The sequence below is a fragment of the Pseudescherichia sp. AS216 genome (assembly GCF_037152055.1).
Lineage (GTDB): Bacteria > Pseudomonadota > Gammaproteobacteria > Enterobacterales > Enterobacteriaceae > Pseudescherichia.
Genome location: NZ_JBBCMV010000001.1, coordinates 284192 through 341862, shown reverse-complemented (window position 1 = coordinate 341862; position 57671 = coordinate 284192). Strand labels below are relative to the sequence as shown.

Genomic DNA, 57671 nt, shown 5'->3' with positions numbered 1-57671 from the left:
GTTATCCTTCACGCGAAGATCCGCGCGAAACCAGACCAGATGGGTGGTCATACAGCTCCTGAATTAGTGTCCGTAACGAAGGCGCAGGGTCTCTGGCCACGGGTCAAAGTAGCGCTGCCCGGCAAGATATGCATCGGGGAATTCGGCCATGTAGTGCTTGAGCAACGTCACCGGGGCAAGCAGCGGCTGCGTACCCTGCCGATAACGCTCAATAAGCGACGACAGCTCCTCGCGCTGGCGAGCGTTAAGCTGCTTGCGGAAGTAGCCCTGAACATGCATCAGCACGTTGGTGTGGTTGCGTCGGGTGGCCTGGTGAGAGAGCAGATCCATCAGCCGCTGGCGGTACTCAACAAACCATTCGTCGAGCGATTCCCACTCGTGAATCGCTGCTACAAAACGCCCCAGTTCGCGATACTTTGGCTGGGAGTGAGCCAGCAGCAGTAGCTTGTAGCGGCTGTGGTAGGCGATCAGCTCCCCGCGCGTCAGCCCACGCTCGCGTACGCCGTTAAGTTCGTGCAGGGCGTAGATACGCTCGACAAAGTTTTCGCGGATCAGCGGATCGTGCAGGCGACCATCCTCTTCCACGGGCAGCCAGGGATAAGTTTGCATTAATATTTCGGTATAGATCCCGCGCCCGGCCTTGCGGTTGTTTTTGCCGTCGGCATCGTAGACGCGCACCCGCTCCATGCCGCAGCTGGGTGATTTAGCGCAGACGATATAGCCGCAGAGATTATCGAACTGGCTGATGCGCTTCTGCGCATAGCTCTGCATTGGCTCCGTCAGATCGCCCTCGCGCCCATCGCTAAAGCGCAGCGCGGAATCGCCTTCAGGCGTTTTAACCAGCCGCAGCGCCGGACGGGGAACCGGCAGGCCAATGGCCATTTCCGGGCAGACCGGTTCAAAACAGACCAACGGCGACAGCTCTTCAACGGCAAAGGCCAGTCGCTTGTGCCCGCCGTCAAAACGCACGGTTTCCCCTAACAGACAGGCACTGATGCCAACAGGGATTTTTTCACTCATAGCGGCTCCTTATAGACTCTCCGTAAGTGTAGCATCGTTGTCGTTTCTGGAAACGCGCGAAACGCCTGATAGCGCTACGCTTATCAGGCCTACAGCGTCTAAGGTTTTTCACATTCCACGCATAAAAAAACCGCCCCGAGAGGCGGTTGGCTTAGCTGCTGTGTGGGCTTCGCCCTTTTAGTAGAAATCGCAGGCCACTTTTTCGGCCTGATCCATCCATACCGGCTTATCGCTGGTTTTCGCCCAGACGCGGTGCAGATAGCTGTAGAAACGGGCGCGATCTTTCCAGAACAGCATAAACGGCAGCGCCGCTACACCTACCACCACGGCAAAAACGCGACGGGCAAGGATCACATGCACTGGATAATCTTGATATAGAGACATACGTTTTTCCCCCTTTTTACCCCGTCGTCCTTCACGAGGCTGGCGTGTCGGTAATGTTTACCGAAATAATCAATTTACTTCACTGGTTAAAATAGTACCGCTTTGTCTGTAATTTTACTACTCATCCGACCACTATTTTTTCACCGTTGCCGAAATATTTACCTTTGTCGCGTAGTAAAGTTACAAAATAGTTAAATTAATACTAAACATTAGTTAAATTGTGCCTTTGTGATTTTTATACTTTTTTTACACCCGCCTCGCCAATTTTTGCAAAATCTTTGCGCCGAAAATCCTACCTTCACTGCACATCCTAAGAACACCACGGAGGTGGAGTGTGAGTGCAGGCGTGATAACCGGTGTGGTACTGGTTTTCCTGTTATTGGGCTATCTGGTTTATGCCCTGATTAACGCGGAGGCCTTCTGATGGCGGCACAGGCGTTTTTACTGATAGCCAGCTTTTTACTGGTGCTGTTTCTGCTGGCGCGTCCGCTGGGGACGCTGCTGGCGAGGCTGATTGCTGACAGATCTCTGCCAGGCACCGCAGCGATTGAGCGTGGCATCTGGCGCATCACCGGCATCCAGCCGAAGGAGATGACGTGGCGTCACTATTTACTGGCGATCCTCGCCATCAACCTGCTCGGCGTGCTGGTTCTGTTTTTGATCCTGACCTTTCAGGCACAGCTGCCGTTTAACCCGCAGCAGTTGCCTGGACTGTCGTGGCACCTGGCACTGAATACCGCCGTGAGCTTTGTGGCGAACACTAACTGGCAATCCTACAGCGGCGAGAGCACCCTGAGCTACTTTAGCCAGATGGCCGGCCTGACGGTGCAGAACTTTCTCTCTGCTGCCAGCGGAATGGCGGTGATCTTCGCCCTGATCCGCGCCTTTTCCCGCAAAAGCGTTAATACATTGGGTAACGCCTGGGTAGATATCACCCGTATCACCCTGTGGGTACTGCTGCCCCTCGCCCTGCTGCTGGCGCTGATTTTTATTCAACAGGGGGCGCTGCAAAACCTCAACGCGTATCAGCCTTACACCTCGTTGGAGGGCATCAAGGGTCTGCTGCCGATGGGGCCGGTCGCCTCTCAGGAGGCGATCAAGATGCTGGGGACCAACGGCGGAGGCTTCTTTAACGCCAACTCCGCGCATCCGTTTGAGAACCCGACGGCGCTAACCAACTTCCTGCAGATGCTGGCCATATTCCTTATTCCTACGGCGCTCTGCTTCGCCTTCGGCGATGCGGTAGGCGATCGTCGCCAGGGCCACGCTATTCTCTGGGCGATGTCGATTATTTTTGTCATCTGTGCCGGGCTGGTGATGTGGGCCGAGCTAAACGGCAACCCGCATCTGCTGACGCTGGGGGCGGACGGCACCGCCAATATGGAGGGGAAAGAGAGCCGCTTTGGCATCCTCGCCAGCAGCCTCTTTGCGGTAGTGACCACCGCAGCCTCCTGTGGGGCGGTCAATGCGATGCATGACTCCTTTACCGCGCTGGGCGGTATGGTGCCGCTGTGGCTGATGCAGATTGGCGAAGTGGTCTTCGGCGGGGTCGGATCGGGCCTCTACGGCATGCTGCTCTTTGTGCTGCTGGCGGTGTTTATCGCCGGGCTGATGATCGGCCGCACGCCAGAGTATCTCGGGAAAAAGATCGACGTACGGGAGATGAAGATGACCGCGCTGGCGATCCTCGTTACCCCTGCGCTGGTGCTGCTCGGCACGGCGCTGGCAATGATGACCGACGCCGGACGCGCGGGCATGCTTAACCCTGGAGCCCATGGCTTTAGTGAGGTGCTGTACGCCGTTTCGTCCGCAGCCAACAACAACGGCAGCGCCTTTGCCGGCCTCAGCGCCAACACCCCGTTCTGGAACTGTCTGCTGGCGTTCTGCATGTTTGTCGGTCGCTTCGGCGTGATTGTCCCGGTCATGGCCATCGCCGGATCGCTGGTGATGAAAAAGAGCCAGCCCGTCAGCCCCGGTACGCTGCCCACCCACGGCGCGCTGTTTGTTGGTCTGCTGATCGGCACCGTGCTGCTCGTTGGCGCGCTGACCTTTATCCCCGCGCTGGCCTTAGGTCCAATCGCGGAACACCTTTCCTTACGCTAAGCCTGGCGGGAGCCTTTATGAGTCGTAAGCAACTTGCCCTGTTCGAACCCGCGCTGGTTCGCGAGGCACTATTAGCCTCTTTTGTAAAACTCAGCCCACGGGTGCAGTGGCGTAACCCGGTGATGTTTATCGTCTGGATCGGCAGCCTGCTCACTACCCTGCTGGCGATTGCCATGGCCGCAGGCTATCTCAGCGGTAGCGCGGCCTTTACCGGCGCGATTAGCCTCTGGCTGTGGTTTACCGTGCTGTTTGCCAACGTCGCCGAAGCGCTGGCCGAGGGGCGCAGCAAAGCCCAGGCCAGCAGCCTGAAAGGCGTCAACAAAACTGCTTTCGCCCGCAAACTGCGCGCACCGCAGTATGGTGCACCAACCGATCGTATCCCCGCCGCCGACCTGCGCCGGGGCGACGTGGTGCTGGTCGAAGCAGGCGATATCATCCCCTGCGACGGCGAGGCCATTGAGGGAGGCGCGTCGGTAGATGAGAGCGCCATTACCGGCGAATCCGCCCCGGTTATCCGTGAATCCGGGGGTGATTTTGCCTCGGTCACCGGCGGCACGCGCATCCTTTCTGACTGGCTGGTGATCCGCTGCAGCGTCAACCCCGGCGAGACTTTCCTCGACAGGATGATTGCCATGGTGGAAGGCGCGCAGCGACGGAAAACGCCGAACGAGATCGCGCTGACCATTCTGCTGGTGGCTCTGACGATTGTCTTCCTGCTGGCCACCGCGACCCTCTGGCCCTTCTCTGCCTGGGGTGGAACAGCGGTGAGCGTCACCGTGCTGGTAGCCCTGCTGGTGTGTCTGATCCCGACGACGATCGGGGGTCTGCTCTCTGCCATCGGCGTCGCCGGGATGAGCCGGATGCTCGGGGCGAACGTCATCGCCACCAGCGGCCGGGCGGTAGAGGCAGCGGGGGATATCGACGTACTGCTGCTGGATAAAACCGGCACCATCACTCTTGGCAACCGCCAGGCCGCTGAATTTTTACCGGCTAAGGGCGTGGACGAGCAAACCCTGGCCGATGCGGCACAGCTGGCGTCACTGGCGGATGAGACCCCAGAGGGGCGCAGCATCGTAGTGCTGGCGAAGCAGCGGTTTAATCTGCGCGAGCGCGACGTCCAGAGCCTGAACGCCACCTTTGTCCCCTTCACCGCCCAGACGCGGATGAGCGGCATCAACATTCAGGATCGGCAGATCCGCAAGGGCTCGGTCGATGCTCTGCGCCGTCACATTGCTGCCAACGGCGGCGAGTTTCCTGCCGAGGTTGACGCCCTGGTGGAACAGGTGGCGAGCCGGGGGGCGACGCCGCTGGTGGTCGCCGAGGGCAACCGGGTGCTGGGGGTGATCCCCCTGAAGGACGTGGTCAAAGGCGGGATCAAGGCGCGCTTTGCCCAGCTGCGCAAGATGGGCATCAAAACGGTGATGATCACCGGCGATAACCGCCTGACCGCCGCCGCCATTGCCGCCGAGGCGGGAGTAGATGACTTTCTGGCCGAGGCGACGCCAGAAGCCAAGCTGGCACTGATTCGCCAGTACCAGGCCGAGGGTCGGCTGGTGGCGATGACCGGGGACGGCACCAACGATGCTCCGGCGCTGGCCCAGGCCGACGTGGCGGTGGCGATGAACTCCGGTACCCAGGCAGCCAAGGAGGCGGGCAACATGGTGGATCTCGACTCCAACCCCACCAAGCTGATCGAGGTGGTCCATATTGGCAAACAGATGTTAATGACCCGTGGCTCGCTGACCACCTTTAGCATCGCCAACGACGTGGCGAAGTACTTTGCCATTATTCCTGCTGCGTTTGCGGTGACCTACCCGCCGCTTAACGCCCTGAATATTATGCATCTCCACTCTCCCAGCTCGGCGATCCTCAGCGCGGTGATTTTTAATGCGCTGATCATTATCGTCCTGATCCCGCTGGCCTTGAAAGGGGTGAGCTATACGCCGCTCTCGGCTCAGGCGATGCTGCGCCGTAATCTGTGGATCTACGGCCTGGGCGGGCTGATCGTGCCCTTTATCGGTATCAAAGCGATCGATCTGCTGTTAACGCTTTTCGGCCTGGTGTAAGAGGATCGTAACATGACTATATTTCGTCCAGCTCTTTTTCTGTTTTTGCTGTTAACGCTGATCACCGGCGGGCTCTATCCGCTGGTAACTACCCTGCTCGGCCAGGGTCTGTTTCCGGCGCAGGCCAACGGCTCGCTGATCCTGGAAGATAACCAGATCCGTGGGTCGCGCCTGATCGGCCAGGCGTTTAGCGCGCCGGGCTACTTCTACAGCCGCCCTTCCGCTACCGCCGACGCCCCCTACAATCCGCAGGCGTCGGGGGGCAGCAACCTGGCCGGCAGTAATCCGGCGCTTGATGAGGCGATCGCTGCCCGCATCGCGGCGTTACGCGCCGCCAACCCGCAGGCTAACCCGCGCGTGCCTGTGGAACTGGTCACCGCCTCTGCCAGCGGGCTGGATTACAGTCTGTCGCCAGCGGCGGTGGCCTGGCAGATCCCGCGTGTGGCGGCGGCGCGTAACCTGTCCGCTGCGCAGGTTGCTGAGTTGGTCGCCAAACACACCCACAAACCGCTGCTGAGCTTTACCGGCGAGCCGGGAGTGAATATTGTGGAGCTAAACCTCGCCCTTGATGCGTATAAGGACACACCTAAATGACAGACGAGCCGTTGCGTCCCGATCCCGATCGCCTGCTCGAGCAGGCCAGCAGCACGCATCGCGGCAGGCTGAAGATCTTTTTCGGGGCCTGCGCGGGGGTGGGCAAAACCTTCGCTATGCTCGCCGAAGCGCAACGGCTGCGGGCCCAGGGGCTGGATATCGTGGCGGGCGTGGTTGAGACCCACGGCCGTCAGGAGACAGCGGCGATGCTGGAAAACCTGGCGATCCTGCCGCTCAACGTCACTAACCATCGGGGGCGGCGTCTGGCAGAGTTCGACCTCGACGGGGCGCTGGCCCGGCGTCCGGCGCTGATCCTGATGGACGAGCTGGCCCACACCAACGCCCCCGGCTCCCGCCACCCGAAGCGCTGGCAGGATGTCGATGAGCTGCTTGAGGCGGGCATCGACGTCTTTACCACCCTCAACGTGCAGCATCTGGAGAGCCTGAACGATGTGGTGAGCGGCGTGACCGGGATCCAGGTGCGGGAGACCGTGCCGGATCCCTTTTTTGACGCCGCCGACGACGTGGTGCTGGTGGACCTGCCCCCGGACGATCTTCGTCAGCGCCTGCACGAGGGCAAGGTCTATATGGGCGGCCAGGCCGAGCGCGCTATCGAGCACTTTTTCCGCAAGGGCAACCTGATCGCCCTGCGCGAGCTGGCCCTCCGGCGCACCGCCGACCGCGTTGACTCCCAGATGCGCGCCTGGCGCGACAACGAGGGCCTGGAGAAGGTCTGGCATACCCGCGACGCCATTCTGCTCTGTATCGGTCACGGCCGGGGTAATGAGAAGCTGGTGCGTACCGCCGCGCGGCTGGCGGCGAAGCTGGGCAGCGTCTGGCATGCGGTCTACGTCGAGACGCCTACCCTGCACAAGCTGCCCGCCCAGCAGCGGCGAGCCATTTTAAGCGCCCTGCGGCTGGCGCAGTCGCTGGGGGCCGAGACTGCCACCCTTGCCGATCCGGCGGAGGAGCGGGCCGTGCTGCGCTACGCTCGGGAGCATAACCTGGGCAAAATCGTTATTGGCCGCCAGGGCCAGCGCCGCTGGTGGCACCCCCCCTCTTTCGCCGAGCGCCTTGCTCGCCACGCGCCCGACCTCGATCTGCTCGTCGTTGCCGTTGAAGAGAGCGCCTCTTCTTACTCTGCGCGCGCCGTCGATGCCCGTCCGCTGATGGAGAAGTGGCGGGTACAGATCACTGGTGGTCTGGTGGCGATTGCGCTCTGCGCCCTGATCACCTTCATTGCCAGTCAGTGGCTGATCGCTTTCGACGCCGCCAACCTGGTGATGCTCTACCTGCTCGGGGTCGTGATCGTGGCTCTGCTCTACGGTCGCTGGCCGTCGGTGCTGGCGACCGTCATTAATGTCATCAGCTTCGATCTCTTTTTTATCGCTCCGCGCGGCACGCTGGCGGTCTCCGACGTCCAGTATCTGCTGACCTTTGGCGTGATGCTGACGGTGGGGCTGGTGATCGGCAACCTGACCGCCGGGGTCCGCTATCAGGCCCGCATCGCCCGCTACCGCGAGCAGCGGACCCGTCACCTGTATGAGATGTCGAAAGCGCTGGCGGTGGGCCGTAGCGAGCAGGATATCGCCCTCACCGGCGAGAGATTTATCCAGTCGACCTTTCATGCCCGCAGTCAGATCCTGCTCCCGGACGAGAGCGGTAAGCTGCGGGCGGTAACGCCTGTGCAAAGCCTAACCCCGTGGGATGAGGCCATCGCCCAGTGGAGCCTGAGCAAAGGCCTGCCCGCCGGAGCCGGCACCGATACCCTGCCCGGCGTGCCCTATCTTATACTGCCCCTGAAAAATGGGGATAAAACCCGGGGAGTGGCCATCGTCGAGCCAGCCAGCCTGCGTCAGCTGATGATCCCCGAGCAGCAGCGGCTGCTGGAGACCTTCGCCCTGCTGGTGACCAGCGCGCTGGAGCGGCTGGCATTAACCACCAGCGAACAGCACGCCAGGCTCACCAGCGAGCGGGAGAGCATTCGCCACTCGCTGCTGGCGGCGCTCTCTCACGATCTGCGTACTCCGCTCACCGTGCTGTTTGGTCAGGCGGAGATTTTGACCCTCGATCTGGCCAGCGATGGCTCAAAACATGCTCCGCAGGCCAGCGAGATCCGTCAGCAGGTGCTGAGCATGACCCGGCTGGTGAATAACCTGCTTGATATGGCGCGCATCCAGTCCGGCGGTTTCAGCCTGAAGCTGGAGTGGCTAACGCTGGAGGAGATCGTCGGTAGCGCCCTGCAGGCGTTGGATACGATCAGCGGCGGGCGGCCGGTCCAGCTGGCCCTGCCCGACCCGCTGATGCTGGTGCGGGTCGACGGCCCGCTGTTTGAGCGCGTGCTGGTCAACCTGCTGGAGAATGCCATGAAGTACGCCGGGCCTGCGGCGACCATCGGCATTAACGCCTGGCGAGAGGAGACCCAGCTTCGGCTGGAGGTGTGGGACAGCGGGCCGGGGATCCCGGCGGGGCAAGAGCAGGCCATTTTTGCTAAATTTGCCCGGGGTAACAAAGAGTCGGCTATTCCAGGCGTGGGGCTGGGGCTGGCTATCTGCGAAGCGATTGTAGAGGTTCACGGCGGCACGATCGCCGTCGTCAACCGACCCGAGGGGGGAGCGTGCTTTCGTGTTACACTCCCGCAATCAGCGCCGCCAGGGCTTGACGAGTTAACCGGAGAAGCGTGATCAACATTTTAATCGTAGAGGATGAGCAGGCTATCGTTCGCTTTGTGCGCGCCGCGCTGGAGGCCGATGGCCTGCGGGTACACGAGGCGCAGACCCTACAGCGCGGCCTGCTGGAAGCGGCAACGCGTAAACCCGATGCGATTATCCTCGATCTTGGCCTGCCCGACGGCGACGGCCTCGATTTTATTCGCGATCTGCGCCAGTGGAGCCAGACGCCGATCATCGTGCTCTCGGCCCGCACCGAGGAGCAGGATAAAATCGCCGCCCTCGATGCGGGCGCGGATGACTATCTCAGCAAGCCGTTTGGCATTGGAGAGCTACAGGCGCGCCTGCGGGTCGCGCTTCGCCGCCACGGCAGCGCCAGCCAGAGCGATCCGTTGATAACCTTCTCTGATGTGCGCGTTGACCTGGCCGCCAGGCGCATTCAGCGCGGCGAGGAGGAGATCCACCTGACGCCAATCGAGTTCCGTCTGCTGGCGGTGCTGATAGGCCACCACGGTAAGGTGCTCACCCAGCGACAGCTGCTGCGCGAGGTGTGGGGCCCAAATGCGGTCGAACACAGCCACTATTTACGTATCTATATGGGCCACCTGCGGCAAAAGCTGGAAAACGATCCGGCCCGCCCGCGTCACTTTATTACCGAAACCGGAATTGGTTACCGCTTTATGCTGTAAATAGTTATTTTCTTTTTACGCTTATATTTAATTCCACAGGTTAATTCCAGCCTTTTAAATAACGGCATAATAACGCCAAATTAAATTAAAACATTCCCTGTCAGCGCTATTTTTATTGATCAATCTCACGGTGAAAATTAATTCCGCCGATAGAATGGCCCCCGACATCAGTTAGCTTCACGCTATATCCCACCCTGTAAAATCAACTCCTTATAAGAGTTGAGGGATGGCTTTTACCTAAAATAAGGACGTACTATGCAACGCTTGAAAATAGCGGCCAGCCGGGCCTGCCACGACTTTATTTCTACCCGCCGTGATATTATCGATCTGCACGACAGTAACTTTATTGATGTTGCCGCCGCCGTGCTCTCTATTAATGATATCCATAAAGGGATGGTGGAGAAAATCGAAGAGACCGGGTTTAACATTCCCATTTTCGTGATGACCCACGAGGCAGAATGTGTTCCCGCAACCTACCTGCCCGACATCTACGGTGTCTTTCAATACGGTAACGCCAACCGTGAATATTATAGCCGTCAGCTTGAAACCGCCGCGCTGAAATATGAGCGTGGGCTGCGTCCGCCCTTTTTCAGCGCCCTCATTGACTACGTCAAGCAGGGCAACAGCGCCTTTGACTGTCCGGGCCACCAGGGCGGACAATTTTTCCGCCGCCATCCTACCGGCAGCCAGTTTGTGGATTTCTTTGGCGAAGCGCTGTTCCGGGCCGATCTCTGCAATGCCGACGTGGCGATGGGCGATCTGCTGATCCACGAGGGAGCCCCCTGCCTGGCCCAGCAGCATGCGGCCAAAGTGTTCAACGCCGATAAGACCTACTTCGTTCTCAACGGCACCTCGTCAGCTAACAAGGTGGTGCTTAATGCCCTGCTGGCACCGGGCGATCTGGTGCTGTTCGATCGCAACAACCACAAGTCTAACCACCACGGTGCGCTGCTGCAGGCGGGAGCCACGCCGGTTTATCTGGAGACGGCGCGTAATCCCTACGGCTTTATCGGCGGCATCGACGCTCACTGCTTTGAAGAGCCCTATCTGCGCGAACTGGTGGCAGAGGTCTCCCCTGAACATAACCAGCGCCAGCGCCCGTTCCGTCTGGCGGTGATCCAGCTTGGCACCTACGACGGCACCATTTACAACGCCCGTCAGGTTGTGGACACCATTGGCCACCTCTGCGACTACATCCTGTTTGACTCGGCATGGGTGGGCTATGAGCAGTTTATCCCGATGATGGCCGACTGCTCACCGCTGCTGCTGGATCTCAATGAGAACGATCCCGGCATTCTGGTTACCCAGTCGGTGCACAAGCAGCAGGCGGGTTTCTCCCAGACTTCACAGATCCACAAAAAAGATAGCCACATCAAGGGGCAGCCGCGCTACGTTCCGCACAAGCGTTTGAACAACGCTTTTATGATGCACGCCTCCACCAGCCCCTTCTATCCACTCTTTGCCGCGCTGGATGTTAACGCCCGCATGCACGAGGGTGAGAGCGGGAAAAGGATGTGGATGCGCTGCGTTGAGCAAGGCATCGAGGCCCGTAAGATGATCCTCGATCAGTGCCGATTTATCCGTCCTTTCGTGCCAACGACCGTAGACAATCGTCCGTGGGACTCTTACAAAACCGCCGAGATCGCTCGCGATCTGCGCTTCTTCCACTTCGTACCCGGCGAGAACTGGCACGCCTTTGAGGGTTATGCCCCGCACCAGTACTTTATCGATCCCTGCAAGCTGCTGCTGACCACGCCGGGAATCGATGCGGCGACCGGCGAATATGAGGAGTTTGGCGTTCCGGCGACCATTCTCGCCAACTATCTGCGTGAAAATGGCGTGGTGCCGGAGAAGTGCGATCTTAACTCCATCCTCTTCCTGCTTACGCCTGCGGAAGATATGGGCAAGCTGCAGCAGCTGGTGGCCCGGCTGGCACAGTTTGAGACGCTGCTGGCCAGCGATGCGCCGCTGCAAGAGGTGCTGCCGTCGATCTATCATCAGCACCCGGAGCGCTACGCCGGTTATACCCTGCGTCAGCTCTGTCAGGAGATGCACGACCTCTATGCGCGCAACAACGTTAAGCAGCTGCAGAAAGAGATGTTCCGTAAAGCCTGCTTACCGTCGGTGCGCATGTCGCCTCAGGAGGCCAACTACGCCTTTATTCGCGGCGAGAGCGAGCTGGTGCTGCTGAGCGAGGCCGAAGGACGGATTGCCGCCGAGGGTGCGCTTCCCTACCCGCCGGGCGTACTGTGCGTCGTGCCGGGTGAGGTGTGGGGAGGTTCCGTCTTGCGCTACTTTACCGCGCTTGAGGAGGGGATCAATCTGCTGCCAGGCTTCGCGCCGGAGCTACAGGGGGTCTACATTCAGGAGCATGAGGGGCGTAAGGCGGTGTGGTGTAACGTGATCAAGCAGTAAACATTATCCGCAAAGAGTAACGCCCGGCAGCGCGATGCCGCCGGGCGCTTAACAGCATCAGGCGTTTTTCAGCACTTCGCTAACAATCTCTACCGCTTCTTTCTCGATCAGCTTCCGGTGCTCTTCACCGAGGAAGCTTTCGCAGTAAATCTTGTAGGCATCTTCCGTACCGGACGGACGTGCGGCAAACCAGCCGTTGTCGGTCATCACCTTCAGCCCGCCGATAGAGGCGCCGTTACCCGGTGCCGCCGTCAGACGTGCCGTAATCGGATCCCCTGCCAGCTGGCTGGCGCTGACCATCTCTGGCGACAGCTTCGACAGCGCCGCTTTCTGGGCAGAGGTCGCCCCAGCCTGCAGACGATTATAGCTTGGCGCGCCAAAGCGCTCGGCCAGCTCATCGTAGTGCTGCTGCGGATTTTTACCGGTGACGGCGGTGATTTCCGCAGCCAGCAGGCACATGATGATACCGTCTTTATCGGTGGACCACGGCGTGCCGTCAAAGCGCAGGAAGGAGGCCCCGGCGCTCTCTTCGCCGCCGAAACCAAAGCTGCCGTCGTGCAGCCCGTCAACAAACCACTTGAAGCCAACCGGCACTTCTACCAGCTTGCGGCCCAAATCGTTCACCACGCGGTCAATCATCGCGGAGGAGACCAGCGTTTTACCTACCGCTACCTCTTTGCCCCACTGCGGACGATGCTGGAACAGGTAGTTGATCGCCACTGCCAGGTAGTGGTTCGGGTTCATCAGCCCTGCCGGGGTAACGATGCCGTGACGGTCATAGTCTGGATCGTTAGCAAAGGCCAGATCGAACTTGTCGCGCAGCGCCAGCAGGCCAGCCATCGCACACTCGGAGGAGCAGTCCATACGGATCGCGCCATCTTTGTCGAGGTGCATAAAGCGGAAGGTCTGATCGACCTGATCGTTAACGATGGTCAGATCCAGCTTGTAGAATTCGGCAATGCGTTTCCAGTACTCGATACCGGAGCCGCCCAGCGGATCGACGCCCAGCTTCAGCCCGGCTTTCTGGATCGCGGCCATGTCGACGATCTCGGCCAACCCTTCGATAAACGGCTGAACCAGATCTTTCTCGGTCACGCGGCCAGAGGCCATGGCTTCGTCAAGCGTCATGCGCTTAACCCCTTCCAGGCCCGCTGCCAGCAGAGCGTTGGCACGATCTTCGACGACCCTGGTCACATTGGTGTCGGCTGGCCCCCCGTTAGGCGGGTTATATTTGATGCCGCCATCTTCCGGCGGGTTGTGCGAAGGGGTAATGACGATGCCGTCAGCCTGCGCGCCACCCTGCTTGTTGTGCTCGAGGATAGCATTCGATACCGCAGGCGTTGGCGTATAGCCGTTGTTCTCCTGCACGATGATATCGACGCCGTTGGCAGCCAGCACTTCCAGCACGGAGATAAACGCCGGCTCGGAGAGCGCGTGAGTATCCTTACCGACATAGCACGGCCCGGTGATGCCGTTTTTAGCGCGCTCTTCAGCAATCGCCTGCGCAATAGCCAAAATGTGCGGTTCGTTGAAGCTATGGCGTACCGAACTGCCGCGGTGGCCGGAGGTGCCAAATTTTACCGCATGTTCGCTATTGCCCACTTCCGGCTTCAGCACGTAGTACTGCGCGGTAAGCTGAGCGACGTTAATCAGATCGCCCTGTTGTGCAGGCTGTCCTGCGCGTTCATGATTTGCCATTGCCTGATCCTTCTTATGCAAGGGTTAGATTGTGCCGCAAACCTTATCAATCAGCTCCACCGGGAACTGCATCGACTGCATGATATGCTCCACCATGCTGCGTTTGCGGTCCGTATTCGTATTCGTGATCACCCAGTATGGCGTATTTGCCAGGTGCTTAGGTTTGGTCTGCGCCCCGTTTTGCAGCAGCGTCTGCTGATCGCCGGCAAAGTAAACACGGGTACGGCCATGCAGGGACTCCGTCGCCTCGGCAAACGCTTTCTCATCCAATGAATAGAGTGTAGACAGCACCAGCATGAAGCGGTTAACCGCTTTTCTCTGTTCTGCATATTCATCAGACAGCAGCAGCTCGCGCATGGCACGGACTTTGTCTTTCACAGGATTAGCCGGCTTCACCTCGGCTGGGGCGTTGACAATGACGGCCTCTTTCGGGGCGGTGGCCGCTGGCCTGCTGCCGTTGGCGGTAAACTTCAGCATCCGGCGTAAAATCTCGGATGCGCTCTCGCCGATGTGTTTGGTGTGGCTAGCAATATAGCTGTAAAGCTCATCATCAACTTCGATCGTTTTCATTTTAATCCAGTGGAGTATCTTATCTGAATACAAGCTGTTGGGATTATAGGCGAAATCTCAACAACGGTTAACGTCAGGCAAAAGTCGGTTCGCGTCGACCCCTTGCAGCCAGGCGGTAGAATGGTCAACATAATACCCTAACCCGACAGAGCGAAAAAAAGAACTTTGCCATGAAATTGAATACCCGAGCGCAATCTGCACAACATCCGCACAACAATTCTCCCATTGTCCTGGTCCACGGTCTGTTTGGCAGCCTGGACAACCTCGGCGTGCTGGCGCGCGATCTGGTAAACGATCACGATATCATTCAGGTTGATATGCGCAACCATGGTCTCTCTCCCCGCTCGCCGGAGATGAACTACCCGGCCATGGCGCAGGATCTGCTGGATACGCTCGACGCACAGGGCCTGGAGAAGGCGACGTTTATCGGCCACTCCATGGGCGGCAAGGCGGTCATGGCGCTTACCGCGCTCGCCCCTGAACGCATTGACCAGCTGGTCGCCATTGATATTGCTCCCGTTGCCTATCAGGTACGCCGCCACGACGACATTTTTGCCGCTATCAACGCGGTGACGGCTGCCGGGGCCACTAGCCGCCAGCAGGCCGCCGCCCTGATGCGCCAGACGCTGCACGAAGAGGGCGTTATTCAGTTTCTTCTGAAATCGTTTATCGACGGCGAATGGCGCTTCAACGTGCCGGCGCTGTGGGATCGCTACGAAGAGATTATTGGCTGGCAGACCGTGCCCGCCTGGGATCGCCCGGCGCTGTTTGTGCGCGGCGGCCAGTCGCCCTACGTCACCGAGGCCCATCGCGATGCGCTGCTTGCTCAGTTCCCGCAGGCACGGGCGCACGTGATTGCCGGCGCTGGCCACTGGGTACACGCTGAAAAGCCCGAGGCAGTGCTGCGGGCGATCCGCCGCTATCTGGCGCACGATGCAGGCTGATTAAAAACCCGGCGACCGGACGCAGCAAGGCTTACGGTCGTTGGCGTCCCTGCTCTGCTGATGTATGATGGCGCGCTAATCGCGCAGGGATACCCTGGCAGCCTGTTTTCCCTCGACGTCACCCTAAATCATGGCAAAAGAACAAACGGACCGTACGACACTAGATCTGTTCGCGAACGAGCGTCGCCCGGGACGACCGAAAACGAATCCGCTTTCGCGTGACGAACAGCTACGCATCAATAAGCGCAACCAGCTTAAACGCGATAAAGTTCGTGGGCTTAAGCGCGTCGAGCTGAAGATGAACGCCGACGCCGTTGAGGCGCTCAACGCGCTGGCCGATGCCCGGCAGATGAGCCGTAGCGAACTGATCGAAGAGCTGCTGCTTACCCAGCTCAAGGCCCTGCACTGCCAGGGCGACGTCTGAAAAACACATCAAATCACACTTTCATGTAGCACAGAGTGCAGTCTGGGCGATTACGAATTTCGCGTACGCCGCTGTTCTGCTATTATTGCCCTTATCCGTGGGCCGTGCTCCACCACCATATCATTAAGTTTCAAGAGGTTATTTTACTCATGGCAATTACAGGTATTTTTTTCGGTAGCGACACCGGTAACACCGAAAATATCGCAAAGATGATCCAAAAGCAGCTTGGTCCAGACGTTGCTGACGTGCATGACATTGCCAAGAGCAGCAAAGAAGATCTGGAAGGCTATGATATCCTGCTGCTGGGCATCCCAACCTGGTACTATGGTGAAGCGCAGTGCGACTGGGATGACTTCTTCCCAACGCTGGAAGAGGTAGACTTCAACGGTAAGCTGGTGGCGCTGTTCGGCTGTGGCGACCAGGAAGATTACGCAGAGTACTTCTGTGATGCCCTCGGCACCATTCGTGATATCATTGAACCCAACGGGGCGACTATCGTCGGCCACTGGCCAACCGCCGGTTACCACTTCGAAGCGTCTAAAGGCCTGGCCGATGACGATCACTTCGTGGGTCTCGCCATTGATGAAGACCGCCAGCCGGAACTGACCGCCGAGCGCGTTGAGAAGTGGGTGAAGCAGATCTCTGAAGAGCTGCACCTGGACGAGATCGTTAACGCCTGATGATAGACGGCGCAGCCTATGTGCTGCGCTGCTATTAATAGATAAAAGCAATAGAAATAATTGCTACAAATTTTTAACTTTCGCGTACATACCTGTACAATATCCCCTGGTCAAACGGGTTGCACAACGATAGTTTGTTGGCGAGGCCACGTTTTTATACGCATACTTTACTTGAGGACTTGTAGTTTTCATTAAGAAGTGGCAATTCTATAATGAGACGCATTTACTCAAGGTCATTCTCATTAACTTCCGTCTCGGAAGTGAATCGATTAGCAACAGGACAGACTCCGCATGACTGACAATAACACCGCATTAAAGAAGGCCGGCTTGAAAGTCACGCTTCCTCGTTTAAAAATTCTGGAAGTGCTTCAGGGACCGGATAACCATCATGTCAGTGCGGAAGACTTATACAAGCGACTGATCGACATGGGCGAGGAAATTGGTCTGGCTACCGTGTATCGTGTGCTTAACCAGTTTGATGATGCCGGGATTGTCACCCGTCATAACTTTGAAGGCGGCAAGTCCGTTTTCGAACTGACCCAGCAGCATCACCACGATCATCTGATCTGCCTCGACTGCGGCAAGGTGATCGAGTTTAGCGATGATTCTATCGAAGCTCGCCAGCGTGAAATCGCTACGAAGCACGGCATCCGCCTGACGAACCACAGCCTCTATCTTTACGGTCACTGCGCCGAAGGCGACTGCCGTGAAAATGAACACGCGCATGAGACCACGCCGCGTAAGCTGTAATTGATACGGTAACGAAAAAGGGTCACCTCAGGGTGACCCTTTTTTTATCTATGGCCTGCCTGTTACCAGCAAACAAACCCGCCATCGACCAGCAGATCCACACCGGTGCAGAACGACGAGGCATCCGCAGCAAGGAAAATCGCCGGGCCAGCCATCTCCTCAACCTTTGCCATACGCTGCATAGGCGTCTGGCTCTCAAACGATTTTGTCTGGTGCACCATCTCTGGACGGGTGTTCATCGGGGTCGCGGTGTAGCCTGGGCTAATTGTGTTAACGCGGATATTTTTCTCTGCCCACTCCATCGCCAGGCTTTTGCTTAAGTGGATCACCCCTGCCTTCGAGCAGTTATAATGGGCCTGCTCCAGCCCCCGGTTAACAATCACCCCGGACATAGAGGCGATATTGATGATCGAGCCGCCGCCGCTCTCCAGCATCAGCTCGGCCTCGGCTTTACAGCTGTTCCAGACGCCGGTCAGGTTGATATCGATAACCCGCTGCCACTGGTCTGGCTCCATCTCCAGCGCCGGATTAGCGTTGGCAATCCCGGCGGCGTTGAGCGCCACATCAAGACGACCAAACCGCGTCTTCACCTCCGCGATAGCAGCGCGCAGGTGCGCAATGTCGCGTACGTCGCCGGTATAGGCAAAGGCGCTGCCGCCCATCTCCTGAATCGTGTTTACGGTTTCCAGCAGGCCGCCATCCTCACGCAGATCGAAGCAGGCCACCTTCGCCCCCGCGCTGGCAAAGCCGTAAGCAATCATTTGACCAATACCGCTGCCTGCCCCGGTGACAAACGCGACGCGATCGCTTAAATCAAACAGTCTTTGGGAAAAGTGTTTATCCATGGTTTCACTCCAAAATGTGTTACGACATGATCAAGCCGCCATCAACGTTGATGGTTTGCCCCGTAATGTAGGCCGCATCCTCGGACGCTAGAAATGCCACCAGCCCGGCAACGTCGGCAGGTTTGCCCGCCCGCTTGAGGGGGATCCCCTGCACCCATTCCTCCATAAGCTCGCCTTTTTTATACTGCTTCTCTGGCGTGCTCAGGATCTCGCCCCACACGCGGTCGTTGTAGTCCCACATGTTGGTCTCGATGATCCCAGGGCAGAACGCGTTCACCGTAATGTTGTGCTGGGCAAGCTCTAGCGCGAGGCTTTGGGTAATGCCAATTACGCCCATTTTGCTGGCCGCGTAGTGCGGGGTGTAGATAAAGCCAACCCGGCCCTGGCCGGAAGAGGTGTTGATCAGACGCCCACTCTGCTGCTTGACCATATACTTTGCCGCCTCGCGGCAGCATAGCCATACGCCTGTGGTGTTCACGCTGAGTACGTTATCGAACTCCTGACGCGTCATTTTATCGAAGCGGTCAATGGTGATAATGCCGGCGTTTTGGATAGAGACATCAATGCTGCCAAAGGTACGATGCGCGAGGCGGTAGAGCTCGGTGACCTGCTCTTCATTGGTGACGTCGGCGACGAAGGAGATAATATTTTCATGGTACTCCTCTCTCAATCGCTCGGCGGTCTCTGTCACCTCAGCCGAGTAGTCCGACAGCACCAGATTTGCGCCCGCATCGGCAAATTTTCTGGCAATGCCCTCGCCGATGCCTTTGGCAGCCCCGGTAATGACAACCGTTTTATTTTCGAATACATAGCCCATACTTCTCTCCTCACCCGCTATTCAAAATTTGTGTAGGGTTCTTTCGACGGCCTGTTGCCACTCCCGCCAGCGTTTTTGTAAACGGCCATGACGCTCCATGTTGGGGCGAAATTCACTGTGCGGGTAAAGGTACTGTTTGAGCTCATCGAGTGAGAGTTGCCCCACGGCTTTGCGCGCTAAGAGTGCCGCACCGATTGCAGAGAGTTCAGGCACGTCGCTGCGCATAACCGGGCAACCCAGCAGGTCTGACTGATACTGCATCAGCCAGTCATTTTTGGTTGGCCCACCATCGACCATCAACGCGGTCAGCGTAAAGTCGTTGTGCTGCCGCATCGCCGTGACCACGTCGGCGATCTGGTAGGTAATGGCCTCCAGCGCAGCCCGGATCAGGTGCGCGCGTTTTACGCCCCGGCTCAGGCCACAGATCACCCCGCGGGCATTTTCATCCCACCAGGGCGCACCTAATCCCGTTAGCGCCGGAACAAAATAGACGCCCAGCGTTGACTCCACCGAGGCCGGCAGTGAATTCAGCTCTGCTGCCAGCTCGGCCTCGGGGAGTTCGCTCAGGCCCGTGCTGTCAGCCATCCACGCGACGCCGTCTCCGGTATGGGGGATGTTGCCCTCCAGGCCGTAGATCAGCTGTTCGCCATCGTGCCAGGCAAGGGTGGTTGCCAGAGAGTGGATGTTGCACTGGGCCGAGGTCACCGGCGCCATAACCGATGAGCCCGTACCGTAGGTGGCCTTGACGCAGCCCGCCTCCCCCAGCGCATGGCCGAATAGCGCGGCGTGCGAGTCTCCCACCATCGACATGATCGGAATGCCGTCTGGAATACCCACCACGTTTTTGGTGTAGCCGAAAAGGCCGCTGGAGGGTTTGATCGTCGGCAGCGCGGCGGCCGGGATCTGGAAGATATCCAGCATCTCTGGACTCCAGCGTCCGCTTTGCAGATCAAGGAGCTGAGTACGGGCGGCGTTTGAGTAGTCGCAATAGAAGCTTTCACCCGCGGTCAGATTCCAGAGCAGCCAGCTGTCGATAGTACCCAGACAAATGTCACCGTTAGCCGCCAGCACCTGGACGTTTGGCGTCGACTCAATGAGCCAGCGCATCTTGGAGGCGGAGAAAAGCGGCGCGACCGGCAGACCGGTGACGGCTTTAATCGTCTGCTCTTTATTATCGCGCCGCAGCGCTTCGCAAAAATCCGCCGTGCGCGAGCATTGCCAGCTGATGGCCGCATGCAGCGGCGTGCCGTTGCTGCGGTACCAGCCTATCGTCGTCTCACGCTGGTTGCTGATGGCCAGCGCCACCACGTTTTCAGCGCCGACCGCCTCAATCGCTTGCGCGAGCACCTTCACCGAGGCCTCCACCAGCGCCGAGCCTGACTGTTCCACCCACCCCTCGCGAGGCGTCTGGATAGAGAGCGGCTGGTTGAATTTAACGATCGCTTTGCCTGCTGCGTCCAGGGCTACGGCCTTGGCGTTGGTCGTGCCCTCGTCGAGAGCAATAATAATATTTTTGTGCGAAGACATAGGGTTCTCCGGAAGTGAGACCTTCCATGAATATATATTCAACACTGATTATTTATTTTGTAAACGATAGCGAGGATTGCTTTCCGCATCTACAGGCAAACGCAGCAAATGTGTAGGTCATCACAAATCACTCATTCACTCTGGACAACTCAACAACAGAGGCGCTAGTATTAGTGAATATAAAGTCATGCGTGAATATATATTCTGAACACTCAGAGAGCCTATTCACTCACGGTCAGGGAAACCTGGAGCAACAGCCAGGATTCCATTTTTTTGAACCAACCTGAATATATATTCAGTGTCGCATATTAATTCGGAGGAGCTCGATGAATCCGTTCTTACTTTCTGTACCCGAACTTGAAAACAAAGCCCGTGCGGTGCGCCGTCACATCATCTCCCTGAATGCCAACAGCCCCGCTGGCGGCCATACCGGGGCCGATCTCTCGCAGGTAGAGCTGTTAACGGCGCTCTATTTTCGCGTACTGGACTGCGCTGCTAACCGCCAGGATGATGAGGAGCGTGATATCTACATCCAGTCCAAAGGCCACGCCGTAGGTTGCTACTACTGCGTTCTCGCCGAGGCGGGCTATTTTCCGGTGGAGTGGCTTGCCACCTACCAGCACGCCAACTCTCATCTGCCAGGACATCCGGTTAAGCAGAAGACCCCAGGGATTGAACTTAATACCGGTGCGCTGGGGCATGGTTTCCCGGTGGCCGTTGGTCTGGCACTCGCGGCCAAGCGCAGCAATAGCAAACGCCGTATTTTCCTGATCACCGGCGACGGTGAACTGGCAGAAGGCAGCAACTGGGAAGCCGCCATGGTAGCCGCCCATTACAAGTTGGATAACCTGGTCATTATCAATGACAAAAATGGCCTGCAGCTGGCGGGGGCCACCAAAGACATTATGTGTACCGATCCGCTGGACGAAAAATGGCGCGCCTTTGGTATGGAAGTGACCGAATGCGAGGGCAACGATATGGCTTCCGTGGTCAATGCGCTGGAGAACCTTCCCCAGACTGGCAAACCGAACGTCATTATCGCCCATACCACCAAGGGTGCAGGCGTCTCCTTTATCGCTGGCAAGCCAGAGTGGCACCACCGCGTTCCGAAGGGTGACGAAATCGGGCTGGCAATGAGCGAGCTGAACGATCTGATCGAAGAGGGCATGAAAAGTGAGTAATTCAGAACATCTTGCAAACGTGATGGTTGAAGCTTTCATTGATGCGGTTGAAAGAGGCGTCGATCTGGTTCCGGTCGTAGCCGACTCGACCTCGACCGCCAAGATCTCCCCCTTCATAAAACAGTACCCGGATCGGATCGTCAACGTCGGGATCGCCGAGCAGACCCTGGTGGGCGCAGCCGCCGGGCTGGCGCTGGGCGGAAAAATCGCCGTAACCTGTAACGCCGCGCCGTTTCTGGTTTCGCGTGCCAACGAGCAGGTTAAAGTTGATATCTGTTACAACAACACTAACGTGAAGCTGTTTGGCCTCAACGCCGGAGCCAGCTATGGGCCGCTGGCCAGTACCCACCACGCCATTGATGATATCTCCGTGATGCGCGGCTTCGGTAATATCCAGATCTTTGCCCCCTCCTCCCCGCTGGAGTGCCGCCAGATCATTGAGTACGCGCTTGAGCATGTCGGCCCGGTCTACATCCGTATGGACGGTAAAGCGCTACCCGAGTTGCACGATGAAAGTTACACCTTCGTACCCGGTGCGATAGATGTGCTGCGCGAAGGCAATGACATCGCGCTGGTTGCCATGGGCTCGACCGTTCACGAAGCCGTTGATGCCGCCGAACAGCTGGCGAAACAGGGCATTTCTGCAAGGGTCATCAACGTCCCTTCAATTCGCCCCTTAGATCGCGACGCGCTGTTCGCCGCGTTACAAAGCGTCAAACATATTATCAGCGTTGAAGAGCACAACGTGAATGGCGGCGTGGGTAGCCTTGTCGCGGAGGTTCTGGCAGAGAACGGCCATGGTGCGGTGCTTAAACGTTTGGGCATTCCTGACGGTGACTATGCCATCGCCGCCGATCGCAAAGATATGCGGGCATATCATGGCCTTGATGTAGCCGGGATCGTCAATCAGACCCTGGCCCTGATTAATAAATAAATAGTTAATAAATAGCGTTACCCCTACACCTGTTGAACCACTACATAACATTTAGAGAGAACATCTTATGAAAGCGAAATTACTGTTTTTAGGTGTGGCAGCAGCCTGTGCATTTTCGGTGAATGCGTTTGCCGCTGAAAAAGGCACCATCATGATTATGGTCAACTCGCTGGATAACCCCTACTACGCCGCAGAGGCAAAAGGGGCCGATCAGAAAGCGAAAGAGCTCGGCTACACCACCAGCGTGCTGTCGCACGGCGAAGATGTTAAAAAACAGAGCGAGCTTATCGACGCCGCGATCGGTAAAAAAGTTCAGGGCATTATTCTGGATAACGCCGACTCAACCGCCAGCGTGGCGGCCATTCAAAAAGCCAAAGACGCCGGTATTCCCGTGGTGTTAATCAACCGTGAAATCCCGGTCGATAACATTGCCCTCGAACAGATCACCCATAACAACTTCCAGGCAGGCTCTGACGTGGCTAACGTCTTCGTCGAAAAAATGGAAGAGGCAGGCAAATACGCCGAGCTGACCTGTAACCTGGCCGACAACAACTGCGTGACGCGCTCGAAATCTTTCCATCAGGTGCTGGATCAGTATCCGGATATGCAGAGCGTCGCGAGACAGGATGCGAAAGGCACGCTGATTGACGGTAAGCGTATTATGGACAGCATCCTGCAGGCGCACCCGGACGTGAAAGGCGTTATCTGCGGCAACGGCCCTGTCGCGCTGGGCGCAATTGCCGCGCTGAAATCCGCTGGCCGCGATGATGTGATTGTCGTCGGCATCGACGGCAGCAACGACGAGCGCGAAGCCGTTAAAGCGGGCACCCTGAAAGCCACGGTGATGCTGCAGGCCCAGGCCATTGCCGCCCAGGGCGTTACCGATCTGGATAATTTCATCCAAAAAGGCACCAAGCCTGAGAAACAGCGCGTGATGTTCCGCGGCATTCTGATTACCCCCGACAACGCCTCCGGAGTGCAAGACTTCAATTTCAAATCCTGATGACACGTTGCAGCGCCCGCTTCGGCGGGTGCAAAGGAGGACATAATGCACAGAAAACTTGCGCTGTTAGCGATCGTTTTAGCGCTTGGCGGCTGCCGCATCGTATCGCAGAAAGAGTTGGCCGATCTTAAACATCCCCCCAATCCTCAAATGGCCAATATTCAGCAAACCTGGCAGCAAAAGATTGTGCCGCAGTATGTGCGTGAGGCGAAACCTGTCGCGGAATTACTGAAAACCTTGCAGAGCGAAAAGAGCTTTGATGAGGCCTGTAGCAAAGACGGCTACCGCAGCCAGAGCGAAAACCCCTGCGTCTTTAGCGTGCGTATCAGCGGGGAAGTGATCAAGGTGAATACAAAATCCCGCAGCGGGAAGATGACGGTACGCGATGAGCAAGGCGGCGACATCGTGGTGCAGATGGGCCCTATTATTCGCGGCACCAGCCTACGGGACGGGTATAAAGGCGCGAGCTACCAGGACTTTAACGATCAGGTGCTGTACGGCGACTATGGCAAAGCGATTAATCAGCAAGCGTCGACGATGATCATCAACTTTAAGCCCGTCGTCGGAGATAAGGTCACTGTTTCCGGGGTATTTGCCGCCTGGGATATTCCACAAACCATCCCGGATGTTACCGCGGCACATATCGTACGGCAGTGAGGAGAGGGCTATGAATGAGCAACAGACCCAGCCGGATGAGGTCATTATTGAAACGCGCGATCTCTCCCGTATTTACCCTGGGGTAGTCGCGCTCGATAGCGTTAACTACCGTGTATACCGTAATCAGGTCAACGTGCTGATTGGCGAGAACGGCGCGGGCAAATCGACGATGATGAAAATGCTGGCCGGCGTTGAGACGCCCTCCTCTGGCGAGATCCTGCTGGACGGGGAGCGGGTCACCCTCGGCTCCACTCACCAGGCGGAAAAGCACGGCATCAGCATTATTTTCCAGGAGCTGAACCTCTTCCCCAATATGAACGTGATGGACAACATTTTCATTGGCAATGAGTTCTTCCAGCGCGGCGTGATTAACGAAAAATACCAGTACGAGCTGGCTAAATCCCTGCTTGAACGGCTGGAGCTGAACGTTGATCCCTACTCCCCGTTAGGCGAATTGGGCATTGGGCATCAGCAGCTGGTGGAGATCGCCCGCGCACTCTCTAAAGATACCCGGGTGCTGATCATGGACGAGCCCACCAGCGCGCTGAGCCAGTCGGAAGTACGGGTACTGTTTAACGTTATCGCCCAGCTTAAGCGCCGTGGCGTGACCATTATCTACATCTCTCACCGGCTGGAAGAGCTGATGGAGATTGGCGATCACATCACCATCTTCCGCGATGGCCGCTTTATCAGCGAGCGTCCCGTTCAGCAGGCCAGCGTGCCCTGGATCATCGAGCAGATGGTGGGTGACAAGAAAAAGCACTTTGACTACAGCCCTGCCGCACACGGGGAGACCATCCTGAAGGTGAACGGCCTGACCGCCCTGCACCAGAACGGGGGGTATAAATTAAACGATGTCACTTTTGATCTGCGTAAAGGGGAAGTTATTGGCATCTATGGCCTGCTCGGCGCGGGACGTACCGAGCTGTTTAAAGGCCTGGTGGGGATGATGGGCTGCCAGTCGGGCACCATCAGTCTGGATGGTGAAAGCCTGGACAAGCGCTCGTTCCAGCAGCGGCTTAAGCGTGGCATTACTCTTGTGCCGGAGGATCGTCAGGGTGAAGGCGTGGTGCAGCTTATGTCGATCAAAAGCAATATGACGCTGACCGACCTGAGCCTGCTGGGCTTTCGCCGCGCCTTGCGCCTGCTCAGCCCGGTGAAAGAGGAGCAGCAGGTCAACCACATGGTGGAACAGCTCGCGATTAAAGCAGGTGATACGGAGCTGCCCATTACCTCGCTAAGCGGCGGCAACCAGCAAAAGGTGGTGCTGGGTAAGGCGTTGATGACCGGACCCAAAGTGGTTCTGCTGGATGAGCCAACGCGTGGCATCGACGTGGGTGCAAAAACCGATGTTTATCATCTGATTGGCAAAATGGCGCATCAGGGGCTGGCGGTTATGTTCTCCTCCTCCGAGCTGGATGAGGTCATGGCGCTGGCCGACCGGGTTCTGGTTATGGCCGATGGCCGTATCACCGCAGATTTGCCGCGTGCTTCCGTGACGCGGGAAAAATTAATCAGCGCTTCTACACCGCAGGAGTGATCTCTGCTGGAGAGAGAAATGAACAAAAAGTATATGATCTACATGTATTTGCTCAAAGCGCGCACCTTCATCGCCCTGCTGATCGTCATAGGCTTCTTCAGCGTGATGGTGCCTAACTTTTTGACCATGTCGAACCTGCTGATCATGACCCAGCACGTGGCGATTACCGGCCTGCTGGCGATTGGCATGACCCTTGTCATTCTCACCGGCGGGATCGACCTCTCGGTTGGTGCGGTGGCGGGCATGTGCGGCATGGTTGCCGGGGCGCTGTTAACCAACGGCCTGCCGATCTGGGGCTCGCAGATTATCTTCTTTAACGTGCCGGAAGTGATCTTACTGGTGGCGGGATTCGGCATTCTGTTGGGTCTGATCAACGGGGCGGTGATCACGCGCCTGGGCGTTGCGCCCTTTATCTGTACCCTCGGCATGATGTACGTTGCCCGCGGCACGGCGCTGCTGTTTAACGATGGCAGCACCTATGCCAACCTGGTAGGCATGCCTGAGTTAGGCAATACCGGCTTCGCGATTTTAGGTTCCGGCACGATCCTCGGCATCTATATTCCGATCTGGCTGATGGTGAGCTTCCTGCTGCTGGGCCTCTACATGACCCGTAAAACCCCGCTGGGCCGCTACATTTACGCCATCGGCGGAAATGAATCTGCCGCGCGGCTGGCGGGCGTGCCTATCATCAAGGTTAAAGTGTTTGTCTACGCCTTCTCAGGCCTGTGCGCGGCGCTGGTGGGGCTGATTGTGGCATCTCAGCTGCAAACTGCCCACCCAATGACCGGGAATATGTTTGAGATGGACGCTATCGGCGCAACCGTGCTGGGCGGAACCGCGCTGGCAGGCGGACGAGGCAGGGTCTCCGGCTCTATCATCGGTGCCTTCGTCATCGTCTTCCTTGCAGACGGGATGGTGATGATGGGAGTCAGCGACTTCTGGCAGATGGTGATTAAGGGCCTGGTGATTGTCACTGCGGTGGTGATCGATCAGTTCCAGCAGCGTCTGCAAAGCAAGGTCGTGCTGCTGCGCCGTCACGATAAAAAATTGCAGGCTGAAGCAACGTAATACGCTGACGTCACCAATAAAAAACGCCGCATGCGCGGCGTTTTTCTTTTCAGAGCGGGAGCAAATTACTCGCCGATCTTAGTCCAGGTATCGCGCAGGCCGACGGTGCGGTTAAACACCAGCTTCTCCGCCGTGGAGTAGCGGCTGTCGAGGCAGAAGTAGCCTTCACGCTCAAACTGGTAGGCCTTACCGGCTTCGGCGGCGTTCAGAGACGACTCGGCGTAGCCCTGCTTGATCACCAGCGACTCCGGGTTGATGGTGGAGAGGAAATCTTCCGCCGCACCCGGATTTGCCACGCTGAACAGCCGATCGTAGAGACGGATCTCAACCGGCAGCGCATGAGCGGCGCTTACCCAGTGGATCACCCCTTTCACCTTGCGACCGTCGGCCGGATCCTTGCTCAGGGTCTCGGCATCGTAGGAGCAGAAGATGGTGGTGATGTTGCCTTCCGCATCTTTCTCTACGCGCTCGGCTTTGATCACGTAGGCGTTACGCAGACGCACCTCTTTACCCAGCACCAGACGCTTATACTGCTTGTTCGCTTCTTCACGGAAGTCAGCGCGATCGATCCAGATTTCGGCGCTAAACGGCACCTCGCGGCTGCCCATCTCCGGTTTGTTCGGATGATTCGGCATGGTTACCACTTCGCTCTCACCCTGCGGGTAGTTCTCGATCACCAGTTTCACCGGATCGATAACCGCCATCGCACGCGGGGCGTTCTCGTTGAGATCCTCACGAATGCAGGACTCCAGCGATGCCATCTCGATGGTGTTGTCCTGCTTGGTCACGCCGATGCGTTTGCAGAACTCGCGGATAGAGGCGGCGGTGTAGCCGCGACGGCGCAGACCAGAGATGGTCGGCATACGCGGATCGTCCCAGCCTTCGACGATTTTATCCGTCACCAGCAGGTTCAGCTTACGCTTGGACATCACGGCATATTCCAGGTTCAGGCGCGAGAATTCGTACTGGCGCGGATGAACCGGAATAGTGATGTTATCCAGCACCCAGTCGTAGAGACGGCGGTTATCCTGGAACTCCAGCGTACAGAGTGAATGGGTAATGCCTTCCAGCGCATCGCTGATGCAGTGGGTGAAATCGTACATCGGGTAGATGCACCACTTGTTGCCGGTCTGGTGGTGCTCGGCAAACTTAATGCGGTACAGAACCGGATCGCGCATCACGATAAACGGCGACGCCATGTCGATTTTAGCACGCAGGCAGGCGGTGCCCTCTTCGAAGCCACCGGCACGCATCTTCTCAAACAGCGCCAGGTTCTCTTCCACGCTACGATCGCGGAACGGGCTGTTTTTACCCGGTGCGGTCAGGGTGCCACGGTATTCGCGGATCTGTTCCGGCGACAGCTCGTCAACGTAGGCCAGGCCTTTGTTGATCAGCTCAATGGCGTAGCTATGCAGCTGGTCGAAATAGTTAGAGGAGTAGCGCACGTCACCCGACCAGTGGAAGCCCAGCCACTGGACGTCTTTTTTGATCGAATCAACGTATTCGATATCTTCTTTAACCGGGTTGGTGTCATCAAAGCGCAGGTTGCACTGCCCCTGATAGTCCTGGGCGATACCGAAGTTCAGGCAGATAGATTTTGCATGGCCGATATGCAGGTAGCCGTTCGGCTCCGGCGGAAAACGGGTGCAAACCGTGCTGTGCTTACCACTGGCCAGATCCTCATCAATAATCTGGCGAATAAAGTTAGTCGGGCGGGCTTCTGCCTCACTCATCGCGGGTTCCTCAAAGCGTAAACAACGTATAACGGAGTATGATCTTATAAGCGGGACGCGGAGACAACCCTTAGATCAACAAAAAGCGTGAATGGCGAGGGGATTAGCGTACGAAGGGCAAAAAAAAGGGCGGAGACAGGCTCCGCCGCGTATTAACCGCAGTTTACGGCTACTTACTCTTCACTTCAAACAGCGGGGTTTGGCCAGCAACGACCTGCCCCTGCGCCTGGAAGACCAGACCGCTGAAATCGTCGATGTTGCTGCACACTACCGGGCTAATCATCGAGCGCGCGTTGGCGTTGAGATAGTCGAGATCCATCTCCAGCACCGGCTGGCCCGCGACCACTTCCGCGCCCTCTTCTACCAGGCGGGTAAAGCCCTGGCCGTTCAGCGCAACGGTGTCGATGCCCATGTGGACCACGATCTCCGCGCCTTTTTCGGTTTCCAGACAGAAGGCGTGGTTAGTGTTGAAGATTTTCACGATGGTACCGGCAGCCGGGGAGACCACGGTTTTACCCGTTGGTTTTACCGCCACGCCGTCGCCAACCGCTTTGCTGGCAAAGGCTTCGTCAGGCACCTGCTCCAGCGGAACAACCTCACCGGTTACCGGCGACACCAGCGCAGCAATGGTGACGGCGTTCGGGACGGCCTGCGGTTTAACCGCAGCGGCCGGGGCGTTCGCAGCAGGCTGGACGCTGGCAGCTGCGGCCACCGGGCCACGGGCGACCACGCGTTTCATGGCATCGCCTACGGATTCCGCTTTTGCCCCCACAATCACCTGAATGCTCTGCTTGTTCAGCTTCACCACGCCAGATGCGCCCAGACGCTTACACTGCACGTCGTTAACGCGCGCGGAGTCGACTACCGTCAGACGCAGACGGGTGATACAGGCGTCGATCGCTTTCAGGTTGTCACTACCACCGATGGCGGCAATGTAGTTGGTTGCCAGCTGATCGAGACCCTCATCGGTATTGCTGTTGGCTTCAGAGGTGACCACGGCATCATCACTCTCTTCACGACCCGGCGTTTTCAGGTTGAACGCGCGGATGACGAAGGTAAAGACCACGAAGTAGATGGCGAAGAAGATCAGGCCCATCACCACCAGCATCCAGACGTTACGGCTGGCGGCAGGCAGGTTGTACATCAGCGCATAGTCGATGGCGCCCGCAGAGAAGGAGAAGCCGGCATGGATCCCCAGCGCGGTCGCAACAAACAGGCTGATACCCGTCAGCACGGCGTGCAGGAGATACAGCAGCGGTGCCAGGAACATGAACAGGAATTCCAGCGGCTCGGTGACCCCGGTCAGGAACGCGGTGATGGCCACGGAGAGCAGCATGCCGCCAATCATCGGACGACGCGCTTTCGGCGCAGCAAGGTACATCGCCAGCGCCGCGCCAGGCAGACCAAACATCATGATCGGGAAGAAGCCGGACATGAACATGCCTGCGGTGCCGTCACCCGCGTAGAAGCGGTTGATATCACCATGGAAGACGGTGCCTGCGGCATTGGTAAATTCGCCGATCTGGAACCAGGCGATGGTGTTCAGCACCTGATGCAGGCCGGTCGGGATCAGCAGACGGTTAACGAAGCCGAAGATGCCGGAGCCAACCGCGCCCATAGAGACGATCCACTCCCCGCCCGCGTGAATAGCGTTCTGTACCGGCGGCCAGACATAGCCAAAAATCGCCGCCAGGATCAGGCAGAAGAAGCCGGTGGCAATCGGCACAAAGCGTTTGCCGCCGAAGAAGCTCAGGAACTCAGGCAGCTTGATGTTGGACCAGCGGTTGTAGACCGCGCCGCCCACCAGACCGGTGATGATACCAGAGAGCACGCCCATGTTGATGGCCGGGTTGATGGTGACCATCGCTTTGGTCATCACAAAGTAGCCTACCGCACCCGCCAGCGCCGCCGCGCCCGCGCTGTCTTTCGACCACGACGAGGCCACACCGATAGCGAAGATCAGGGCGAGGTTGTCAAAGATTGCCCCGCCCGCCTGGGCGATAAACGGGACGTTAAGCAGATCGGGCTGGCCGAATCGCAGCAGCAGCGCCGCGACGGGCAGTACAGCGATAGGAAGCTGTAATGCTCGCCCCAGTCGCTGGAAGAAACCAAGAATATTCATTTTATACCCCCCTGTGAAACTCCGCTGAGCCTCATCACTAACCATTTTTATAGTTAAACCAACCCCTGTAACGCGGTCGTTTTACGCAGACTTTTCAAGTGTGTGGAAATTTAATTCGCCTCGCAAATTAAACGCGCATTTTTTGTGATTACAATCACCAAATATCGTTATTTGCACTCCTTGTTACTGGCTAAGAACGAAAACTTATTTTATGATTCAAAAAATCAGAGCGAACTGCCGCCGCTTATGGCGCAATCTGAGTTACGCTTAACAGCGTACAGGCTGCAGTTCGCCAATGTTAATTTCACCCTTTGTAGAGGTAAACAATGAGACTGATCCCCCTGACGAGTGCCGAACAGGTCGGTAAATGGGCAGCCCGCCATATCGTTAACCGCATCAACGCATTTAAACCTACGGCGGATCGTCCGTTTGTTCTGGGCCTGCCTACCGGCGGCACCCCGCTTACCGCTTATAAAGCGCTGGTTGAAATGCACAAAGCGGGCCAGGTTAGCTTTCAGAACGTCGTAACCTTTAACATGGACGAATATGTCGGCCTGGCAAAAGAGCATCCAGAGAGCTATTACAGCTTTATGCACCGCAACTTTTTCGATCACGTTGATATTCCCGCAGAAAACATCAACCTGCTCAATGGTAATGCGCCGGATATTGACGCAGAATGCCGCCGTTATGAAGAAAAAATTCGCGCCTACGGCAAAATTCACCTGTTCATGGGTGGCGTAGGCAACGACGGGCATATTGCGTTTAACGAACCGGCCTCCTCGCTGGCCTCCCGCACCCGCATTAAAACCTTGACCCATGACACCCGCGTGGCAAACTCCCGCTTTTTTGACGGCGACGTTGATCAGGTCCCGAAATATGCGCTGACCGTGGGCGTGGGTACCCTGCTGGATGCTGAAGAGGTGATGATCCTCGTGCTGGGCAACGTCAAGGCACTGGCCCTGCAGGCGGCGGTGGAAGGCAACGTTAACCACATGTGGACGATTAGCTGCCTGCAGCTGCATCCGAAAGCGGTGGTGGTGTGCGACGAACCGTCAACCATGGAGCTAAAGGTGAAGACGCTCAAATACTTCACTGAGCTAGAAGCGGAAAATATCAAAGGTCTGTAACATTTTTACCCGGGGGTTGTTATGTATGCTTTAACCCAGTGCCGTATTTTTACCGGCCATGACGTTCTGGACGATCACGCGCTGATTGTCGTTGATGGTCTTATCGACCGCCTCTGCCCGCAGGCAGACCTGCCGCCAACGATTGAGCAGTGCTCGCTCAACGGCGCTTATCTGGCCCCCGGTTTTATCGACCTGCAGCTGAACGGCTGCGGTGGCGTACAGTTTAACGACACTGCCGAAGCCGTCAGCGTAGAGACGCTGGAGATCATGCAGCGCGCCAACGAGCGATCGGGCTGCACCAGCTTTTTACCGACGCTGATCACCACCAGCGATGACCTGATGAAACAGGGCGTGCAGGTAATGCGCGACTATTTAGCGAAATATCCGCACCAGGCGCTGGGCCTGCATCTTGAAGGGCCGTGGCTCAACGTGGTGAAAAAAGGCACCCACGATCCTGACTTTGTGCGCCGCCCGGACAGCGATCTGGTAGATTTCCTCTGCGCGAATGCCGATGTGATTACCAAGCTGACCCTGGCGCCGGAGATGGTCGATCCTGCCGTGATCCGCAAACTGGCGGCGGCCGGGATTGTGGTCTCGGCTGGCCACTCTAATTCGACTCTTGTCGAGGCGAAGGCCGGTTTCCGCGCAGGTATCACTTTTGCCACCCACCTTTTCAACGCCATGCCCTATATCACCGGACGCGAACCGGGTCTTACCGGCGCGGTTCTCGACGATGCTGACGTCTACTGCGGCATTATCGTTGATGGCTTACACGTTGATTTCACTAACGTTCGGATGGCAAAACGCCTGAAGGGCGATAAGCTCTGCCTGGTCACCGACGCTACCGCGGCAGCAGGTGCGGTCATTGACGAATTCATTTTTGCTGGTAAAACAATATACTACCGTAATGGACTCTGTGTAGACGAGAACGGTACCCTTAGCGGTTCGGCATTAACCATGATCGAAGGGGTGGCGAATCTTGTCGAGCATGTCGGCGTTGCGCTGGATGAAGCGCTGCGTATGGCCACGCTCTACCCGGCCCGCGCCATCGGCGTTGATAAACAGTTAGGCAGTATCGCCCCCGGCATGGTGGCGAACCTGACCGCGTTTACCCACGACTTTAAAGTAATTAAGACCATCGTTAATGGTAACGAGGTCATGACTGAGTAAGTAAAAGTATGACATCAGGCGGACAAGCTCAAATTGGTAACGTTGACCTCGTAAAACAACTTAATAGCGCGGCTGTTTACCGCCTGATCGACCAGCTTGGGCCTATCTCGCGGATCCAGATTGCCGAGCAGAGCCAGCTTGCCCCCGCCAGCGTGACGAAAATCACGCGACAGCTTATTGAGCGCGGTTTAATTAAAGAGGTCGATCAGCAGGCCTCGACCGGTGGTCGCCGCGCCATCTCTATTATTACCGAGACGCGTAATTTCAATGCCATTGGCGTGCGCCTGGGTCGTCACGATACGACCCTGACGCTCTACGATCTGAGCAGCAAGGTGCTGGCGGAAGAGCACTATCCCCTGCCGGAGCGCACCCAGGAGACGTTAGAGCACGCCCTGCTGAACACCATCGCCACCTTTATTGATACCTGCCAGCGTAAAACCCGCGAGCTGATTGCAATCTCGGTGATCCTGCCGGGGCTGGTGGATCCCGAAAGCGGCGTGATCCGCTATATGCCGCATATTCAGGTCGAGAACTGGGGCCTGGTGAGCGCGCTGGAAAAACGCTTTAAGGTGACCTGTTTTGTCGGGCACGATATCCGCAGCCTGGCGCTGGCCGAGCACTACTTTGGTGCAAGTCAGGACTGCGAGGACTCTATTCTGGTGCGCGTCCATCGCGGCACCGGTGCGGGCATTATCTCTAACGGACGCATTTTTATTGGCCGCAACGGCAACGTCGGCGAGATTGGCCATATTCAGGTCGAGCCGCTGGGAGAGCGCTGCCACTGCGGTAACTTTGGCTGTCTGGAAACCGTGGCGGCAAATGCCGCGATTGAGCAGCGGGTGCGCCACCTGCTGGAGCAGGGTTACCAGAGCCGCATCACGCTGGACGACTGCTCGATTAAAGCCATCTGCAAAGCGGCCAACAAAGGCGACGCGCTGGCCTGCGAGGTCATTGAGCACGTAGGCCGCCACCTTGGCAAAACCATTGCCATCGCTATTAACCTGTTTAATCCGCAGAAGATTGTGATTGCCGGTGAGATTGTCGAGGCGGAGAAGGTGCTGCTGCCCGCCATCGAAGGCTGCATCAATACCCAGGCGCTGAAGGCATTTCGCAAAAACCTACCGGTGGTGCGCTCTACGCTGGATCACCGCTCGGCCATCGGTGCCTTTGCGCTGGTGAAGCGCGCCATGCTCAACGGCTCGCTGCTGCAGCATCTGCTGGAGGAGTAACTCTGCGTATCGCCCGGCAGCGCTCCGCTTGCACGGGCCTACCAGAGCAAACCACGTCTCCTGGCGTGGTTTTTTCATTTTTATCTATCCATAAGATAACCAACATCAAAAAAAGCAGCTTAAAAATGCATAATCATCAATAACCGACGCCTAACTCTGTGCTTTTTTCACTATTCGGCAATCGCGATTGCACTTTTTAATTTCACCTCGCTAAAACCCTTGCGCCTGCCCCTGCTTTACGGCATTTTCTTAATCAAGCAATAAGACAACGCGATGACGCAACGTCGGCAAACTAACAGGGTTAACGGAGAAGGTTATGTGTTCAATTTTTGGCGTACTGGATATTAAAACGGATGCAGGTGAACTGCGTAAGAAAGCGCTGGAGCTCTCCCGCCTGATGCGCCACCGCGGTCCTGACTGGTCCGGTGTATACGCAAGCGATAAAGCGATTCTGTCCCACGAACGTCTCTCTATTGTTGACGTCAACGCTGGCGCACAGCCACTCTACAACGCCCAAAAAACCCATGCCCTGGCCGTTAACGGTGAAATCTATAACCACCAGGCCCTGCGCGCCGAGTACGGCGATCGCTACGATTTCCAGACCGGCTCCGACTGCGAAGTGATCCTGGCGCTGTATCAGGAGAAAGGACCGGAGTTCCTCGACGAGCTGCAGGGCATGTTTGCCTTCGTGCTCTACGATAGCGAAAAAGATGCCTATCTGATTGGCCGCGACCATATCGGTATCATCCCGCTGTACATGGGCTACGACGAGCACGGCAACATGTACGTGGCGTCTGAAATGAAAGCCCTGGTACCGGTCTGCCGTACCATTAAAGAGTTCCCGGCGGGCAGCTATCTGTGGAGCCAGGACGGCGAGATCCGCAGCTACTACCAGCGCGACTGGTTTGAGTACGACGCGGTAAAAGACAACGTGACTGACAAAGCCAAGCTGCGTCAGGCGCTGGAAGATGCGGTGAAGAGCCACCTGATGTCAGACGTGCCGTACGGCGTGCTGCTCTCCGGCGGTCTGGACTCCTCTATCATCTCGGCTATCACTAAAAAGTTTGCCGCACGCCGCGTGGAAGATCAGGAGCAGTCAGAAGCCTGGTGGCCGCAGCTGCACTCTTTTGCCGTTGGCCTGGAAGGCGCGCCGGATCTGAAAGCGGCCCAGGCGGTTGCTGAGCATCTGGGTACCGTGCACCATGAGATCCACTTCACCGTGCAGGAAGGTCTGGATGCCATCCGCGACGTGATTTACCACATTGAGACCTATGACGTGACCACCATCCGCGCCTCAACGCCGATGTACCTGATGTCACGTAAGATCAAAGCGATGGGCATCAAGATGGTACTGTCGGGCGAAGGCTCTGACGAAGTGTTTGGCGGTTACCTCTACTTCCATAAAGCGCCGGATGCCAAAGAGCTGCATGAAGAGACCGTGCGTAAGCTGCAGGCGCTGCATATGTTTGACTGCGCCCGCGCTAACAAAGCGATGTCGGCCTGGGGCGTGGAGGCTCGCGTGCCCTTCCTGGATAAAAACTTCCTCGACGTGGCGATGCGAATCAACCCGCAGGACAAGATGTGCGGCAACGGCAAAATGGAAAAACATGTGCTGCGTGAGTGCTTCGAGTCCTATCTCCCGGCAAGCGTGGCGTGGCGTCAGAAAGAGCAGTTCTCTGATGGCGTAGGCTACAGCTGGATCGACACCCTGAAAGAGGTGGCGGCGCAGCAGGTTAGCGACCAGCAGCTGGAAACCGCCAGCTACCGCTTCCCGTACAACACGCCAACCTCTAAAGAGGCGTATCTGTACCGTGAAGTCTTTGAAGAGCTGTTCCCGGTTGCCAGCGCAGCCGAGTGCGTGCCGGGCGGTCCGTCCGTCGCCTGCTCCTCCGCAAAAGCCATTGAGTGGGATGAAGCGTTCAAAACCATGAACGATCCATCAGGCCGTGCGGTAGGCGTTCACCAGTCCGCTTATTAACGGATAAACTGGTATGATGACAACGGGTCCTGCGGGGCCCGTTTCTGTTGGTTTTACTCCTGTTATCTCTCAATTAAAATCAAGATATAACCAATAATTGCCGAATAATACGTCAGGCTGTTCGCAACCTAACCAAACAGTCACATTCCGGCAATTTTCGTTGAAAAAGGTGTTGACGCTGAAAGGCCCAATACGCATAATGCGCCCCGCAACGCCGATAAGGTAACGCGAAAAAAAGAGGGCTACGTAGCTCAGCTGGTTAGAGCACATCACTCATAATGATGGGGTCACAGGTTCAAATCCCGTCGTAGCCACCATCTTTTTTTGCGGGAGTGGCGAAATTGGTAGACGCACCAGATTTAGGTTCTGGCGCCGCAAGGTGTGCGAGTTCAAGTCTCGCCTCCCGCACCATTCCCAGTAAGCGTTGCACGGATGGGGTATCGCCAAGCGGTAAGGCACCGGTTTTTGATACCGGCATTCCCTGGTTCGAATCCAGGTACCCCAGCCATTTTTTTCGACTCTCGTGTTATCACGGTTGTCTTGAGTAATTAGCAGTACAATTTGGCTACTTAGCTCAGCTGGTTAGAGCACATCACTCATAATGATGGGGTCACAGGTTCGATTCCCGTAGTAGCCACTCTATTCTGATGAGTATCTTTAAGATGCTTATGACGTAAAAAATTGTTGGGGTATCGCCAAGCGGTAAGGCACTGGATTCTGATTCCAGCATTCCGAGGTTCGAATCCTCGTACCCCAGCCAATTTAAAAAGACGTTTGCTCACGCGAACGCACCCTGTTGGGGTATCGCCAAGCGGTAAGGCACTGGATTCTGATTCCAGCATTCCGAGGTTCGAATCCTCGTACCCCAGCCACATAAAACAAAAAAGCTCGCTTCGGCGGGCTTTTTTGTTTTTGTTGACCCGTCCTGCGCACGAATAGTCACTTTTTTGTATGACAAATAACCCTATTATTCACTGGGTTATTTTTTAATACTGAAAGGAAACTGTATGGCTATACGCGTGTATTTATGGCTTAAAGACGATGGCGGCAACAACATCAAAGGCTCGGTGGATGTCCGGGACCGTGAGGGCAGCATTGAGCTAATCACCCAGAATCATTATGTCCGCGTACCGGTGGATACACTCACCGGCAAGCAGACAGGTACGCGCGAACATGGCGCATACGGATTCACCAAAGAGGTGGATTCGTCCAGTACCTATCTTTATAAGGCCGCGTCTATCGGCCAGACGCTAAAATCCGCTGAGTTCCGGTTTTACCGCATTAATTATGCAGGCCAGGAGGAAAACTATTTTACTACTCTGCTGGAGAATGTCCGGGTCACCAGTGTTTCTCCGTTCATGTTTGATATCAAATCCGACACCATCCACAACCATCTGGAATACGTCACCCTGAGTTACGAACGCATCACCTGGACGTATCTGGACGGTAATGTTATTTACTCTGACAGCTGGAATGAGCGTCGCACGGCGTGAGGGGGATTTATGGTCTGGACTTACAAGCAAAGCACCGGCGAGTTGTTCCATAACGGTAAACATATTGAGACTGGCTATTCCGGCCGGATGACTAACAAAAATAAACCTGACCGCGAACAGGTCAAAGGGTTAGGGCCTATTCCACGTGGCCGCTGGCATATTGGGACAATAACGACTCATAAAGGACCGCTGACCATTGAACTGGAGCAGCAGTCTGGGAATACCTACGGGCGCAGTCTGTTTCGTATGCATGGCGAGAGAACACATGGTGTTCCCGGCTGGGCCTCAGAAGGTTGCATCATCATGAGCCATCATACCCGTTGGCTGGTAGCAAACTCTTCAGACGACGTGCTGGAGGTTATCCGGTGAGGCGATTATTGGCCATTATACTGTTAGCCTGTCCATTGTCTGTGCTGGCAGCCGTCACCCCATCCTCGGTACGACAGTCAGTTGAGCTATCCGGTGCTCCGGCCACTCTACAAAGCATGGAGCTGAACGGGGGGCTGGATACCGTCCTTGAGGGGATCGCCGAAGGAGACAATGCCTGGATCAGTCTGTACCCCTCACTGGTTCCAGGAACAAACAGTGACCTCGGGGAGGAGTTTATCGACGCGATGGGATTTGCACTGGTGACCGCCCCGGCGAAAGCACTCAGCATACTGGATGTGGTGGATAAACGTATCACGAAGAAAGACGAGGCGATGTACCGTTTTGGCACACCAACGGTCTGCACAATGGGAATGGTATACAGTTATGATAAACCTTCATCACTGCGATATTACAAAGCAGTGACCGCCTCACTTGCGGCGCAGGGCAAGCATGGTGCAGAGTGTCTGAAGATAATCAATGAGTCCATGCATGAGATAGAAGCAGACGATCAACAGGGGAAAATGACTTGGGGAACCCGCCACGGGTAGCAAAACGCCCGCGAGATTGCGGGCGTTACAGGGCTGAAAAGTGTCAATCTACTCCAGGACTAGTCATGTCCATCCATAAAATTAGCGTGCCGGGCTGCCCCGGCACCGGCGTTACAGCCCTAGCGCATACTTCAGCGCCTGGGTTTTTAGCACCCCTGCACGCTGGGCGGCCATCAGCCCCATGTTGCGCAGCACGCGCAGCGGACCAAGATTGTTGCTGAATCCCGCGTAGAAGAGATCCATACCGCTCTGCATAATGTAGTTATCCATCATCCGTCGCGTCTGGTAGCGCTTAAGCACGCGCTGGCTGGCCCACTCCTCGCCCTGGCTACGGGCATTAATCAACACCTCCAGCAGTGCGTCTACGTCACGATAGCCAAGGTTTACCCCCTGCCCCGCCAGCGGATGGATCGTGTGGGCGGCATCGCCCACCAGCGCTAGCCCCGGCTTCACATACTGTAGGGCATGGCGGCGAGTCAGCGGGAAGGCACCCGCCGCGACCGGCGTCACCTTGCCCAGCCGGGCCGGGAAGAAGGTCTCAATTTCCCGTTGCAGCTGCGGCATGGTCAGGGTGCGAAGCTGGCGAATGCGCGCTGGCGTGTCGTACCACACCAGCGATGCCCAGCGGTCGAACAGCGGCAGGAAGGCATGCGGCCCGTGCGGGGTAAACTGCTGCCAGGTATTGTCGCCGGGGGCGTTTTCACACTCAACGGTGATCAGCATACAGGACTGCTGATACTGCCAGGCGTGGACGCCAATCCCCGCCCACTGCCGCACCTGCGAGTTTGCACCGTCTGCGCCAATCACCAGCCTTGCCAGCAGCGTCTCGTCATTGTTAAACACCAGCTCATGCTGATGACCATGAGTGTGCATCGCCTTGAGCATTGCCGGCGCCCGCAACGTTACCTGCGGATGGGCCTCCAGCGCATCCCACAGCGCGCGCTGTAACACAGTGTTCTCAACCATATAACCGAGGTGCGGCAGCTTAAGATCGCTGGCGTCAAAGACCACGTGGGCGTTCTCCCACTCCCAGGTCTCCAGCCGACGCCACGGATGGCAGCGCATCGCCAGCACGCTGTCCCAGACGCCCAGCCCGCGCAGCAGTGCCACAGATGCGGTGCTTATCGCAGAAATGCGCACGTCCGGCGCTATACTGGCGTCAAACGCGGGCGGTGCGGCCTGCTCGATCACCGTGACCGCAAAACCCTGCTGCGCCAGGCCAAGGGCCAGAGCGCCGCCGACCATCCCGCCGCCAACGACGGCTACTTCAGTGGGTTGATTTACCATGGTCAATTGTCCTTATTTATAATTCCCTTAAGTTTACAGGATTTTCGATTTTATGGGGTCGGGAGATGAACTATGGTCAGCGCCCGACCAAAGCATTACAATACGCGGCCTGAAATCCTCGCGTTTAATAGAGCAAGTCGATGACCAAAAAACTCCATATTAAAACCTGGGGCTGTCAGATGAACGAGTACGATTCATCGAAGATGGCCGATCTGCTGGATGCTACTCACGGCTATCAGTTGACGGAGGTGGCGGAAGAGGCGGATTTACTGCTGCTTAACACCTGCTCTATCCGCGAGAAGGCTCAGGAGAAAGTGTTCCATCTGCTCGGGCGCTGGAAGCTCCTGAAAGAGAAGAACCCGGATCTGATTATTGGCGTCGGCGGCTGCGTGGCCTCCCAGGAGGGCGATCTTATTCGCCAGCGCGCCCGCTGCGTCGATATCGTGTTTGGGCCGCAGACCCTGCACCGTCTGCCGGAGATGATCAACTCCGTGCGCGGCAACCGCAGCCCGATCGTCGATATCAGCTTCCCGGAAATCGAAAAGTTTGACCGCCTGCCGGAGCCGCGTGCCGATGGCCCGACCGCCTTCGTCTCCATCATGGAAGGCTGCAATAAATACTGTACCTACTGCGTGGTGCCCTACACCCGTGGTGAAGAGGTCAGCCGTCCCTGCGACGACATCCTGTTTGAGATCGCCCAGCTGGCGGCGCAGGGCGTGCGTGAAGTTAACCTGCTGGGCCAGAACGTGAACGCCTGGCGCGGAGAGAACTACGACGGCACCACCGGCTCCTTCGCCGAGCTGCTGCGCCTGGTGGCCGCCATCGACGGTATCGACCGTATCCGCTTTACCACCAGCCACCCGATTGAGTTTACCGACGATATCATTGAGGTCTACCGCGATACGCCGGAGCTGGTGAGCTTCCTGCACCTGCCGGTACAGAGCGGTGCGGATCGCGTCCTGAACCTGATGGGCCGGACCCATACCGCGCTGGAGTATAAGGCGATTATCCGTAAGCTGCGCGCGGCGCGTCCGGATATCCAGATCAGCTCCGACTTTATCGTCGGCTTCCCAGGGGAGACCACCCAGGACTTCGAGCAGACCATGAAGCTGATTGCCGAGGTGAATTTTGACGTGAGCTACAGCTTTATCTTCTCTGCCCGTCCGGGTACGCCCGCCGCCGATATGGTCGATGACGTGCCGGAAGCGGATAAGAAGCAGCGTCTCTACATTCTGCAAGAGCGTATCAACCAGCAGGCGATGGCCTGGAGCCGCAAAATGATCGGCACCACCCAGCGTATCCTGGTGGAAGGCACCTCCCGCAAGAGCATTATGGAGCTGTCGGGCCGTACCGAAAACAACCGCGTGGTCAACTTTGAGGGTACGCCGGAGATGATCGGCAAGTTCGTGGACGTTGAGATCACCGATGTCTATACTAATTCATTGCGCGGTAACGTTGTGCGCACCGAAGCGGAGATGGGCCTGCGCGTAACCGAAACGCCGGAATCGGTCATTGCCCGCACCCGTAAAGAGAACGAACTGGGCGTCGGTCTCTACCAGCCCTAATCCCCTCGGCCTGCCCCTCCGGCGGGCCTTGTTTTTTCCGCCCGTTGCCCCCATATCACTACTCCATCCGGCCCGTCAGGTAAAAGAGGAATCGATTGAATACTGAAACCCGTGAAATCAATCTCGAACCAGCTGACAATGCCCGTCTGCTGAGTTTATGCGGCCCGTTTGACGACAACATCAAACAGCTTGAACGTCGACTGGGCATCGAAATTAACCGCCGCGATAACCACTTTAAACTCACCGGACGCACCCTTAGCGTGAATGCCGCCGCAGATATCCTGCGCAGCCTCTACGTTGATACCGCCCCGATGCGCGGCCAAACGCAGGATATTGAACCCGAGCAGATCCATCTCGCCATCAAAGAGGCCCGCGTGCTTGAGCAGAGCGCCGAGAGCGTGCCGGAGTATGGTAAAGCGGTCAATATCAAAACCAAGCGCGGCGTGATCAAACCGCGTACGCCAAACCAGGCGCAGTACATTGCCAATATTCTCGACCATGACATCACCTTCGGCATTGGGCCAGCAGGGACAGGGAAAACCTACCTTGCCGTCGCCGCCGCGGTGGATGCGCTGGAGCGTCAGGACGTTCGCCGTATTCTGCTGACCCGTCCGGCGGTAGAAGCTGGTGAGAAGCTTGGCTTCCTCCCGGGGGATCTCAGCCAGAAGGTTGACCCGTATCTGCGTCCGCTGTACGACGCGCTGTTTGAGATGCTGGGCTTTGAGAAAGTCGAGAAGCTGATGGAGCGTAACGTGATTGAAGTTGCGCCGCTGGCCTACATGCGCGGCCGCACGCTGAACGATGCGTTTATCATCCTTGATGAGAGCCAGAACACCACCATCGAACAGATGAAGATGTTCCTGACGCGTATTGGCTTTAACTCGAAAGCGGTGATCACCGGGGATATTACCCAGGTCGACCTGCCGCGCAGCACCAAATCCGGCCTGCGCCACGCTATTGAAGTGCTGGCAGAGGTCGATGAGATTAGCTTTAACTTCTTCCACAGCGAAGACGTGGTACGCCACCCGGTGGTTGCCCGCATCGTGACCGCCTATGAGGCGTGGGAAGAGACAGAGCAGAAACGTAAAGCCGAGCTGGCCGCCGAGCGTAAGCGCGAAGCCCAGCATCAGGAGCATGAGCAAAAATGAGTTCGGTGATCCTCGATTTACAGCTGGCGTGTGAAGACGCGAGCGGCCTGCCAGACGAAGCACAGTTTCAGGGCTGGCTGAACGCGGTGATCCCGCAGTTTCAGGAGGAGTCCGAAGTGACGATCCGCCTCGTGGATGAGGCGGAGAGCCACGATCTTAACCTGACCTATCGCGGCAAGGACAAGCCCACCAACGTGCTCTCGTTCCCGTTTGAGGCACCGCCGGGCATCGAGCTGCCGCTGCTCGGCGACCTGATCATCTGCCGCCAGGTGGTTGAGCAGGAGGCCCGCGAGCAGGAAAAGCCGCTGGAGGCGCACTGGGCGCACATGGTGGTGCATGGCAGTCTGCACCTGCTGGGCTACGATCATATTGAAGATGACGAAGCCGAAGAGATGGAGAGCCTGGAAACAGAGATAATGCTTGCTCTGGGCTATGAGGATCCGTACATTGCCGAGAAGGAGTAGCCTGGCTACGCCTGAGCCGTCTGGCGCTGAGTTTGCGCGCCGGACAACACACTTATTAACATGAGAACCCATACGACGCCATGAGCGACGACAATTCACACAGTAGCGACCCACTTAACAGCAGCAAAAAGGGATTCTTCTCCCTCTTACTGAGCCAGCTCTTTCACGGCGAACCTAAAAACCGTGACGAACTTCTGGCGCTGATCCGTGACTCCGGGCAGAACGAGCTTATCGACGAAGATACGCGCGACATGCTTGAAGGGGTGATGGATATTGCCGACCAGCGCGTTCGCGACATCATGATCCCCCGCTCGCAAATGATCACCCTGAAACGTAACCAGACGCTGGATGAGTGTCTCGATGTGATTATCGAGTCTGCCCACTCCCGCTTCCCGGTGATCAGCGAAGATAAGGATCACATCGAAGGGATTTTGATGGCCAAGGATCTGCTGCCCTTTATGCGCAGCGATGCCGAAGCCTTCAGCATGGAGAAAGTGCTACGTCCGGCGGTTGTCGTCCCGGAGAGCAAACGGGTTGACCGGATGCTGAAAGAGTTCCGCTCACAGCGCTACCATATGGCTATCGTTATTGATGAGTTCGGCGGCGTCTCGGGCCTCGTGACCATCGAAGATATACTTGAGCTGATCGTCGGCGAAATTGAAGATGAGTACGACGAAGAGGAAGATATCGATTTCCGTCAGCTGAGCCGTCACACCTGGACGGTGCGCGCCCTCGCCTCTATTGAAGATTTCAATGAGTCCTTTGGTACCCACTTCAGCGATGAAGAGGTAGACACCATCGGCGGGCTGGTGATGCAGGCCTTTGGCCATCTGCCAGCGCGGGGCGAATCCATCGACATCGATGGTTACCAGTTTAAGGTCGCCATGGCCGACAGCCGTCGTATTATTCAGGTTCACGTAAAAATGCCAGAAGACGCAGCGCAGCCTAAACTGGACGAGTAATCCACCTGGACGAGTAATGTAAATGGTATTTGCCTCACTGTTTGAGCGTCAGCGCATGCGTTTGCTGCTGGCGCTAATATCAGGAGCCAGCGGAACGCTGGCTTTTTCTCCTTATGACTTCTGGCCTGCCGCGCTTATCTCCCTTATCGGCCTGCAAGGGCTGACGCTTAACCGTCGCCCGCTACAGGCGGCAGCGATTGGCTATGCGTGGGGATTTGGTCTCTTTGGTACCGGGATTAACTGGGTCTACGTTAGCATCGCCCAGTTTGGCGGCATGCCGGGGCCGGTCAACGTCTTTCTTGTGGTACTGCTGGCGGCCTATCTGTCGCTCTATACCGGGCTGTTCGCCGGGATCCTCTCTCGCCTGTGGCCGCGTACCAGTGTCATCCGCGTCGCCATCGCTGCGCCGGTGGTCTGGCAGCTCACCGAGTTCCTGCGCGGCTGGGTATTAACGGGCTTCCCGTGGCTGCAGTTTGGCTACAGCCAGATTGACGGCCCGCTGAAGGGGCTGGCCCCGGTGATGGGCGTCGAGGCGATCACCTTCCTGCTGATGGTGGTCAGTGGCCTGCTGGTGCTGGCGGCGGCTCACCGCAGCTGGCGCACCCTGGCGGTGGCGGTAGTGCTCTTTGCCCTGCCCTTCCCGCTGCGCTACATCCAGTGGTTTACGCCGGTAACGGAGCGCACCACCCAGGTCTCCCTGGTGCAGGGCAATATTCCACAGTCACTGAAGTGGGATGAGGGGCAGCTGGAGAATACGCTTAATATCTATCTCAACGCTACCGAGCGGGAGATGGGCAAGTCGCAGCTGATTATCTGGCCGGAGTCAGCCATTCCGGATCTGGAGATCAACCAGCAGCGCTTCTTAAGCACGATGGACGATCTGCTGCGGGCCAAGGACACGACGCTAATTACCGGCATCGTCGACGCGCGCCTGAACAAGCAGAACCGCTACGACACCTATAACACCATCATTACGCTGGGCAAAGAGAGCGCGTATAGCTACAACTCCACGAATCGCTACAACAAAAACCATCTGGTGCCGTTTGGCGAATTCGTGCCGCTGGAGTCTATTCTGCGACCGCTGGCGCCGTTCTTCGATCTGCCGATGTCCTCGTTTAGCCGCGGTCCCTACGTGCAGCCGCAGCTTTCGGCCCACGGCTTCGCGCTGACCCCGGCCATCTGCTATGAGATCATCCTCGGCGAGCAGGTGCGGGACAACTTCCGGCCAAACACCGACTTCCTGCTGACCATCTCCAACGATGCCTGGTTCGGTAAATCCATCGGTCCGTGGCAGCATTTCCAGATGGCGAGAATGCGCTCGCTGGAGCTGGCGCGGCCGCTGCTGCGCAGCACCAACAACGGCATTACCGCCGTGATTGGCCCGCAGGGTGAAATTCAGGCCATGCTGCCGCAGTTCACCCGCCAGGTGCTGACCACTAAGGTTACGCCGACCACTGGCCTGACGCCGTATGCCCGTATGGGCAATTGGCCAGTGTGGATCCTCACCGCGCTGTTCGGCTTTGGCGCAGTGGTGATTAGCCTGCGTCAGCGTCGCGTTAAATAATCCTTTCTCATTGCCCGGCGGCACTCCGCTTGCCGGGCCCCCCCTTCATCATCACCTCTGCATATTCCAATCTGGCACAGCAATTGCTTATTAATATCAGGCAGCTGCGAATTGTTGCCGATGCGCTATTACGGTGCACCAGCCGTGAACATCCAAAGCACTAAAAAGGTGCAAGCGATGTTTTCTGCCTCGAAATGGTGCGGTGCGCTTCGCAAAACGAAACAATAAAGCAGCAAAATGTTTACACCAAGCCACACTAAATGTTAACAAACACGCATAACACTGCATGCTTGTGCTGCAGGATATAACAACACAAACACACACACTGGGTATCAATGCGTCCCTGGCGCTGATGACGAAGGAGTTGGATATGCAATTACGTAAACTGACCGCGGCAATGCTGTTAGTGGGAATGAGCGCCGGTCTGGCCCATGCCGAAGACGCAGCAGCGCCAGCTGCCGGAAGCACGCTCGATAAAATTGCCAAAAACGGTGTGATCGTGGTCGGCCACCGTGAGTCTTCCGTCCCGTTCTCTTACTATGACAACCAGCAGAAAGTGGTTGGCTACTCACAGGACTACTCCAACGCGATTGTTGAAGCGGTTAAAAAACAGCTGAACAAACCCGATCTGCAGGTCAAGCTGATCCCGATCACCTCCCAGAACCGTATTCCGCTGCTGCAGAACGGCACCTTTGACTTTGAGTGTGGTTCCACCACTAACAACCTTGAACGTCAGAAGCAGGCCGCTTTCTCTAACACCATTTTCGTGGTCGGCACCCGTCTGCTGGCGAAAAAAGGCGGAGCCATTAAGGACTTCCCGGATCTGAAAGGCAAAGCGGTGGTGGTGACTTCCGGTACCACCTCTGAGGTGCTGCTGCACAAGCTCAACGACGAGCAGAAGATGGATATGCGCATCATCAGCGCGAAAGATCACGGCGACTCCTTCCGCACCCTGGAGAGCGGCCGCGCAGTGGCCTTTATGATGGATGATGCCCTGCTGGCTGGCGAGCGGGCGAAAGCGAAGAAGCCGGACAACTGGGAGATCGTCGGCAAGCCGCAGTCTCAAGAAGCCTATGGCTGCATGCTGCGTAAAGATGATCCACAGTTTAAAAAGCTGATGGATGACACCATCGCCCAGGCGCAAACCTCCGGCGAAGCGGCGAAGTGGTTTGATAAGTGGTTCAAGAACCCTATTCCACCGAAAAACCTGAACATGAACTTCGAGCTCTCTAACGAGATGCAGACCCTGTTCAAAACGCCAAACGATAAAGCACTTAACTAACTAGAAACACAGGGCGACTATCGCCCTCTCGATTGACGGGAAGCACGGACAGACTAGACGCTGGAGGGTCGTTCCCCCATCCGGCGCGACGCTTACGCATAAAAAGGTGCGTAAAGCTTCTCACCAATCTTCGAGGGTAGCGCTGCTACCCTTTTTTTTCTGAGGTACATGTATGTCAATAGACTGGAACTGGGGTATTTTTCTGCAACAGGCCCCGTTCGGCAACACCACCTATTTAGGCTGGCTGTGGAGCGGTTTTCAGGTCACGGTCGCGCTGTCGATTACCGCCTGGATCATCGCCTTTCTTGTCGGCTCGCTGTTCGGTATTCTTCGCACCGTGCCCAACCGTTTCCTCTCCGGGCTCGGTACCCTTTACGTTGAGCTGTTTCGTAACGTTCCGCTGATCGTGCAGTTCTTCACCTGGTACCTGGTGGTGCCTGAGCTGCTGCCGGAAGATCTCGGTATGTGGTTTAAGTCAGAGCTCGACCCGAATATTCAGTTCTTCCTCTCGTCGATGATCTGTCTGGGACTGTTCACCGCCGCGCGCGTCTGTGAGCAGGTGCGGGCCGCTATTCAGTCGCTGCCGCGCGGGCAAAAGAACGCCGGGCTGGCAATGGGGCTGACGCTGCCGCAAACCTACCGCTACGTGCTGCTGCCCAACGCCTACCGCGTGATTGTGCCGCCGATGACCTCCGAGATGATGAACTTGGTGAAAAACTCCGCCATCGCCTCGACCATTGGGCTGGTGGATATGGCCGCGCAGGCGGGCAAGCTGCTGGACTACTCTGCCCACGCCTGGGAATCCTTTACCGCGATCACCCTCGCCTACGTGCTGATTAACGCCTTCATTATGCTGGTAATGAATCTGGTGGAACGTAAAGTTCGCCTGCCGGGCAATATGGGGAGCAAATAACCATGTACGAATTTGACTGGAGTTCTATTATCCCGGCGATGCCCTACCTGCTGGACGGGCTGGTCATCACGCTGAAAATTACCATTACCGCAGTGCTGGTCGGCATTGTCTGGGGCACCATTCTGGCGGTGCTGCGCCTGTCGAGCTTTAAGCCGCTCGCCTGGTTTGCCACCGCCTACGTCAACGTGTTCCGCTCTATTCCGCTGGTAATGGTGCTGCTGTGGTTCTATCTGATTGTGCCGGGACTGCTGCAAAACGTGCTCGGACTGTCGCCGACCACCGATATCCGCCTGATCTCGGCGATGGTCGCCTTCTCGATGTTTGAGGCTGCCTACTACTCGGAGATCATCCGCGCCGGTATTCAAAGTATCTCTCGCGGGCAGTCCAGCGCGGCGCTGGCACTCGGGATGACCCACTGGCAGTCGATGAAGCTTATCATCCTGCCGCAGGCCTTCCGCGCCATGGTGCCGCTGCTGCTCACCCAGGGGATCGTCCTGTTCCAGGATACCTCGCTGGTGTACGTGCTCAGCCTGGCAGACTTCTTCCGTACCGCATCCACCATTGGTGAGCGTGATGGTACTCAGGTAGAGATGATCCTCTTTGCCGGCGTCGTCTATTTTGCAATTAGTCTCAGTGCTTCACTGTTGGTCAGCTATCTGAAGAAAAGGACAGTTTAATGATTTCCCTGAAAAACGTTTCAAAATGGTATGGTCACTTTCAGGTGCTAACCGACTGCTCCACGGAAGTGAAAAAAGGTGAAGTGGTGGTGGTTTGCGGGCCGTCCGGCTCCGGTAAGTCAACGCTGATTAAAACCGTCAACGGTCTGGAGCCGGTACAGCAGGGGGAGATCCTGGTAAACGGCACCAGGGTCACCGATAAGAAAACCAATCTTGCCGAGCTGCGCTCTCACGTCGGGATGGTGTTTCAGCACTTTGAGCTGTTCCCGCACCTGTCGATTATCGAAAACCTGACTCTCGCCCAGGTAAAGGTTCTGAAGCGCAACAAGGCGGCGGCACGTGAGAAAGGCCTCAAGCTGCTGGAGCGCGTCGGTCTTTCCGCCCACGCCGATAAGTTCCCGGCCCAGCTGTCAGGCGGCCAGCAGCAGCGCGTGGCCATTGCCCGTGCCCTGTGCATGGATCCGGTAGCGATGCTGTTTGACGAACCCACCTCTGCCCTCGATCCCGAGATGATCAACGAGGTGCTGGACGTCATGGTGGAGCTGGCGCAGGAGGGGATGACCATGATGGTGGTGACCCATGAGATGGGCTTTGCGCGCAAGGTTGCGACCCGGGTGATCTTTATGGACGAGGGGAAAATCGTCGAGGACTCCGCTAAGGAGGATTTCTTCGCTAATCCTAAATCCGAGCGGGCAAAAGATTTCCTCGCTAAGATCCTGCACTAAACCAGAGAGGGGTACTGCACCTTCAAACCGCACTAGACACTGTAGGCCGGGCAAACGCAGTGCCGCCCGGCATTACTGCATCGGCACAGAGATGCCCGGTGGCGCTACGCTTACCGGGCCTACACCTGGCACCGTGCCCACCGAGCATTACCGCAATACTCAGGGTTCAAACGGCCGACGCTGGAACTGGTCGTGGCCACACTTCGGACAGAGCGGCAGCGCATCCGGGGTGTAGACCGCCAGGTGATAGTGGCACTTCTCACACACTAAATTTCCTAATCCCACCACCTCGCCGCTGTGATAGACCCCGTGATGGTTCAGATCCTGAAACACCTCGCGCCACTCCAGCTGGGTTTTATCGGTGATGTCCGCCAGCTCCTGCCACAGGCTCTCTTTAATCACCCGCATAAAGACGCTGTCAGTGACCTCCCCCTGGCTTTCACTATAGCTGCGGGCAAACTCTTCGAGATCGCGACGCAGGGCACGCGTCAGCTCCTCGACCTCGGTTGGCGTTAACTCGCCCGTCTGGGTGACGCGCAGCCGCGCCTGCTCTACCAGCGCATCGATATCCCGATCGCCACTGCGCAAACGCTCGGTCAGCGTCGCAACCTGTTCACGATAATACTGAGCAACCTTGTTCATCCTTTCGCCTCCGGGCTGGGTAACGTCTTCTAATAATAGACCTTATTTTTCCGCCGCTTTGCTACCTTTGCCACAGCCTGTGTAAATTCGTGCAAGGATGCCCGTCAGCCCTTTTCATCACCGTCAGCGCGAAAGGCTGTTTTGAAACTGGCGTTTGGGCTATGCTATGCGGATCTTGAACAACACATCTTAATGCTACGCTTGTAGCTGTATCGAAAACAGGACCACTGGCTGCCATGCAAGAGCAATACCGCCCGGAAGAGATAGAATCCAAAGTCCAGCTTCACTGGGAAGAGAAGCGCACATTTGAAGTCACTGAAGATGAGAGCAAAGAGAAGTATTACTGCCTCTCTATGCTTCCCTATCCTTCTGGCCGGCTACACATGGGCCACGTGCGTAACTACACCATTGGCGACGTGATCTCCCGCTATCAGCGCATGCTGGGCAAAAACGTTCTGCAGCCCATCGGCTGGGATGCGTTCGGCCTGCCGGCGGAAGGTGCAGCCGTGAAGAACAACACCGCGCCCGCGCCGTGGACCTACGACAATATCAACTACATGAAAAACCAGCTCAAGATGCTGGGCTTTGGCTACGACTGGAGCCGCGAGCTGGCGACCTGCACCCCGGAATACTATCGCTGGGAGCAGAAGTTCTTCACTGAGCTGTATAAAAAAGGCCTGGTCTATAAGAAGACCTCAGCGGTGAACTGGTGCCCGAATGACCAGACCGTGCTGGCTAACGAGCAGGTCATCGACGGCTGCTGCTGGCGCTGCGACACCAAGGTTGAGCGTAAAGAGATCCCGCAGTGGTTTATCAAAATCACCGCCTACGCTGACGAGCTGCTGAACGACCTGGACCATATGGACCAGTGGCCGGACACCGTTAAAACCATGCAGCGCAACTGGATCGGCCGCTCTGAAGGCGTTGAGATCACCTTTGACGTCGAGAACAGCGACGACAAGCTGACGGTCTACACCACCCGTCCAGACACCTTTATGGGCGTTACCTACCTGGCGGTTGCCGCGGGCCACCCGCTGAGCACCCAGGCGGCGGCCTATAACCCGGCGCTGGGTGACTTCATTGCCGAATGCCGCAATACTAAGGTTGCCGAAGCGGACATGGCGACCATGGAGAAAAAAGGCGTCGACACCGGCGTGCGCGCTATTCACCCGCTGACCGGCGAAGCGATCCCGGTCTGGGCAGCGAACTTCGTACTGATGGAGTACGGCACCGGCGCAGTGATGGCCGTTCCGGGCCACGATCAGCGCGACTACGAGTTTGCCACTAAATATGGTTTAGAGATCAAGCCGGTTATCCTCGCGGCCGACGGCACCGAGCCGGATCTCAGCGCTCAGGCGCTGACTGAAAAAGGCGTGCTGTTTAACTCCGGTGAGTTTGACGGTCTGGGCTTCGAAGCCGCGTTTAACGCCATTGCCGACAAGCTGGCGGCTAACGGCGTCGGCGAGCGTAAGGTTAACTTCCGTCTGCGCGACTGGGGCGTATCCCGTCAACGTTACTGGGGCGCACCCATTCCCATGGTGACCCTGGAAGACGGCACCGTGCTGCCGACCCCGGAAGATCAGCTCCCGGTTATTCTGCCGGAAGACGTGGTGATGGACGGCATTACCAGCCCGATCAAAGCCGATCCGGAGTGGGCGAAAACCACTGTCAACGGCCAGCCTGCGCTGCGTGAAACCGACACCTTCGACACCTTTATGGAGTCCTCCTGGTACTATGCGCGCTACACCTGCCCGCAGTACAACGAGGGGATGCTGGATCCTAACGCCGCCAACTACTGGCTGCCGGTAGATATCTACATCGGCGGGATCGAACACGCCATCATGCACCTGCTCTACTTCCGCTTCTTCCACAAGCTGATGCGCGATGCAGGCATGGTGAACTCTGATGAGCCAGCGAAGCAGCTGCTCTGTCAGGGCATGGTGCTGGCAGATGCCTTCTACTACGTAGGCGTAAACGGCGAGCGTAACTGGGTCTCCCCGAAAGAGGCCATCGTTGAACGCGACGAGAAAGGCCGCATCGTGAAGGCGCAGGACGCGGCGGGTCATGAGCTGGTGTATACCGGCATGAGCAAGATGTCCAAGTCGAAAAACAACGGCATCGACCCGCAGGAGATGGTAGAGCGCTACGGCGCGGATACCGTGCGTCTGTTTATGATGTTCGCCTCCCCGGCGGATATGACCCTTGAGTGGCAGGAATCTGGCGTAGAGGGGGCAAACCGCTTCCTGAAACGCGTCTGGAAACTGGTCTACGAGCACACTTCGCAGGGCGATGCTCCGGCGCTGGACGTTGCCGCGCTGAGTGAAGACCAGCAGGCGCTGCGTCGTGACGTGCATAAAACCATTGCTAAAGTGACCGACGATATCGGTCGCCGTCAGACCTTCAACACCGCCATTGCGGCGATCATGGAGCTGATGAACAAGCTAGCGAAAGCGCCGCTGGAAGGCGAGCAGGATCGTGCCCTGATGCAGGAGGCGCTGCTGGCTGTGGTGCGTATGCTGAACCCGTTCACCCCGCACGCCAGCTTCACCCTCTGGCACGAGCTGAAAGGCGAAGGCGATATCGACACCGCGCCGTGGCCGGTGGCGGATGAGCAGGCAATGGTCGAGAACACCACCCTGGTGGTCGTACAGGTGAACGGTAAAGTACGCGGTAAAATCACCGTGCCGGTCGACGCCAGCGAAGAGCAGGTGCGCGAGCGTGCAGGTCAGGAGCCGCTGGTAGCAAAATATCTTGATGGCGTTACCGTACGTAAAGTGATTTACGTGCCAGGTAAACTGCTTAATCTGGTCGTTGGCTAAGCGCGGGAGGAAGCGTGCGATTTCTAACAACACTCTTGTTGTCATTGGCGGTGCTGGCCACCGCTGGATGTGGTTGGCACCTGCGCAACAACTCAGCCATTCCTGATGAGATGAAAACGATGATTTTCGACTCAGGGGATCCTAACGGCCCGCTCAGCCGCGCGATACGCGCGCAGCTGCGCCTGAACGGTGTGACGCTGGTAGAGAAGAGCTCTGTACGTCAGGATATTCCCTCCTTCCGTCTGCTGGGCTCGTCTGTAGGTCAGGACACCGCGTCCATCTTCCGCGACGGCCGTACGGCTGAGTACCAGATGGTAATGAGCGTCCAGGCCTCGGTGCTGATCCCTGGTCAGGGGATCTATCCGCTGCATACCAAAGTTTATCGTTCATTCTTCGATAACCCGCAGACCGCGCTGGCGAAAGATGCCGAGCAGGAGATGATTATTTCGGAGATGTACGATAAAGCCGCCCAGCAGCTGATCCGTCAGTTGCCAAGCGTGCAAACGGCGGAGAAGCAGGAGAAGATTGCGGAAGCCAAAGCAGAAGCCAAAGCGACCGACACCTCCTCCCGCGTCTCAACCACGCTGGGTAACTGATGTTAAAGCTGTACCCTGAACAGCTCCGCGCGCAGCTCAATGAAGGGCTGCGCGCGGCGTATCTGCTGCTTGGCAACGATCCGCTGCTGCTGCAGGAGAGCCAGGATGCGGTGCGTCAGGCCGCCGCCGCCCAGAGCTTTGATGAGCACCACACCGTTACGCTGGATGCCAGCACCGACTGGACCGCACTCTTCTCCCTCTGCCAGGCCATGAGCCTGTTCGCCAGCCGCCAGACGCTGTTACTCCAGCTGCCGGACAACGGGCCCAATGCGGCCATCAATGAACAGCTGGCTACCCTGACAGGGCTGCTGCATGACGATCTGCTGCTGATCGTGCGGGGCAATAAGCTCACTAAGGCGCAGGAGAATGCCGCCTGGTTTACCGCTTTAGCTAACCGTGCCGTACTGGTCACCTGCCAGACGCCGGAGCAGGCGCAGCTGCCGCGCTGGGTTGCCAACCGCGCAAAACAGAACCATCTTCAGCTTGATGACGCTGCGAACCAGCTGCTCTGCTACTGCTATGAGGGTAACCTGTTGGCGCTGGCCCAGGCACTGGATCGTCTCTCCCTGCTCTGGCCCGACGGCAAGCTCACCCTGCCCCGCGTTGAGCAGGCCGTGAACGATGCCGCGCACTTTACCCCGTTCCACTGGGTGGACGCCCTGCTGGCAGGCAAGAGCAAGCGCGCCCTGCATATTTTGCAGCAGCTGAAGCTTGAGGCCAGCGAGCCGGTGATCCTCCTGCGTACCTTGCAGCGTGAGCTACTGCAGCTGGTGACCTTAAAGCGCCAGATGGCGCAGACCCCGCTGCGTACTCTCTTTGATAAACACCGGGTGTGGCAGAACCGCCGCGCCGTCACCACCGAGGCGCTAAACCGCCTGAGCCATGCCCAGCTTCGCCAGGCTGTGCATCTCCTGAGCCGCACCGAGCTCACCGTAAAGCAGGACTACGGCCAGTCGGTTTGGGCCGAGCTGGAAGGGCTCTCTCTGCTACTCTGTCATAAGACACTGGCGGACGTTTTTATCGATGGATGATATGAACTCGCTACAGGCGCTGTTTGGCGGGACCTTCGATCCCGTCCACTACGGCCACCTTCTACCTGTGGAGGCGCTGGCAGAGGCCATTAACCTCGCACGGGTTATCATTATGCCCAATAACGTGCCGCCCCACCGCCCGCAGCCGGAGGCCACCAGCCAGCAGCGTAAAACCATGCTGGCGCTGGCTATAGGCGACCGTCCGCTGTTTACCCTCGACGAGCGGGAGCTGCAGCGCGACACGCCGTCTTACACGGCGGAAACGCTGGAGATATGGCGTCAGGAGAGCGGCCCATCCCGCCCGCTGGCGTTTATTATCGGCCAGGATTCGCTGCTCAGCTTCCCCACCTGGTACCGCTACGACACGATTCTTAACTACTGTCATCTGATTGTCTGCCGCCGTCCCGGCTATGCGCTGGCGATGCGCGATGCAGCGCACCAGCGCTGGCTAGAGCAGCATCTCACCCCCGATGCCCGCGAGCTGCATACCCTGCCCGCCGGAAAGATTTTTCTCGCGCAGACTCCGTGGTTTGACATCTCTGCCACGCAAATCCGTCAGCGGCTGCGGCAGAGCCAGCCCTGTGACGATCTGCTCCCGCCCGCCGTGCTCGACTACATTGTGCAGCAGGGACTGTATCGCTAAGCCTGTGATTAACGCATTAGAAGATTGACACGATCTTCAAGACTGCTATTCTCCGCTGCCAGACTTTTCCCTCCGCAGCTGTTCCATAGAAATTGTTTTACAAAAATGGCGATGCAATCTTGTGCGGAGGGTGGGATGATAGCCCACTTTCAGACACATATGGGCAACTCTTGTCCCGAAAAGGCCGGGCTTCAGGTATACTGGCTGACTATCTATTGAATATCGTTATTTGCATCCACCCAGGGGGAACACTTGCAGGGTAAAGCACTCCAGGATTTTGTTATCGACAAAATTGATGACCTTAAAGGTCAGGACATCGTCACCTTAGACGTTAAAGGTAAATCAAGCATCACTGACTGCATGATCATCTGCACCGGTACCTCAACGCGTCACGTTGTCTCTATTGCTAACCATGTGGTTCAGGAATCCCGCGCTGCCGGCCTGATCCCGTTTGGCGTAGAAGGCGAAAACGTTGCTGACTGGGTCGTGGTCGATCTGGGCGATGTGATTGTCCACGTTATGCAGGAAGAGAGCCGCCGTCTCTACGAGCTGGAAAAACTCTGGGGCTAATGCGTGAAGCTGCAACTGGTCGCCGTCGGCACGAAAATGCCCGACTGGGTACAAACCGGCTTTACTGAATATCTGCGTCGATTCCCGAAAGATATGCCGTTTGAGCTGGTAGAGATCCCTGCCGGCAAGCGCGGCAAAAATGCCGACATCAAACGTATCCTTGATAAAGAGGGTGAGCTTATGCTCGCTGCGGCCGGCAAAAACCGCATCGTCACCCTCGATATTCCAGGCAAGCCCTGGGATACGCCGCAGCTGGCCATCGAGCTGGAGCGCTGGAAGCAGGACGGACGCGACGTCAGCCTGCTGATCGGCGGTCCGGAAGGGTTATCCCCCGCCTGCAAAGCGGCAGCAGAACAAAGTTGGTCACTCTCTGCGTTAACGCTCCCCCACCCGCTGGTCCGGGTTTTGGTGGCTGAAAGCCTCTACCGCGCATGGAGCATTACGACCAACCATCCCTATCACCGTGAGTAACGAAGAGCCTTAGGTAGATTAAGCAGCGGATGAAATTACAGAACTCTTTTCGCGACTATACGGCTGAGTCCGCGCTGTTTGTGCGCAGGGCGATTGTCGCCTTTACAGGGATCCTGCTGCTCAGCGGCGTGCTCGTCGCCAACCTCTATAATTTGCAGATCGTCCGTCACACCGACTACCAGACGCGCTCCAACGAAAACCGTATCAAGCTGGTGCCGATTGCCCCGAGCCGCGGCATTATCTATGACCGCAACGGTACGCCGCTGGCGCTCAACCGGACCATCTACCAGGTTGAGATGATGCCTGAGAAGGTGGATAACGTGCAGCAGACGCTGGATGCGCTGCGTGACGTGGTCGATCTCAACGATGATGACATCGCCAATTTCAAAAAAGAGCGCGCCCGCTCGCACCGTTTTACCTCTATTCCGGTGAAGTCTAACCTGACGGAAGTCCAGGTGGCGCGCTTTGCCGTTAACCAGTACCGCTTCCCCGGCGTAGAAGTCAAAGGCTACAAGCGTCGCTTCTACCCCTATGGCTCTGCCCTGACCCACGTTATCGGCTACGTATCGAAAATCAACGATAAAGACGTTGAACGCCTCGATAAAGAGGGGATCCTCGCCAACTATGCGGCCACGCACGATATCGGCAAGCTTGGCATTGAGCGCTACTACGAGAACGTCCTTCACGGCCAGACCGGCTACGAAGAGGTTGAGGTTAACAACCGTGGCCGCGTGATCCGCCAGCTGAAAGAGGTGCCGCCCCAGGCCGGGCATGACATCTACCTGACGCTGGATCTCAAGCTGCAAACCTATATTGAAACCCTGCTTGAGGGGAGCCGGGCGGCGGTGGTGGTAACCGATCCGCGCACTGGCGGTATTCTGGCGCTGGTCTCCATGCCAAGCTATAACCCAAACCTGTTTGTTGACGGTATCTCCAGCAAGGATTACAACGGCCTGCTGCACGATCCCAACACCCCGCTGATTAACCGTGCTACTCAGGGCGTCTATCCCCCGGCATCAACCGTTAAGCCTTATGTCGCGGTGTCGGCGCTGAGCGCGGGGGTGATCAACCGCAATACCAGCCTGTTTGACCCCGGCTGGTGGCAGCTTCCCGGCTCTGAAAAGCGCTATCGCGACTGGAAAAAGTGGGGCCACGGCCACCTGAACGTGACCAAATCGCTGGAAGAGTCCGCCGACACCTTCTTCTACCAGGTCGCCTACGACATGGGTATCGATCGCCTCGGGGAGTGGATGAGTAAATTTGGCTACGGCCACTATACCGGCATCGATCTCTCCGAGGAGCGCTCCGGGAACATGCCAACCCGCGAGTGGAAGCTAAAACGCTTTAAGAAGCCATGGTACCAGGGCGACACCATCCCGGTGGGCATCGGCCAGGGCTACTGGACGGCAACGCCGATCCAGATGAGCAAGGCTATGATGATCCTGATTAACGATGGCATCGTCAAAGTACCGCATCTGTTGATGAGCACGGCGCAGAACGGCCAGCAGGTGCCCTGGAAGCAGCCCGAGCAACCGCCGGTGGGCGATATCCACTCCGGTTACTGGGAGATTGCCAAAGACGGTATGTACGGCGTGGCCAACCGGGCCAACGGCACGGCGCACAAATATTTTGCTAACGCGCCTTATAAAGTGGCGGCGAAATCCGGTACGGCACAGGTGTTTGGCCTGAAGGCCAACGAAACCTATAACGCGCATAAAATTGCCGAACGCCTGCGCGACCATAAGTTGATGACAGCGTTTGCTCCCTATGACCATCCCCAGGTAGCGGTGGCGATCATTCTGGAAAACGGCGGTGCAGGCCCAGCGGTCGGGACCATCATGCGCCAGATCCTCGACCACATTATGCTGGGCGATAACAACACCGACCTGCCCGCCGAGAATCCAGCGGCAACGGCGGCTGAGGACCAATAACCATGACGGATAATCCGAACAAAAAATCGTTCTG

The 57671-nt window shown here is 57.2% G+C and carries 53 protein-coding genes and 6 tRNA genes (2 of these 59 running past the window's edge); 47 read left to right on the top strand and 12 right to left on the bottom strand.

The window, feature by feature from the left end; all coding sequences use genetic code 11:
- From phrB to WFN61_RS01660, 3 genes are all read right to left on the bottom strand, one after another.
- Positions 1 to 51 carry the 5' portion of a deoxyribodipyrimidine photo-lyase gene (gene phrB / locus WFN61_RS01670; protein ID WP_257756924.1) on the bottom strand. The gene continues 1368 nt to the left of window position 1, outside the view, so 51 of the gene's 1419 nt are visible here — the first part of the coding sequence; it begins with the start codon at positions 49 to 51; the stop codon falls past the left edge of the window.
- Between the two features lie 12 nt (positions 52 to 63).
- Positions 64 to 1020, bottom strand: a complete 957-nt coding sequence (locus tag WFN61_RS01665) for a YbgA family protein (protein ID WP_337037359.1) — start codon at positions 1018 to 1020, stop codon at positions 64 to 66.
- A 177-nt stretch (positions 1021 to 1197) separates the two neighbouring features.
- On the bottom strand, positions 1198 to 1404 hold the full coding sequence (locus WFN61_RS01660) for a YbfA family protein (protein ID WP_257756921.1): 207 nt from the start codon (positions 1402 to 1404) through the stop codon (positions 1198 to 1200).
- 334 nt (positions 1405 to 1738) lie between these two features.
- Between WFN61_RS01660 and kdpF the strand changes: the two genes are divergently transcribed.
- From kdpF to speF, 7 genes are all read left to right on the top strand, one after another.
- Positions 1739 to 1828 carry a K(+)-transporting ATPase subunit F gene (gene kdpF, locus WFN61_RS01655; RefSeq protein WP_042392117.1) on the top strand — a complete coding sequence of 30 codons (90 nt, stop codon included), beginning with the start codon at positions 1739 to 1741 and terminating at the stop codon, positions 1826 to 1828.
- Positions 1828 to 3507, top strand: a complete 1680-nt coding sequence (gene kdpA / locus WFN61_RS01650) for a potassium-transporting ATPase subunit KdpA (protein WP_337037358.1) — start codon at positions 1828 to 1830, stop codon at positions 3505 to 3507. The genes kdpF and kdpA overlap by 1 nt, the downstream gene beginning before the upstream one ends.
- A gap of 17 nt (positions 3508 to 3524) precedes the next feature.
- On the top strand, positions 3525 to 5573 hold the full coding sequence (kdpB, locus tag WFN61_RS01645) for a potassium-transporting ATPase subunit KdpB (protein ID WP_144813557.1): 2049 nt from the start codon (positions 3525 to 3527) through the stop codon (positions 5571 to 5573).
- A 12-nt stretch (positions 5574 to 5585) separates the two neighbouring features.
- Positions 5586 to 6167, top strand: coding sequence for a potassium-transporting ATPase subunit KdpC (gene kdpC / locus WFN61_RS01640; protein WP_144813560.1), 582 nt, complete (start codon positions 5586 to 5588; stop codon positions 6165 to 6167).
- Positions 6164 to 8851: a two-component system sensor histidine kinase KdpD gene (gene kdpD / locus WFN61_RS01635; RefSeq protein ID WP_257756914.1), complete on the top strand. Its 2688-nt coding sequence runs from the start codon at positions 6164 to 6166 to the stop codon at positions 8849 to 8851. The genes kdpC and kdpD overlap by 4 nt, the downstream gene beginning before the upstream one ends.
- Positions 8848 to 9525, top strand: coding sequence for a two-component system response regulator KdpE (gene kdpE, locus WFN61_RS01630; RefSeq protein ID WP_144813565.1), 678 nt, complete (start codon positions 8848 to 8850; stop codon positions 9523 to 9525). Before kdpD ends, kdpE begins: the two co-directional genes overlap by 4 nt.
- 255 nt (positions 9526 to 9780) lie before the next feature.
- The gene (gene speF, locus WFN61_RS01625) at positions 9781 to 11940 is read left to right on the top strand and encodes an ornithine decarboxylase SpeF (RefSeq protein ID WP_144813568.1); all 2160 of its coding nucleotides are present in this window, start codon (positions 9781 to 9783) and stop codon (positions 11938 to 11940) included.
- A gap of 57 nt (positions 11941 to 11997) precedes the next feature.
- Here speF and pgm read toward each other — a convergent pair whose 3' ends face one another.
- A complete protein-coding gene (gene pgm / locus WFN61_RS01620) occupies positions 11998 to 13638 on the bottom strand; it encodes a phosphoglucomutase (alpha-D-glucose-1,6-bisphosphate-dependent) (protein ID WP_312235349.1) in 1641 nt (546 codons plus the stop codon).
- 24 nt (positions 13639 to 13662) lie between these two features.
- The gene (seqA, locus tag WFN61_RS01615; protein WP_144813575.1) at positions 13663 to 14208 is read right to left on the bottom strand and encodes a replication initiation negative regulator SeqA; all 546 of its coding nucleotides are present in this window, start codon (positions 14206 to 14208) and stop codon (positions 13663 to 13665) included.
- Positions 14209 to 14378: 170 nt separating this feature from the next.
- Between seqA and ybfF the strand changes: the two genes are divergently transcribed.
- The 4 genes from ybfF (at position 14379) to fur (ending at position 17006) form a co-directional block, all read left to right on the top strand.
- Positions 14379 to 15152 carry an esterase gene (gene ybfF, locus WFN61_RS01610; RefSeq protein WP_312273650.1) on the top strand — a complete coding sequence of 258 codons (774 nt, stop codon included), beginning with the start codon at positions 14379 to 14381 and terminating at the stop codon, positions 15150 to 15152.
- 130 nt (positions 15153 to 15282) lie between these two features.
- On the top strand, positions 15283 to 15576 hold the full coding sequence (gene ybfE, locus WFN61_RS01605) for a LexA regulated protein (protein ID WP_257756903.1): 294 nt from the start codon (positions 15283 to 15285) through the stop codon (positions 15574 to 15576).
- 149 nt (positions 15577 to 15725) lie between these two features.
- Positions 15726 to 16256, top strand: coding sequence for a flavodoxin FldA (fldA, locus tag WFN61_RS01600; protein WP_042392096.1), 531 nt, complete (start codon positions 15726 to 15728; stop codon positions 16254 to 16256).
- A 291-nt stretch (positions 16257 to 16547) separates the two neighbouring features.
- Positions 16548 to 17006 (top strand): ferric iron uptake transcriptional regulator, encoded by a 459-nt coding sequence (fur, locus tag WFN61_RS01595; RefSeq protein WP_042392094.1) that lies wholly within the window; start codon positions 16548 to 16550, stop codon positions 17004 to 17006.
- Positions 17007 to 17068: 62 nt separating this feature from the next.
- Here fur and WFN61_RS01590 read toward each other — a convergent pair whose 3' ends face one another.
- From WFN61_RS01590 to WFN61_RS01580, 3 genes are read right to left on the bottom strand one after another with little or no spacing between them, the layout of a single operon-like run.
- On the bottom strand, positions 17069 to 17851 hold the full coding sequence (locus tag WFN61_RS01590) for an SDR family oxidoreductase (RefSeq protein WP_257756902.1): 783 nt from the start codon (positions 17849 to 17851) through the stop codon (positions 17069 to 17071).
- 19 nt (positions 17852 to 17870) lie between these two features.
- Positions 17871 to 18668 carry an SDR family oxidoreductase gene (locus WFN61_RS01585; RefSeq protein ID WP_257756901.1) on the bottom strand — a complete coding sequence of 266 codons (798 nt, stop codon included), beginning with the start codon at positions 18666 to 18668 and terminating at the stop codon, positions 17871 to 17873.
- Positions 18669 to 18689: 21 nt separating this feature from the next.
- Positions 18690 to 20195, bottom strand: coding sequence for an FGGY family carbohydrate kinase (locus WFN61_RS01580; protein WP_337037347.1), 1506 nt, complete (start codon positions 20193 to 20195; stop codon positions 18690 to 18692).
- Positions 20196 to 20521: 326 nt separating this feature from the next.
- Between WFN61_RS01580 and WFN61_RS01575 the strand changes: the two genes are divergently transcribed.
- The 6 genes from WFN61_RS01575 to WFN61_RS01550 all read left to right on the top strand — a co-directional run bounded on the left by WFN61_RS01575 (position 20522) and on the right by WFN61_RS01550 (position 26578).
- Positions 20522 to 21376, top strand: a complete 855-nt coding sequence (locus WFN61_RS01575; RefSeq protein WP_042392086.1) for a transketolase — start codon at positions 20522 to 20524, stop codon at positions 21374 to 21376.
- Complete coding sequence (locus WFN61_RS01570; protein ID WP_312282826.1) at positions 21369 to 22310, top strand: transketolase family protein; 942 nt, start codon at positions 21369 to 21371, stop codon at positions 22308 to 22310. Before WFN61_RS01575 ends, WFN61_RS01570 begins: the two co-directional genes overlap by 8 nt.
- A gap of 67 nt (positions 22311 to 22377) precedes the next feature.
- The gene (locus WFN61_RS01565; RefSeq protein WP_144813598.1) at positions 22378 to 23313 is read left to right on the top strand and encodes a D-ribose ABC transporter substrate-binding protein; all 936 of its coding nucleotides are present in this window, start codon (positions 22378 to 22380) and stop codon (positions 23311 to 23313) included.
- A gap of 45 nt (positions 23314 to 23358) precedes the next feature.
- Entirely contained in the window at positions 23359 to 23970 is a 612-nt protein-coding gene (locus tag WFN61_RS01560) for a DUF2291 family protein (protein ID WP_337037344.1), read from the top strand.
- A gap of 10 nt (positions 23971 to 23980) precedes the next feature.
- Complete coding sequence (locus WFN61_RS01555; RefSeq protein ID WP_144813604.1) at positions 23981 to 25510, top strand: sugar ABC transporter ATP-binding protein; 1530 nt, start codon at positions 23981 to 23983, stop codon at positions 25508 to 25510.
- Positions 25511 to 25528: 18 nt separating this feature from the next.
- A complete protein-coding gene (locus WFN61_RS01550; protein WP_337037341.1) occupies positions 25529 to 26578 on the top strand; it encodes an ABC transporter permease in 1050 nt (349 codons plus the stop codon).
- A 65-nt stretch (positions 26579 to 26643) separates the two neighbouring features.
- Here WFN61_RS01550 and glnS read toward each other — a convergent pair whose 3' ends face one another.
- Both glnS and nagE read right to left on the bottom strand, forming a co-directional pair.
- Complete coding sequence (glnS, locus tag WFN61_RS01545) at positions 26644 to 28311, bottom strand: glutamine--tRNA ligase (RefSeq protein WP_337037339.1); 1668 nt, start codon at positions 28309 to 28311, stop codon at positions 26644 to 26646.
- A gap of 169 nt (positions 28312 to 28480) precedes the next feature.
- Positions 28481 to 30433 (bottom strand): PTS N-acetyl glucosamine transporter subunit IIABC, encoded by a 1953-nt coding sequence (gene nagE / locus WFN61_RS01540; protein WP_144813612.1) that lies wholly within the window; start codon positions 30431 to 30433, stop codon positions 28481 to 28483.
- A 326-nt stretch (positions 30434 to 30759) separates the two neighbouring features.
- On the opposite strand from nagE, the gene nagB reads away from it, so the two are divergent.
- The 13 genes from nagB to WFN61_RS01475 all read left to right on the top strand — a co-directional run bounded on the left by nagB (position 30760) and on the right by WFN61_RS01475 (position 38347).
- Positions 30760 to 31560, top strand: coding sequence for a glucosamine-6-phosphate deaminase (nagB, locus tag WFN61_RS01535; RefSeq protein WP_144813615.1), 801 nt, complete (start codon positions 30760 to 30762; stop codon positions 31558 to 31560).
- 21 nt (positions 31561 to 31581) lie between these two features.
- Positions 31582 to 32730: an N-acetylglucosamine-6-phosphate deacetylase gene (nagA, locus tag WFN61_RS01530; protein ID WP_337037336.1), complete on the top strand. Its 1149-nt coding sequence runs from the start codon at positions 31582 to 31584 to the stop codon at positions 32728 to 32730.
- 8 nt (positions 32731 to 32738) lie between these two features.
- Positions 32739 to 33959 (top strand): DNA-binding transcriptional regulator NagC, encoded by a 1221-nt coding sequence (nagC, locus tag WFN61_RS01525; RefSeq protein ID WP_144813620.1) that lies wholly within the window; start codon positions 32739 to 32741, stop codon positions 33957 to 33959.
- Between the two features lie 316 nt (positions 33960 to 34275).
- Positions 34276 to 35937 (top strand): asparagine synthase B, encoded by a 1662-nt coding sequence (gene asnB / locus WFN61_RS01520; RefSeq protein WP_144813627.1) that lies wholly within the window; start codon positions 34276 to 34278, stop codon positions 35935 to 35937.
- A gap of 240 nt (positions 35938 to 36177) precedes the next feature.
- Positions 36178 to 36254 (top strand) — tRNA-Met (locus tag WFN61_RS01515).
- A 9-nt stretch (positions 36255 to 36263) separates the two neighbouring features.
- Positions 36264 to 36348 (top strand) — tRNA-Leu (locus WFN61_RS01510).
- 22 nt (positions 36349 to 36370) lie between these two features.
- Positions 36371 to 36445 (top strand) — tRNA-Gln (locus WFN61_RS01505).
- Between the two features lie 55 nt (positions 36446 to 36500).
- Positions 36501 to 36574 (top strand) — tRNA-Met (locus WFN61_RS01500).
- Positions 36575 to 36622: 48 nt separating this feature from the next.
- Positions 36623 to 36697, top strand: a tRNA-Gln gene (locus WFN61_RS01495).
- Positions 36698 to 36734: 37 nt separating this feature from the next.
- Positions 36735 to 36809, top strand: a tRNA-Gln gene (locus tag WFN61_RS01490).
- A gap of 135 nt (positions 36810 to 36944) precedes the next feature.
- Positions 36945 to 37430 carry an Hcp family type VI secretion system effector gene (locus WFN61_RS01485; protein ID WP_312282824.1) on the top strand — a complete coding sequence of 162 codons (486 nt, stop codon included), beginning with the start codon at positions 36945 to 36947 and terminating at the stop codon, positions 37428 to 37430.
- Positions 37431 to 37439: 9 nt separating this feature from the next.
- Positions 37440 to 37799 (top strand): tlde1 domain-containing protein, encoded by a 360-nt coding sequence (locus WFN61_RS01480; protein WP_144813631.1) that lies wholly within the window; start codon positions 37440 to 37442, stop codon positions 37797 to 37799.
- An 8-nt stretch (positions 37800 to 37807) separates the two neighbouring features.
- On the top strand, positions 37808 to 38347 hold the full coding sequence (locus WFN61_RS01475) for a hypothetical protein (protein WP_312282823.1): 540 nt from the start codon (positions 37808 to 37810) through the stop codon (positions 38345 to 38347).
- A gap of 111 nt (positions 38348 to 38458) precedes the next feature.
- On the opposite strand, the gene ubiF is transcribed toward WFN61_RS01475, so the two are convergent.
- Positions 38459 to 39634 (bottom strand): 3-demethoxyubiquinol 3-hydroxylase, encoded by a 1176-nt coding sequence (gene ubiF, locus WFN61_RS01470; RefSeq protein ID WP_257756893.1) that lies wholly within the window; start codon positions 39632 to 39634, stop codon positions 38459 to 38461.
- A 140-nt stretch (positions 39635 to 39774) separates the two neighbouring features.
- On the opposite strand from ubiF, the gene miaB reads away from it, so the two are divergent.
- From miaB to WFN61_RS01425, 9 genes are all read left to right on the top strand, one after another.
- The gene (gene miaB / locus WFN61_RS01465; protein ID WP_238083724.1) at positions 39775 to 41199 is read left to right on the top strand and encodes a tRNA (N6-isopentenyl adenosine(37)-C2)-methylthiotransferase MiaB; all 1425 of its coding nucleotides are present in this window, start codon (positions 39775 to 39777) and stop codon (positions 41197 to 41199) included.
- Between the two features lie 95 nt (positions 41200 to 41294).
- On the top strand, positions 41295 to 42347 hold the full coding sequence (locus WFN61_RS01460; protein WP_144813642.1) for a PhoH family protein: 1053 nt from the start codon (positions 41295 to 41297) through the stop codon (positions 42345 to 42347).
- On the top strand, positions 42344 to 42811 hold the full coding sequence (gene ybeY / locus WFN61_RS01455; RefSeq protein ID WP_144813644.1) for an rRNA maturation RNase YbeY: 468 nt from the start codon (positions 42344 to 42346) through the stop codon (positions 42809 to 42811). The genes WFN61_RS01460 and ybeY overlap by 4 nt, the downstream gene beginning before the upstream one ends.
- Positions 42812 to 42891: 80 nt before the next feature.
- Entirely contained in the window at positions 42892 to 43773 is an 882-nt protein-coding gene (corC, locus tag WFN61_RS01450; RefSeq protein ID WP_042392057.1) for a CNNM family magnesium/cobalt transport protein CorC, read from the top strand.
- A gap of 22 nt (positions 43774 to 43795) precedes the next feature.
- Positions 43796 to 45337, top strand: coding sequence for an apolipoprotein N-acyltransferase (gene lnt, locus WFN61_RS01445; RefSeq protein WP_337037324.1), 1542 nt, complete (start codon positions 43796 to 43798; stop codon positions 45335 to 45337).
- Positions 45338 to 45707: 370 nt separating this feature from the next.
- Positions 45708 to 46619: an amino acid ABC transporter substrate-binding protein gene (locus WFN61_RS01440; RefSeq protein ID WP_186370507.1), complete on the top strand. Its 912-nt coding sequence runs from the start codon at positions 45708 to 45710 to the stop codon at positions 46617 to 46619.
- Positions 46620 to 46791: 172 nt separating this feature from the next.
- Positions 46792 to 47532 (top strand): glutamate/aspartate ABC transporter permease GltJ, encoded by a 741-nt coding sequence (gltJ, locus tag WFN61_RS01435; protein WP_042392053.1) that lies wholly within the window; start codon positions 46792 to 46794, stop codon positions 47530 to 47532.
- Positions 47533 to 47534: 2 nt separating this feature from the next.
- On the top strand, positions 47535 to 48209 hold the full coding sequence (gltK, locus tag WFN61_RS01430) for a glutamate/aspartate ABC transporter permease GltK (protein ID WP_144813657.1): 675 nt from the start codon (positions 47535 to 47537) through the stop codon (positions 48207 to 48209).
- Positions 48209 to 48934, top strand: coding sequence for an amino acid ABC transporter ATP-binding protein (locus WFN61_RS01425; protein WP_144813660.1), 726 nt, complete (start codon positions 48209 to 48211; stop codon positions 48932 to 48934). Before gltK ends, WFN61_RS01425 begins: the two co-directional genes overlap by 1 nt.
- A gap of 159 nt (positions 48935 to 49093) precedes the next feature.
- Here the strand turns inward: WFN61_RS01425 and WFN61_RS01420 are convergent, their stop codons facing one another.
- The gene (locus tag WFN61_RS01420) at positions 49094 to 49576 is read right to left on the bottom strand and encodes a zinc ribbon-containing protein (RefSeq protein WP_144813663.1); all 483 of its coding nucleotides are present in this window, start codon (positions 49574 to 49576) and stop codon (positions 49094 to 49096) included.
- Positions 49577 to 49812: 236 nt separating this feature from the next.
- Between WFN61_RS01420 and leuS the strand changes: the two genes are divergently transcribed.
- The 8 genes from leuS to mrdB form a co-directional block, all read left to right on the top strand.
- A complete protein-coding gene (gene leuS, locus WFN61_RS01415) occupies positions 49813 to 52395 on the top strand; it encodes a leucine--tRNA ligase (RefSeq protein ID WP_144813666.1) in 2583 nt (860 codons plus the stop codon).
- A 14-nt stretch (positions 52396 to 52409) separates the two neighbouring features.
- Positions 52410 to 52991 carry an LPS assembly lipoprotein LptE gene (gene lptE, locus WFN61_RS01410; protein WP_144813668.1) on the top strand — a complete coding sequence of 194 codons (582 nt, stop codon included), beginning with the start codon at positions 52410 to 52412 and terminating at the stop codon, positions 52989 to 52991.
- Complete coding sequence (gene holA, locus WFN61_RS01405; protein ID WP_144813671.1) at positions 52991 to 54022, top strand: DNA polymerase III subunit delta; 1032 nt, start codon at positions 52991 to 52993, stop codon at positions 54020 to 54022. The genes lptE and holA overlap by 1 nt, the downstream gene beginning before the upstream one ends.
- Positions 54015 to 54665, top strand: a complete 651-nt coding sequence (nadD, locus tag WFN61_RS01400) for a nicotinate-nucleotide adenylyltransferase (protein WP_312235244.1) — start codon at positions 54015 to 54017, stop codon at positions 54663 to 54665. Before holA ends, nadD begins: the two co-directional genes overlap by 8 nt.
- Positions 54666 to 54917: 252 nt before the next feature.
- Positions 54918 to 55235, top strand: a complete 318-nt coding sequence (gene rsfS / locus WFN61_RS01395) for a ribosome silencing factor (protein ID WP_144813677.1) — start codon at positions 54918 to 54920, stop codon at positions 55233 to 55235.
- Between the two features lie 3 nt (positions 55236 to 55238).
- A complete protein-coding gene (gene rlmH / locus WFN61_RS01390) occupies positions 55239 to 55706 on the top strand; it encodes a 23S rRNA (pseudouridine(1915)-N(3))-methyltransferase RlmH (protein ID WP_042392035.1) in 468 nt (155 codons plus the stop codon).
- A 29-nt stretch (positions 55707 to 55735) separates the two neighbouring features.
- On the top strand, positions 55736 to 57637 hold the full coding sequence (mrdA, locus tag WFN61_RS01385; RefSeq protein ID WP_042392033.1) for a peptidoglycan DD-transpeptidase MrdA: 1902 nt from the start codon (positions 55736 to 55738) through the stop codon (positions 57635 to 57637).
- A 2-nt stretch (positions 57638 to 57639) separates the two neighbouring features.
- Positions 57640 to 57671, top strand: the 5' end (the start) of a protein-coding gene (gene mrdB, locus WFN61_RS01380) for a peptidoglycan glycosyltransferase MrdB (protein WP_144813679.1). It continues 1081 nt past the right edge of the window; 32 of the gene's 1113 nt are visible here — the first part of the coding sequence; the start codon lies at positions 57640 to 57642; its stop codon lies beyond the right edge, outside the window.

Excerpts from the sequence above, each read along its gene's own strand:
- WFN61_RS01665 (WP_337037359.1), bottom strand. The coding sequence starts at position 1,020 with ATGAGTGAAAAAATCCCTGTTGGCATCAGTGCCTGTCTGTTAGGGGAA.
- WFN61_RS01660 (WP_257756921.1), bottom strand. The coding sequence starts at position 1,404 with ATGTCTCTATATCAAGATTATCCAGTGCATGTGATCCTTGCCCGTCGC.
- kdpA (WP_337037358.1), top strand. The coding sequence starts at position 1,828 with ATGGCGGCACAGGCGTTTTTACTGATAGCCAGCTTTTTACTGGTGCTG.
- kdpB (WP_144813557.1), top strand. The coding sequence starts at position 3,525 with ATGAGTCGTAAGCAACTTGCCCTGTTCGAACCCGCGCTGGTTCGCGAG.
- kdpC (WP_144813560.1), top strand. The coding sequence starts at position 5,586 with ATGACTATATTTCGTCCAGCTCTTTTTCTGTTTTTGCTGTTAACGCTG.
- kdpD (WP_257756914.1), top strand. The coding sequence starts at position 6,164 with ATGACAGACGAGCCGTTGCGTCCCGATCCCGATCGCCTGCTCGAGCAG.
- speF (WP_144813568.1), top strand. The coding sequence starts at position 9,781 with ATGCAACGCTTGAAAATAGCGGCCAGCCGGGCCTGCCACGACTTTATT.
- pgm (WP_312235349.1), bottom strand. The coding sequence starts at position 13,638 with ATGGCAAATCATGAACGCGCAGGACAGCCTGCACAACAGGGCGATCTG.
- seqA (WP_144813575.1), bottom strand. The coding sequence starts at position 14,208 with ATGAAAACGATCGAAGTTGATGATGAGCTTTACAGCTATATTGCTAGC.
- ybfF (WP_312273650.1), top strand. The coding sequence starts at position 14,379 with ATGAAATTGAATACCCGAGCGCAATCTGCACAACATCCGCACAACAAT.
- ybfE (WP_257756903.1), top strand. The coding sequence starts at position 15,283 with ATGGCAAAAGAACAAACGGACCGTACGACACTAGATCTGTTCGCGAAC.
- fldA (WP_042392096.1), top strand. The coding sequence starts at position 15,726 with ATGGCAATTACAGGTATTTTTTTCGGTAGCGACACCGGTAACACCGAA.
- fur (WP_042392094.1), top strand. The coding sequence starts at position 16,548 with ATGACTGACAATAACACCGCATTAAAGAAGGCCGGCTTGAAAGTCACG.
- WFN61_RS01590 (WP_257756902.1), bottom strand. The coding sequence starts at position 17,851 with ATGGATAAACACTTTTCCCAAAGACTGTTTGATTTAAGCGATCGCGTC.
- WFN61_RS01585 (WP_257756901.1), bottom strand. The coding sequence starts at position 18,668 with ATGGGCTATGTATTCGAAAATAAAACGGTTGTCATTACCGGGGCTGCC.
- WFN61_RS01580 (WP_337037347.1), bottom strand. The coding sequence starts at position 20,195 with ATGTCTTCGCACAAAAATATTATTATTGCTCTCGACGAGGGCACGACC.
- WFN61_RS01575 (WP_042392086.1), top strand. The coding sequence starts at position 20,522 with ATGAATCCGTTCTTACTTTCTGTACCCGAACTTGAAAACAAAGCCCGT.
- WFN61_RS01565 (WP_144813598.1), top strand. The coding sequence starts at position 22,378 with ATGAAAGCGAAATTACTGTTTTTAGGTGTGGCAGCAGCCTGTGCATTT.
- WFN61_RS01560 (WP_337037344.1), top strand. The coding sequence starts at position 23,359 with ATGCACAGAAAACTTGCGCTGTTAGCGATCGTTTTAGCGCTTGGCGGC.
- WFN61_RS01555 (WP_144813604.1), top strand. The coding sequence starts at position 23,981 with ATGAATGAGCAACAGACCCAGCCGGATGAGGTCATTATTGAAACGCGC.
- WFN61_RS01550 (WP_337037341.1), top strand. The coding sequence starts at position 25,529 with ATGAACAAAAAGTATATGATCTACATGTATTTGCTCAAAGCGCGCACC.
- glnS (WP_337037339.1), bottom strand. The coding sequence starts at position 28,311 with ATGAGTGAGGCAGAAGCCCGCCCGACTAACTTTATTCGCCAGATTATT.
- nagE (WP_144813612.1), bottom strand. The coding sequence starts at position 30,433 with ATGAATATTCTTGGTTTCTTCCAGCGACTGGGGCGAGCATTACAGCTT.
- nagB (WP_144813615.1), top strand. The coding sequence starts at position 30,760 with ATGAGACTGATCCCCCTGACGAGTGCCGAACAGGTCGGTAAATGGGCA.
- nagA (WP_337037336.1), top strand. The coding sequence starts at position 31,582 with ATGTATGCTTTAACCCAGTGCCGTATTTTTACCGGCCATGACGTTCTG.
- nagC (WP_144813620.1), top strand. The coding sequence starts at position 32,739 with ATGACATCAGGCGGACAAGCTCAAATTGGTAACGTTGACCTCGTAAAA.
- asnB (WP_144813627.1), top strand. The coding sequence starts at position 34,276 with ATGTGTTCAATTTTTGGCGTACTGGATATTAAAACGGATGCAGGTGAA.
- WFN61_RS01485 (WP_312282824.1), top strand. The coding sequence starts at position 36,945 with ATGGCTATACGCGTGTATTTATGGCTTAAAGACGATGGCGGCAACAAC.
- WFN61_RS01480 (WP_144813631.1), top strand. The coding sequence starts at position 37,440 with ATGGTCTGGACTTACAAGCAAAGCACCGGCGAGTTGTTCCATAACGGT.
- ubiF (WP_257756893.1), bottom strand. The coding sequence starts at position 39,634 with ATGGTAAATCAACCCACTGAAGTAGCCGTCGTTGGCGGCGGGATGGTC.
- miaB (WP_238083724.1), top strand. The coding sequence starts at position 39,775 with ATGACCAAAAAACTCCATATTAAAACCTGGGGCTGTCAGATGAACGAG.
- ybeY (WP_144813644.1), top strand. The coding sequence starts at position 42,344 with ATGAGTTCGGTGATCCTCGATTTACAGCTGGCGTGTGAAGACGCGAGC.
- corC (WP_042392057.1), top strand. The coding sequence starts at position 42,892 with ATGAGCGACGACAATTCACACAGTAGCGACCCACTTAACAGCAGCAAA.
- lnt (WP_337037324.1), top strand. The coding sequence starts at position 43,796 with ATGGTATTTGCCTCACTGTTTGAGCGTCAGCGCATGCGTTTGCTGCTG.
- WFN61_RS01440 (WP_186370507.1), top strand. The coding sequence starts at position 45,708 with ATGCAATTACGTAAACTGACCGCGGCAATGCTGTTAGTGGGAATGAGC.
- gltJ (WP_042392053.1), top strand. The coding sequence starts at position 46,792 with ATGTCAATAGACTGGAACTGGGGTATTTTTCTGCAACAGGCCCCGTTC.
- gltK (WP_144813657.1), top strand. The coding sequence starts at position 47,535 with ATGTACGAATTTGACTGGAGTTCTATTATCCCGGCGATGCCCTACCTG.
- WFN61_RS01425 (WP_144813660.1), top strand. The coding sequence starts at position 48,209 with ATGATTTCCCTGAAAAACGTTTCAAAATGGTATGGTCACTTTCAGGTG.
- WFN61_RS01420 (WP_144813663.1), bottom strand. The coding sequence starts at position 49,576 with ATGAACAAGGTTGCTCAGTATTATCGTGAACAGGTTGCGACGCTGACC.
- leuS (WP_144813666.1), top strand. The coding sequence starts at position 49,813 with ATGCAAGAGCAATACCGCCCGGAAGAGATAGAATCCAAAGTCCAGCTT.
- holA (WP_144813671.1), top strand. The coding sequence starts at position 52,991 with ATGTTAAAGCTGTACCCTGAACAGCTCCGCGCGCAGCTCAATGAAGGG.
- nadD (WP_312235244.1), top strand. The coding sequence starts at position 54,015 with ATGGATGATATGAACTCGCTACAGGCGCTGTTTGGCGGGACCTTCGAT.
- mrdA (WP_042392033.1), top strand. The coding sequence starts at position 55,736 with ATGAAATTACAGAACTCTTTTCGCGACTATACGGCTGAGTCCGCGCTG.